The organism is Dialister sp. i34-0019-2H8, from assembly GCF_042846925.1.
GTDB lineage: Bacteria > Bacillota > Negativicutes > Veillonellales > Dialisteraceae > Dialister.
On sequence record NZ_BAABYQ010000001.1, the window covers coordinates 2,063,070 to 2,120,740 of the forward strand.

Here is a 57,671-nt window from a genome sequence, read left to right on the forward strand (position 1 = left end):
ACAGCCGATGAGCTCCACATCCTTGTCCTGCACGAAGGGATAGAAGGTGCCGGCTGCATTGCTGCCGCCGCCGACACAGGCATAGACCTTGGACGGAAGGCGGCCGGTACGCTCCAAGACCTGCGCTCTCGCTTCACGACCGATACAGCTCTGGAAATAGCGGACCATTTCCGGAAACGGAGCCGGCCCCGTGGTCGAGCCGATGACGTAGTGCGTATCATCACAGCGGCGGCTCCATTCCTGCATCGCTGCATTCACGGCATCCTTCAGTACGCGGGAGCCAGTCTTGACGACATGTACCTTCGCCCCGAGGAGCTTCATGCGATAGACGTTCAGAGCCTGTCTTTCGGTGTCGATCTCTCCCATGAAGACCTCGCACTCCATACCGAAAAGCGCCGCAATAGTGGCTGCTGCCACGCCGTGCTGTCCCGCGCCTGTTTCTGCGATGATGCGTGTCTTGCCCATGCGCTTGGCCAGGAGCGCCTGCCCGATGCAGTTATTGATCTTGTGCGCGCCCGTGTGATTCAGATCCTCACGCTTCAGGAAAATGCGCGGCCCGCCCAAGTCCTTTTCCATGTTCAATGCTTCATAGAGCATCGACGGACGACCGGTGTAGTTCACATAGAGATCATGCAGCTCATCCTGGAAGCTTTTATCATTCTTGCATTCTTCGAATGCTTTCTGTACTCTCGCCGCTTCATTCATCAGGACTTCCGGAATGTACTGTCCGCCAAATTCGCCAAATCTTGTATTCATAGTGGGTACCTCGCTTTGTTGATCGATCGTTGTTGGTTGTTTGTATGGGTTCAGGGTTAGCCCCTTGGTGCGGCTCGTCCACTGATTGTGGATGAAAACTTTGCTCGCCAGTTAGGAGTTAGGAGTGAGGAGTGAGGAGTGCTGGTGCGGCGCATAAAAATATGGAAGCACCGCAGAGTATAGATAGTGGCGATGCTCGAAAGCGGCATTTAGTCACCAGTCACCAGTCACCAGTCACCAGTCACTAGTCACTCGAGGCTCCTAATCCCTAGCCACTAATCCCCAGCTACTCATCCCCGCTTTCAAACTTCAGGGTTAACCCACTATTGATTCTCTTCCCTCAAGGTTCGGATCACATTCCCTCATCTCTCCCCCGCTCTCATCAGCATCTCGCCGATGAGGACGGCGTCGGCGCCGGCCTCCCGCATCTGTTTCACGATCGCCTCTGACATCATGCCGCTTTCCGAGACAAGGATACGGCCCTTGGGCACGAGCCTTGCCAGATGCTCGGTATTTTCCAGATGAATGGTGAAATCGCGAAGATCGCGGTTATTCACGCCGACGATGCGGGCCCCTGCGCCAAGCATCCGCTCCATTTCCTTCTCATCATGTGCTTCTGCCAGGACGCAAAGGCCAAGGCTCCTGGCGTAGGAGAGAAACTCTCTGATTTCCTCATCGGAGAGGATGGCTGCGATAAGGAGGATGGCCGAAGCCCCTGCGAGCGCCGCCTCTCCGATCTGGCAGCGGTCGATGATGAAGTCCTTGCGGAGCACGGGGATCTTCACCTCCTGCGCCACCTTCTTCAGGTAAGCGATATCGCCTTTGAACCATTTCGGCTCTGTCAGGCAGGAGATCGCCGAAGCCCCCGCCGCTTCATACTCCTTTGCGATCGCCGCAAAGGGGAAGTCCTCGCTGATCGTCCCCTTCGAAGGAGACGCTTTCTTGAGCTCGCAGATGAGGGAGAGCCCGTCACTTGCCAGATTCTTGTAAAACAGATCATCCGTCCGCGGCGTGAAGTGCTTCATTTCTTCATGCAGACATCCATAGCAGCCATCCGCTTTCAGCCGCTCGATCCGCCGCCTGGTCTCCGCAGCAATGTCATCTAGTATCATGGAAATCATTACTCCGTTTATCGGTAGAATCAAATATCATTCAAACGGGATAGGGTTCAGGGTTCAGGGTTCAGGGTTAGCCCCTGGGGCGGCTCGCCCCTTGATTAGGTTTGAAAGCCTCGATGGAATGAGAAATTAAAAATGAGAAATGGTGGTGTCATGAGCTAGTCACCAGTCACCTGAGACTCCTAATCCCTAGCTACTAATCCCTAGTCACCAGTCACTTGAGGCTCCTAATCCCTAGCCACTCATCCCTAGTCACCAGTCACTAGTCACTGATTTGACACCTTGACGTATTCCTCAAGTTTCTCATACGCTTTTCCACTATCGATCATCTCGGCCGCCTTTGCGACGCCCTCCTGCATGGTGGGGACCGCTTTGGCTGCGTAGAGAGCAAGACCGGCATTCATGAGCACTGCATTTCTCTTCGTCCCCCGGAGCTTCCCAGTCAGGATACCCTTGGTGATCTCCGCATTTTCAGAGGCCGTACCGCCGACGAGTTCCTCCTTCTTGCCACGCGTGAGGCCGAAGTCCTCCGGGCAGATGGTCATCGTGCGGTAATAACCATCCTTCAGCTCGCAGACCAGCGTCGGCGCAGAAGGTGAGACCTCATCCAAGTGGTCTTCGCCGTAGACGACAAGCGCATTCCTCACGCCGAGCTTGTCTAAGACCTTGGCGACCGGCTCTACCAAGTAGCCATCATAGACGCCAAGGAGGAAATAGTCGGGATTCGCCGGATTTGTCAAGGGGCCCAGGATATTGAACACGGTGCGGAAGCCCAGCTCCTTCCGGATGCCGCCGACATACTTCATCGCTGCGTGATATTTCTGTGCGAAAAGGAAGCAGAAGCCGACCTTTTCCAGCATCTCGAGCGCTTTCTTCGGATCCTGCGCGATGTTCGCGCCTAGGGCTTCCTGCACATCCGCCGTGCCGGACTTCGAGGATGCCGCACGGTTGCCGTGCTTGGCGACCTTCACGCCCGCCGCCGCGATAACAAAAGCAGCCGTGGTGGAAATATTGAAGCTGTTCGAGCCATCACCGCCGGTACCTACGATCTCTAAGACCTTCATGCCCGGATGCGGGACTGGCGTCGCATGCTCTCTCATCGCTTCTGCACAGCCGGAGATCTCATCGATCGTCTCCGCCCGCGTGCTCTTCGTCGAGAGCGCCGCAAGAAAGGCCGCATTCTGCGTCGGTGTGGTCTTGCCGTCCATGATCTCATTCATCACGGTGTATGCTTCTTCATAGCTGAGGTCGCCTTTTCGTACAATTTTCTGGATCGCTTCTTTGATCATAATAGATTCCTCCTTGGTAAAAGCGGCTAGGGACTAGTGACTGGTGACTAGGGATTAGGGACGATACGAGAATACCGTTTTTTTAATTTCGCGGCGCTTCTATTTTGTTTTGCGCCGCACCACCATTCCTCATTCCTCATTCCTAATTCCTAATTTCCCTCGCCATCGCCGGTTCGTATTCATAGGCTGCTCCTTCCCAGGGAGAAATAAAAAATCCGTCCCTGACAAAAACTTGTCAAGGACGGATACTATTCCGCGGTGCCACCTTGCTTCAGGGTATGACCCCTGCTCTTAGCGAGATACCAACATATCTCCGGCAACTGACGTATGCCCTACGTCGCAAGCTACTGGGGTCTCCCTTTTCACTGCGCCCTCAGCGGTCCATTTAACAATCTGCGTTCTGCCGGCTTCTCATTGCCCCGACTCCCTGTAAGTGCACGTACTGTTTTTATCTCCGCTTCAACGGTTTGTTTATGTTGTTGATGTAATGATAATCTCCCTTGGCATTTCTGTCAAGAGGGATATGGATGAGAGATAAGTGTCAAGTTTTCCTCGGTAATTCATTTGACTGTCGATAATTACTATCTCCGTGGCTTCGGTTTAATCAGTATTTCTGTATCGCTCTGGCAAGTCTTCCCATGGGGGAAGAAGAAGCTCCATAAACGCCTATACGCCCTTTCAGGCATCCTGGCCTATAGTTTCTCATTCTGCGCTCTGCCTGCACCACGGCTTTGTGCATGGCTCTATCCATCTTTTTGTAGCTCTTCCCATTAGCATGGTACAAGAGGGCTTGCGTAAGCGTCTTATTCTTCCGGGCGGTCAGTACCCAGACCATGTACTCCATTCCTTCGCTGGACCAGCTCCGCCCCTGCCGTTTTATGCGATAGCTGTAGAACCGGTGATTCGTTTCTTTTGCGTAAAAAAATACGCAACAGACGTGAAAATCTGTTACGCATTTTTCTTCACTATTTATTGAATGATATTGTAGATAATAAAGGCCAGTTTACATCAGCTTAAAACGTCCAAAACATACCGGCATTCCACTGCCAGTTCTTACGCAGGCTGCCTCCGGTAGAACGCTCTACGTCCGCATACAGGTGGTTGTTCTTGCCGGTCATGCATGCAAAGCCAAAGCCGTATTCAAACCAGGTGTCATGGTCATGGTTATCAATGCGCAGGCTGTCATTGCCGTTAGTCAAGGTAGCACCGTAATTACCTGCAAATTGATGCAGCCAGTTGGCCTTCAGGTAGACAGTATTATTTTCGTCCATGTCATACATAAAGTTGCAGCCGATACGTCCCAAAACGCTGTTGGGATCGCTTTGGCTTACGTGGATGCCATTGCTGGTGGTATATCTTGCACCGCCCAAATAACCCAAGGTCAGCTGTGCCTGCGGTTCAATAGACCAATGCTCGTCAAGATATTTCTTGCGACCATATTCCGCACTCAGACTGATACCAGTGTTGTCAAAAGCACCGGTAATCTTCTTGCCTTCGGAATCAAACACAGTGAAGTCGCTGTCTGCATCATAAATCTTAAACGCTAGGTCCAGATAATGCCCTTTATTGCGTATATCCGTGCTATAGAAGCCGATGGATTTGGCTTTCAGCTTGCCACTGCCGCGGTTGAAGCTGTTCTTGCCGTCATCGTAGGAAAAGGCTACGCCCTGATAACGTTTCAGTTTATCGTTTTCCTTAACGACATCGTCATAGCCAAGCTGGTACATGGTGTGACGGTTGCTAAAGCCATCACCGCTGTATTTGCCGCCTTTGACGCGCACCCAAACGCCTTCCTCATTATTGGTTTCGTGGCGCAGGTCGCCCATGCGCTGCATAAGCTTGTCGTCCTCCACCCAGTTGGCGAAAGCCAGTCTTTGGGTTGCATCAACAGCATCTACGCTGGTGGTCGGTTTGGAGGGGATGAATTCTACTTTTTTCAAGTACCAATCCTTAGTGTAACCAGGAGTAGCACTGTCTTGTTTATCTAAAGTGTACTTATTCCAATACAAGGATCCTTCCTTATCGTTGGCAAAGAAGTTGCCCTGCTCGTCCTTTACACTTACAAGAACCGTACCGGCAGCGCCGTCAGTATTGCCATCTGCATTAACGTTGTTGAGCGTAATGTAATGGTTGCCGGTGTGAGTGCCTGCGATGTACAGGCGGTCGCTGTTGTTGGTATTAGTGCCTGCGTCGATGTCCATGTTAAAAGTGCTTTTATCCCCTTTTAACGTGCCAATGAACAAACCTTTGAAATGACTATCCTGCATATCAACCTTCGCCTTGCTTGTGTCAAGAACTTGAATGGTGGAATCGTAGTCAAAATCATTCCAGACGCTGCCGTCATTAAGTGTTAAATGGATACCCTTGTTGCCAGCATCTCTCGTATTTACATCTTGCCAATGTGCATCGGTTGTGTTACCGGTGAAGCTAGAACCTGCATTGTTAACAAAAGCTGTGATATAACCATTGTTTTTAGCAGTCAAATCGCCATTAATTACAGTTTGCAAAATGCTTGAATCCTTGCCGACAGTAATATTGCCACCGCTAGTCCAGATAGTGCCTTTGATATTAATAGCTTTTTCCGCTTGAGCGTTGACGGTACTGTCGGAATAGGCGGTAATACTGAACCCCTTACCAGATATATTTAAGGTATTAGCTGTCAAAGTGTTGATTGAGTTTTTGCTAGAATAAATTGCATAACTCTTTGAACTAGTTAAATCAATATTTTGGGCATTTAAAGTACTGGTCACAGAACCATAGGTATAAAGTGCGTAACCTGTAGAAATTACCGAAAGGTTTTTGTTTGCAGTTAAATTTAAGTTTGCCTTACCCGTATTTTTATAAGCTAACGCATATAAACCTGCTCCGTGATAACCAGTCGAAGCATTATTATTATTATTGTTTGTTGTTATAGAGATATTATCAGCAGATATAATGGTATTAGTGTTATGGCTAGTTTCCTCTTGCATTAAAATACCAGATGAAGCATCTTTAATTATAAAATCTTTTTTTAGTTTGATATCTACATTTAAATCTTTGGTCGCTAAACGCTCGTCATCATTAAGTATATTAAAGGCTGTCCTATTATATACGTCATCGCGATTATTTTTAATACATAATGACTCTGCATCTATATTTAATATTGCAGCATTATTTATATCAAAAGCAGCCACGTCAGAACTTCCAGAAGAATCCCTAGTTCCACTTTCCACGATAATATTTCCACCCTTAAAATATAGTTCTCCTTCCGAAGCAGCATAAATATCACCATAATTAGTGTAACCTTTTATAGTTAAATCTTTGTTCTCGCCTGTAGTAATAGTCAATTTAGTAGTAGGCTTTACAACCATAATAGACTTATCGCTTATGCCAGCATTACTATTGTCTAAAGTGGCACCCTGATTAAATTGAAGTGTATAACTGCCTTCAGTATCATGGCATAAACCAGCAAAGCTTTTCTTATGATCGTCACCATCATAGTTAACGAATTCATCGTAAACATGATTAAGTTCTGGTCTTGTAGTAATTTCCGCATAAACGCTACTTGTGCAAGCACAACTAATACTCATAGCTATCATAATAAGAAGTCTTTTGTTATGCCTTTTAAATGGTTTCATATCAAGTTCCTCCTTCAATAATATTAGAATAATCCTTTTATATGTTATAACCATACGACATTTATGTTATAACCATACGGTATTATAGCACATTAGTTTTCCCCCCCCGCAAGGCATTAATAAAGAATTGTAAGTGTCAAGTTTTCCTCGGTAATTCATTTGACTGTCGATAATTACTATCTCCGTGGCTTCGGTTTAACATGTACTCCATTCCTTCGCTGGACCAGCTCCGCCCTTGCCGTTTCATGCGATAGCTGTAGAACCGGTGATTCGTTTCTGCAGTACCCAAGTGGATTTCTGTGCGATTCTTCGCCTAGAAAAACAAAAACTTTCATGCGAGACTCTTTGCCCATATCCGCAAAAAGTTTCGTATGAAAGTTTGTATTTCCGAGCTATGTAAGGAGAATGTCGACGACACTATGTATAAAAACCCATATGAGATCCGATTCCGCGATCGAATCAGCGTTTCCTTATGCCACGCCAAAGGCAGACAGCATGAGATGCACAGCGAAGGCGGCGATCCATGCGACGACACACTGGAAGGCAATCATCCCCACAGCCCATCCCGTCCCATTCTCCCGCTTGACGGAAGTGATCGCCGCGATGCAGGGCGTATAGAGCAGGCAGAAGGTCAGGAAGGTGAGTGCCATGCCCGGTGTCAGGATCGAAGAGAGAGCTTCCTCCGTCCCGTAGAGGACTGTCAGGGTAGAGATGACACTCTCCTTGGCCATGAATCCGGAGATGAGCGCCGTAGAAAGCCTCCAGTCTGCAAGACCGAGGGGTGCAAAGAGAGGCGCGACAGCGCCGGCAAGGAAAGCCAGGATACTGTCTTGGGAATCCGCCACCATATTGAGACGGACATCAAAGTTCTGCAGGAACCAGATGATGATGGTGCCGACGAAGATGACCGTGAATGCACGCTCGAGGAAATCTCTGGCCTTATCCCACATGAGGCGCAGGACATTTTTCATACCGGGCATACGGTAATTCGGAAGCTCCATGACGAAGGGCACCGGTTCCCCTCTGAAAAGAGTACGCTTGAAGAGGAGGGCGGTCAGGATCGCCATGCAGACTCCGAAGAGATAAAGCCCGATCATGACGAGCGCCCCATTTCGAGGAAAGAATGCCGCCGTAAAGAAGGCATAGATCGGTACCTTGGCCGAGCAGCTCATGAAAGGGATGAGCATGATGGTCATGCGTCGATCACGCTCCGAGGGCAGCGTCCGCGTCGCCATGACAGCCGGTACGCTGCAGCCAAAACCGACAAGGAGCGGCACAATGCTGCGTCCGGAGAGACCCAGCTTTCTGAGCAGCCTATCCATGACGAAGGCGATACGGGCCATATAGCCCCCGTCTTCCAAGAGAGACAGGAAGAAAAACAGGACGGCGATCACCGGCGCGAAGGAAAGAACGCTGCCGACGCCCTGAAAAATAGCATCCACCACCAGCGAGCGGATGGCGGGATTCACCGCCTCATCCGTGAGCCATGCATCGACCCACGCAGTCACCTGATCGATGCCGTCCGCCAAAGCGTCCTACAGGAAAGCGCCGATGACATTAAAGGTGAGGAAGAAGACCAGTCCCATGATGAGGATGAAGATCGGGATGGCGGTGTACTTCCCCGTGAGGATGCGGTCGATCTTCTGGCTGCGCGCATGCTCTTTGCTTTCCTGTGGCTTCACCACCGTCCTTTCACAGAGACGGCGGATAAAGAGGAAGCGCATATCTGCCATCGCAGCCGCGCAGTCAAGCCCGCGCTCTTCTTCAAGCTGCGCGAGAATGTGCCGCAAAAGCTCTTTTCATTGGCCTCCAGAGCGAGCGCCTGCTCCACGAGAGGATCCCCCTCGACCAGCTTGGATGCTGCGAACCTTAGCGGGATGCCAGCCGCTTTCGCATGATCCTCGATGAGATGCATGATGCCATGCAGGGCGCGGTGAAGCGCTCCATGGTGGTCATTCTTATCACAGAAATCAGTGATGCCCGGTTTCTCCTGATAGCGTGCGACATGGATCGCATGCTTCACGAGCTCACCCACCCCCTGATTTTTGACGGCAGAGATCGGAACGACCGGGATCTGCAAGAGCCGCTCCATCTCATTGATCAGGATGGAGCCTCCATTGTTTTCCATCTCATCCATCATATTGATCGCAAGCACCACCGGTATCCCAAGCTCCATCAGCTGCATGGTGAGATACAGATTGCGCGTGAGATTCGTCGCATCCACGATATTGATGATCCCTGTCGGCTTTTGCTTGAGGATAAATTCACGAGAGACGATCTCCTCACTCGTGTACGGAGAAAGAGAATAGATCCCCGGCAGATCTACTACCTCTGCCTCCGGATAGCCACGGATCACGCCCGTCTTCTGATCGACCGTGACCCCGGGGAAATTGCCGACATGCTGGTTGGAGCCCGTCAGCTGGTTGAAGAGCGTTGTCTTGCCGCAGTTCTGATTGCCGACGAGTGCAAAGGTCAGTCTGCCTTCGATCGGCTTTACATCCGAGTACGCTGACTCCTCATGATACTTACCGGGCTCACCGAGACCGGGATGAAGATACGTGGATGTTTCCACTCGCAGGTGCTTTCTATCTTTCGCCGCTGCCGGATGCACATTCGTCACTTCGATCTTTTGCGCATCGTCTTTTCTGAGCGTCAGCTCATAGCCTTGCACCATGATCTCCATGGGATCGCCCAAAGGCGCAAAGCGCACCAGTGTCACCTCTTCGCCGGGAATGAGGCCCATATCCAAAAAATGCTGCCGCAGCACGCCCTCTCCGCCGACGGTCTGTAAGAGCGCCGATTCTCCGACGGCTAATTCGTCTAATGTCATCATGAAAACTCCTTTGATCTAGGGGTAAGAGTCAGCCGAAGAACGATCGGTTCTGACCAAGTCCGTTTACCACAGCAGCGGATGACGAAAAGTGAGATCCCGGATCCCCATACGATCTTAGGCCACCGGCTGCCGATCACTCTTATGTTACCACGTTTTTGTCTCACATTCGTAAAACGTTCTCAAACTTTTACAAAAAGCAAAAGAAAACGCCCCCGCAAAGCGGAGGCGTTCTGTAAAGCTCTATCGTATTATTCGCTATAGAGGGAAGGCGACGGGCCTTCATCCTTTGGCATCGGCGGAAGCGGAGACTCTTCGTCGTCCTCCTTCTTCGGTTCTTCTCCCGGTGCATAGAGGGAGTGATACTTGAAGAGGTTTTCCACCTGCTTATGATCGATGGTTTCCACCTCGAGGAGCGCCTGCGCCATGGCTTCCAGGACAGGCATATGGTCCATCAGTGTCTGCATGGTATCATTGTACGCTTCGTCGAGGTACTTGTGCATTTCTTCATCGATGATGGTCGCTACGGTCTCGCCGTAGTTTCTTTCCGAGCCGAGCTGCTTGCCGAGGAAGATCTGTTCCTGATGTTCGCCGAAGATCATCGGTCCCAGTCGATCGCTCATGCCCCATTCCATGATCATCTTGCGGAGGATGCCGGTCACCTGCTGGAGGTCGCCGGAGGCACCGCTGGAAATCTCATTGAAAATGATCTTTTCCGCACAGCGACCGCCGAGAGCGACACGCAGCTGAGCGAGAAGATGCGACTTCGTGATGAAGGAGCGTTCTTCATGCGGGAGCATCATGGTGTAGCCGCCCGCCTGTCCGCGCGGAATGATGGTGACTTTATGCACCGGATCCGCATCTTTCAGAAGGGTCGCCATGATGGCATGGCCGGATTCATGGTACGCGGTGATCCTTCTTTCCTCATCGCTCACCTTATGGCTCTTTCTTTCCGGTCCGTAGCTGACTTTTTCGCTGGCCTCTTCCAGATCGGCCATGGAGATCGTCTTTCTGTTCTGACGGGCAGCCAGAAGGGCTGCTTCATTCAGCATGTTCGCAAGATCGGCCCCTGTGAAGCCCGGGACTTTCTTTGCGATGGTATTGAGATCGACATCCGGTTCAAGCGGCTTATTCTTCGCATGGACACGCAGGATCGCAAGACGGCCTCTGAGGTCAGGACGGCCGACGACGACACGGCGATCGAAACGGCCCGGACGCAGAAGCGCCGGATCGAGGATATCCGGACGGTTCGTCGCAGCGAGGGTGATGATGCCTTCGTTCGAGCCGAAGCCATCCATCTCGACCAAGAGCTGGTTCAGCGTCTGTTCTCTTTCGTCGTGTCCGCCGCCGAGACCGCTGCCTCTCTGACGGCCCACCGCATCGATTTCATCGATGAATACGATGCATGGTGCATTCTTCTTTGCCTGGGCAAAGAGGTCACGGACACGGGACGCACCGACACCGACAAACATTTCTACAAAGTCAGAGCCGGAGATGGAGAAGAATGGCACCCTCGCTTCACCGGCCACCGCTTTGGCAAGCAGGGTCTTACCTGTCCCTGGCGGGCCGACGAGGAGCACGCCCTTCGGGATCTTCGCGCCGATCGCCGTATAGCGACCCGGATTTTTCAGGAAATCCACCACTTCGGAGAGTTCTTCCTTCGCTTCGTCTTCCCCTGCGACATCAGAGAAATTCACATGGACCTGGCCTTCGGCGGTCATCTTCGCTCTGGACTTGCCAAAGCTCATGACACGTCCGCCGCCGCCCTGTGTCTGGTTCATGATCCAGAACCACACGCCGACCAGAATGATGATCGGAAGCAGAGAAGAGAGCAGATTCATCCACCAGGACGGCTGTTCCGGCGGTTTTGCAGTGATGATGACGCCGCCCTCCGAAAGCTTCGGCAGAAGCTGCGCGTCATTGTCCGGTGCATAGGTAGCGAATTCGCTGCCGTCCTTCAGCTTACCGCTGATGGAATTGTTCGTCATCGTCACGGAGTCGACATTCTTCTTCTCGACCTGCGAAATGAAATCGCTGTAGGTGATTTCCGAGTGTTTTTCCTGAGGATGAACAAAGGTATTGAATATGGAGACCGCTATAATGATCAGAAGCACATAGAGGGCCACATTCTTTACAAATTTATTCAATATTTTCCTCCTTCTCTATATTTCCTGTGAAATATAAACGACCCATTCAATAGGTTTTTTCACCCCATAGATTGATAGTTCTGAATAATATCTAATTTTAGCATATAAGTATGTGGAAAGGCAACAAAGAAAAGAAGGTTCGGGGTTTTGGGGTAGACCACGGGGCGTGCTGCCCCTTGCCCCTGGATGAAAGCTCGGCTTGAATGAGGAGTGAGGAATGAGGAATGAGGAATGAAGGTGGCGGCTTCGCCGCGAATATTATATATGAGGCGATGCCCGAAAGTAGTATTCAAGTCACTAGTCACTTCTAATCCCTAGCCACTCATTCTCTTTCGTGAGAAGTGAGAAGCGCCGCAGAATTTTGATAGCGCTTCGCGCCGTCGTCATTTCGAGCGAAGTCGAGAAATCTTTTTCGTTTGCGGTGAAACACTTCATGTGAGTGAAGCAAGAAACGGGAAACCTGCTTTCCCCCGCGCCAGCACTCCTCACTAGAGCGCAAAGTTTTTCTCATCCACAATCAAGGAACGCCGCTCCCACGGGGCTAACCCTGAACCCTTCTTTTACGCCTTCGTATAGACTTTATGATCCAGCACGCAGACGTCAGGGAGGTTTCTGTATTTTTCTGCGTAGTCGCAGCCATAGCCGACGATGAATTCATCCGGAATTTCAAAACCGACATACTTCACATATACATCCGCTTCGCGGCGTTCCTTCTTATTGAGACAGATGGCAAGCTCCACCGAAGCCGCGCCTCTCTCCTTCAGGAGCGGCACGAGGTGGGACATGGTGATGCCGGTGTCGATGATATCCTCGACCACGATGACATGCTTACCGCGGATGTCCTTGTCAAGGTCCTTCTTGATCTTGACATGCCCGCTCGATACGGTGCTGTTGCCATAGCTCGACACGCACATGGTATCGAGAGTGACCGGAAGATCGATCGAGCGCATCAGGTCGCAGAGGAAAGGCATCGCCCCTTTCAGAATGCCGACAAGTACGACATCCTTTCCTTCGTAGTCCTTTGTGATCTGCGCGCCGAGCTCTTTCACTTTCGCTGCGATCTGCTCTTTCGTCACAAGTACGGTTTTGATGTCTTTCGATAAATTTTCCATGATATTCTCCTGTCAATGAAATGTGAAGTAAAAAGTATAAATCGAGGTTAGCCCAAGGGGCGTGCTGCCCCTTGATTGCGAGTGAAAGTTTCGCTGGAATGAGAAATTAGAAATGAGAAATGCAAAATGGTGGTGCGGCGCATAAAAATATGGAAGCGCTGAGGAGTATAAATAGGGCGATGCCCGAAAGTAGCATTTCAGTCACCAGTCACTAGTCACCAGTCACTCATTTCCGCCCAAACCAGATCGTCAGCAGCAGGTACTCTTTGGTCTCCTTCGTCACACGGCCGTATCGGCTGCCGCGGAGGAGACAGGTCCAGTAAATCTCTTTTTCATCAGCCACAACGGGCCAATACGGTCGGAGCGCAGCGGGAATGCCGGCGTCCTGCAGGATGCGCTTGATAGACTTCGTCCCATCCATCCCCAACGCCGCCATGCGCTCGCCCGGTCTAGGCATACGAAGCCTGACCTCCCCGACCTTTTCGGCATCCAGCAGGTATTGGTTACGAGCCGGATGCTCCGGCGGCTTTAGAAGCCGCACGGCCTCCATGTACCAGAGCGTGTCTGCGCGGTCCTTGCCACTTATTATAGCCATCTCTTGCTGTTTATCCACATCTTTTTGGGTGAACTTTTCAAAAAAATGCTTTGCGAGAAGGAAAAGACCGTTCTCCTCCTGCTTTTTGGTATTGCCTTTGTAGAAATAGAGACAGCGCCGGCCGATCTCCATCACCACATGCGCCGTCGAAGTGAGCTTCCCCGTCTCGCCGTTCTCTGCGAGAAGAGCGAGACGCGAAAGGCTTTCAAAATCAGAGGATGACTCTCCCATGTGCATAAGCATCCGCCGGAGGACACGCCGCCGCATGGCGAGAGGAAGCGCGCGGAAGGCGTCCTTCTCGAGGCTCCCCTCTTTCCCGTGAGAAGTGAGCCAGGCCTCTGCTGCCTCCTCCATCCAAGCATCCTCGCTTCGAAGGATATCCGCCGTATGCAGGAGCGTCTCTACCAGATTGGGATTATAGGAAAGCATCTCGGGGAGAAGCTGGTGACGAATGCGGTTTCGCGTCGCATCCAACTCATCATTCGTGGCATCATGGCAGGGCGCATAAGGAAAGGCAGTGAGGAAATCTTCGATCTCTTTCTTCGTGACCGTGAGGAAGGGACGGATCAGCTCCTCATGCTTTGGTGCCATGCCCGACAGACCGCGCACGCCGCTCCCACGCAGCAGATGAAAAAGGATCGTCTCGGCCTGATCGTCTGCATGATGCGCCAGTGCGATCAGAGTATACCCCGCTTCCTTCCGCACTTCCCTGAGCGCCTCATAGCGGAGCGTTCGCGCCACCGTCTCGACGGAGCCGCCGCCTAAGCGCCTTTTCTCCTCGACATAGACATCCCTGCGAAAGAAGGGTATCCCAAGCTGCTCACAGATGCGCTCCACATACCGTGCCTCTTCTTCTGCCTCCTCGCGCAAATGATGCTGCACAAGACAGCAGCCGACAGAGAGCCCTTCCTGCTCTGCGATGTCATGCAGAAAGAGCAGGAGCCCGAGCGAATCTGGCCCGCCGGACACCGCAGCGAGGATCCGCTCCCCTCTCTGCCATAATTTCTTTTCCCTCGCAAAGGAGAGGATCTTCGCGATAAAAGGAGATGATTGTTTTTTCATAGTTCGCTCCTGGGAAAATAGGGACTTGAGACTAGTAGCTAGGGATTAGGGATTAGGGATGAAGGTGGCGGCTACGCCGCGGAGTATACATAGTGCGATACCCGCTGGAAACATCAAACGTCAGACGTCAAATTTCTGATGTTTGACGTTTGATGTCTAATGTCTCCCAGTCTTTTAGTCTAATCCCCAGTCCCCAGTCACTAGCCACCCCTTACTTTTCCGTCGGTGAGATGACATCCGCATCGAGCAGACCTTCGGAGAGATCGCGGTCGCTCACCGTGATCTCCGAGAGAGCAAAGTACTCCATAAGGCTGTCTAGGATGACGACGCCGGCCACGATGATATCGGCGCGGGACGGCAGGAGTCCTTTCATATGGCACTTGTCATCATAGGACATTTGGGATAATTTTTCGAGGATCTCCGACACATCCGCGGGATGGATCACGTAATCCTGCACCTTCGACGAATCATACACTTCGAGCTCCTGCAGCATCGAAGCCAGTGAGGTGACAGTCCCGCCGACACCGATCCAGCGCTTGACATTCCGCATGGACTCCATGAGATCCGTCTCACGGAAAAGCGTGAAGCAATACTTCTTCAGCTCACCGCGGCCTCTGGCCGTGGTGGTATCGAACTGCTTCGAGCAGCGCACGCACCCGAGGCGGAAGCTGTGCCGCGCTCCGACATCAGTGCCGAATCCCACGCAGATCTCTGTCGAGCCGCCGCCGATATCGACGACGGACGTGATGACGCCGGACGTCCCAGCCGCGCCGATGTAGCTATAGTACGCTTCCTCCTTCCCCGAAAGAATGCGGACAGGCACGCCGAAGGCTGCCGTCACTTCATCAGCGAATTCCTCCCCATTCGACGCATCGCGCATGATGGACGTACCATAGGCGAAGATATCCTTCGCCCCTTCGAGCTTGGCCATGGCGGTAAATTCCCCCACGGCAGAGAGCGTCCTTTCCTTTGCCCCCTGACCGATGGTCGCCTTATCCGTCATGCCCTCCCCCAGTCTGGTACTGCGAAGTTCTTTTCTGAGGATCTTCCACTCCCCCTTTTCATCCTTCTCTGCCATCAAAAGACGGACCGAATTCGTTCCGATATCAATGATCGCGCGCATAAGAGCCTCCTTGTACTTAGGATACGCTACATTCTATTCATCATTCTATCGTTTTCACAAGAATGAGAAATTAGAAATGCGAAATGAGAAATGGTGGTGCGGCGCAAAAGTAGAAGCGCCGCGAGTTTCATATAAAGTGATAAAAGAATAGCTTCTCATCCTATGCTGCCAATGCAAGCATACCTATCCCTTTGATAAAACTTACGACGCTTTCTATTTTGATGCGCCGTACCCCCATTTCTCATTTATAAATTCTCATTTCCCTAATTGTCACGCAAATTCATCAACAGAATCCGCATACATCATCCCTAAAACACATAACAAAAGGAGACATAACTCATCCCGTTACATCTCCTCTCATGCTCAGTCAGAATGGCGGCCGCCGCGACCGCCCCGTTTGGATTCTACATTTCTCTTCAGATCCAGAAGCCGTTCATCGCTGTCCTTCAGGAAACGGTTCAGCTTGTCTTCAAAAGAAGCAGGGGCTTCATGACGCTGCGAGCGATAACCGCCGGCAAACGGACGGCGCTCAGTCATACGCGGCGCTTCATGCAGAGGAGCTCTTCCCTCGAAGCCTTCTTTTCTCTGGAAACGATGCTCGCTTCCTTCCTTCTTCGGAAAACGTGCCTCCTTCTTTTCTTCCGTCTTCGGCTGCGCCTGCTTGACAGAAAGCGCGATCTTGCCCTTCGCATCGATGGAGATGACCTTCACCTTCACCGTATCCTTCACCTTGAGATACTGAGCCACATCGCTCACGTATTCATTGGCGACTTCTGAAATATGAACCAGACCCACCTTGTTTTCCGGCAGCTCCACAAACGCACCAAATTTCGCGATCCCTGAAACGGTACCTTCCACGATACTTCCGACTTCTAAAGCCATCTAACAACAAAATCCTCTCTGGGAAACGGCATCCGCCTCCCCAATGCCTGCGATATAAATACGAATTAAATTATACGTGATTTTCTAAGGAATAGCAATAGGAACGGGGCCGTGGACAGCCCTTTGCTTCCGCTTGAAAACCATTCCCCGCGCTCTGATCTCTCCCGATCTCCCAAAGTCTCACCTCACATAAGGCACTTCTCCTGGCTTCACAAGACCGAGCTCCTGACGCGCCTTCTTTTCAAGCTGTCCGTCATCCTTGAGATCCTCACGCTTCTGTGAGAGCTCCGCCTTCTCCTTGGACAGCCTCTCCTTCTCCTCCAAAAGCAGCGTCTCCTGCTGGCGGATCTGATAGAAATGATACCCGCTGTGCAAGACGATGTAGAGCGAGAGAAGAACCACGATGACGAAAAGGACACGCAGGAACGGGCTGTGCGGGAAAAGCCGTACCAGAAACGGCGATTTCCTTCTCCTAGTCACGAGGCTCCCTCCCTAAGAGCTGGTTCACCAGCTTGTACACCTTCGGCTCTGCAGCGAGCTTTCTTTCATACTCCGCCTTCTTCTCCGCTTCCGCAAAGCCATAGTCCAGCCATGTCCGGGCTTCCTTCCAGCGATCCGTATCATCGTAGAGTGCCACGATCATGAGACGGCCATCGCGCTCCGCGGAAGCGACGAGACAATCGCCCGCTGCTTCCGTCATGCCCGTCTTCACGCCATTCGCCCCCTCATAGTGGCTCGTCAGAAATTCATTGCGGTTTTCCACATTGCGATAGACCCCATTCCGATAAGTCATCGGATACGAAGGACGCTTCACGATGTCACGGAAATCAGGATTCTTCATCGCATACGCCGCGATCTTCGCCATATCATAGGCCGTCGTATAGTGGTTCGGATTCGTAAGACCATTCGGATTCGCGAAATGGGAATCATGCACACCGATAGAAGCGGCCTTTTCATTCATCATCTCGATGAAACGACCATACGAGCCGCCCACCGTCTCTGCGACAGACACAGCCGCATCATTCCCGGAGATCAGCATCATCCCATACAGCAGCTGGTGAAGCGAGAGCGGCATATCCGGCCTAAGACCGATGTTCGTGCCATCCTGCGCCATCGCGCGCGGAGAGATCACCGCATTCTGGTCCAGCTTCGCCTTGCCCTCTTCGAGCGCAATGATACAGGTCAGGATCTTCGTCGTACTTGCAGGATAGATACGCAGACTCCCTTCCTTATCCGCCAGCACCTCTCCCGTATTCCCATCGATCAGCGCAGCCGAGACTGCCTTCGAAGGAGGCGGCGGCGCGATCATCGGCGGTGTGGGCGGCGGCGGTGTCACCCAGATGAGCGCGCCCAGCCCGCAGCCGCAAACAATAAGCAACAGAAGTAAAATGGATAGTAATTTTTTCATGAAAATCGTCCTTTGAAAATAAAGGTTCAAGGTTCAGGGTTAGCCTCGTGAGGGGCGTGCCGTCCACTGATTGTGGATGAAATCTTTGCTTAAATGAGGAATGAGGAATGAGGAATGAGGAATGAAGGTGGCGGCTTCGCCGCGAGTATATATAGGGCGATGCCCGAAGGCAGTATTCAAGTCACCAGTCACTTGAGCAATGCTATTAAGTTAAGAGGCAGAACATTCTTGGCTCCCCATCGGGGGAGCTGCCCGGAGGGCTGAGGGGGCAGCACTACGGTATATCCCACATTGTTCGATGACCGCTGGCATGCCCCTATTGCCTTCGGCACTTCCCCCGAAGGGGGAAGCAAGTCATTACGGCGCGAACAATTTCCCTAACTTAACAGCATTAGTCACTTGAGGTATCTCATCCCTGCTTTCGCACATCCATCGTTTATCGGTCTGCAAGAAAGATTTCTCGCTATGCTCGAAATGACAACGCAAGAGTCTGATGTCTCCAAGTCTCCTAGTCTAATCCCTAGTCACCAGTCACCAGTCACTAGTCACTAGTCACTAGTCACTAGTCACTAGTCACTCCTAATCCCTAGTCACTAGTCCCTAGTCACTTTCTTCACTCTTTGATCAATATCAAAATCACTGACGACACGTTCACCGCGATCCTTCCGGATCCCCTGATTCAACGCTTCGGTATAGGCTCTGCCATCCTCTTCGGAGGACAGCTCATAAATGACCGTATTTCCGCAGCAGATCCGATCTCCCTCGAGAACGGCATCGGGGACATGCCCTGCGTGATAGAGCTTCACGAGCTTGCCCGCGGTGAGATAGAGACGCTCCTTCTGGCTGTACGCATTGTCCTGGGCGGGTGAGAAGGCTTTCTCCCCATTCACCACGATCCAGTCATCCTTGACCTCGACATGCTTGCCGGAGTACGCATTCATCCATTTGAGATTCTTATGGATGCGGTCACTGGTCTTGGGGTGATTGCCCGGAGCAAGGACCGCCTTGATGCCTGACGGCGAGCTCTCGCCGTATTTCGCGCGCAGCACTTCCATGGACGCCGCACCGCCTCCCGGATTATAGCCCGCCTCGACCAGGTACTGGAAGCCCCAGTCATCCGCCTGCTTTTCCTGATCCTTGGTGAAGACCGCATTCGACACATAGTTCGCCGCGATATTTCCCAGAAGGTACTCGCCATACGAGGCGTCTCCGAGATAAATATTCAGCGCCGTCACCAGCCCCACGCGCTTCTTGAGGCCGCTCACGCTGTGTCGCTTCTCGCCGTGAGCGATCTCATGTGCCATGACGTAGGCAAGCTCATCATCATCCATCTGATCGAGCGTCCCCTTATTCACGCAGAGCACACCGCCCAAGCTGGCAAACGCATTGATGTCCTCGCTCGGCGACACGTAGACCTTGTAATCACGCAGCACATGCCCCGTATCCTTCAGATTCTGGTACACGGTCTGCACACGGTTATCCGCTTCCGCCGAGTCATAGACGCCCGTCTCCTGCTGGCACTGATCCAGAAGCTGCAGCTGGCTCTCATCGTCCATTTTGGAGTAGTAGCTGGAAATGAAAAGCATCGCTGCCGCGCCATACAGGATCTTCTCCGCCGTCGACGCCGCATACGCTGTCATCGGCTGCGCCATGGGCGCCGCCACACAAGTGAGCGCCAGAGCCGCAGAGATACTGCGTTTCTTCCATGATCTCATAGAAACACCTCCTCATCATGATCGTGTCATTCTTCTGGTCATATTGTACCACAAAACAGAGGGAGATTTCGGGATGACGATACGGGAAAAGGATTTGCTATAGGGGAAGCCGGCATTCTCCCTCCTTCCCTTGGAAGGAGGTGCCCCGAAGGGGCGGAGGTTAGCTCACAGTGGAATGAAAAGAAATGGGAAGAGACGTTTCCCCGTTTCGTCATCCCGAGCGCAGCCGAGGGATCTTTTTCGTTTCCCGTTTCCGTTTTCCTTCGTAATGCTGTCTGCATGAAGCACCGTGATCCTCAGTTGTTTGGAGAACGGTGCTTCCCGCTATCCGCTCCCCTCACAGCTTTTGCCTGACCGCGAACGGAAAAGATTTCTCGCTTTCGCTCGAAATGACAATGCGGAAAACGGCATTCTCTCTCCTTCCCCCGCAAAGGGACGCCCCGAAGGCGATGTGCGAGGAATGGCAGTCCTATTCCTACGGCATTCTCCCTCCTTCCCTTGGAAGGAGGTGCTCCGAAGGGGGCGGAGGTTGGCTTCCGTAGCGGAATGAAAAAAAGGGGAGAACCGTTTCCCCGTTTCGTCATCCCGAGCGTAGCCGAGGGATCTTTTTCGTTTCCCGTTTCCGTTTTCCTTCGTAATGCTGTCTGCATGAAGCACCGTGATCCTCAGTTGTTTGGAGAGCGGTGCTTCCCGCTATCCGCTCCCCTCACAGTTTTTGCCTGACCGCGAACGAAAAAGATTTCTCGCTTTCGCTCGAAATGACGACAGGGGGAAGTCGGAAGAAGTAAAGGAAAAATCGGTCAACCGCAAAATGAGCCACCAAAAATGCGGCGCATTTTTAAGGAAACGCTGATTAAATCGCAGAATCCGATTTCATCAGTGTTTCCTTAATGCGCCGCAGCTTTTCGCTTGAGGTTCCAGGGAAACTCCCAAATCACCAGTGACTAGTCCCTAGTCACCAGTCACTAGTCACCAGTCCCTAGTCACTTCTCTCTCTGGAAGAAAAGGAAGATCATCGGGATGACGAGGAGCGTGAAAAGTGTCGAGGTGATGAGGCCGCCGATGATGACCCAAGCCATAGAGCTTCGTGTCTCCGAGCCGGCCGTCAGCGCGAGGGCTGTCGGGAGCATGCCGACGATCATGGTGAAGGTCGTCATGAAGATCGGGCGCAGACGCGCACGGCCGGCCGCTATGACAGCCTCTTTCGCCGCCATGCCATGCTGATGCATGAGCGTCAGCGTATAGTCAAGGAGCAGCGTGCCATTCTTCGCGACCACGCCGTCCATGACGATGATCCCTATCATGGAATAAATATTGATGGTGTCATTCATGAGGAAGAGGAAGAGGAGCGAGCCGATCAGACCGAAAGGCAGCGAGAACATGCGGATGAAAGAGGTCTTCACCGATTCATAGAGGACGGAGAGGATCATGTACACGAGGAGCATCCCCATGAGAAGCGCCGACAAAAGCTCTATGAAGCTTTCACGCATGCTGTCAGCCTGTCCGGAGAAGCGGAAATTCACCGATTTCGGAAGCCCCGTCTGATTGAGATCCTTCGTGAAACGCTCGATAAGCCCGTTCAGATCCTGCCCGCCGGGATTCGCACCGATGATGATAGCGCGCTGCTTGTCCGTACGCAGGATGGTGATCGGTCCCGTCTCATCCCTGAGCTCCGCCACATCAGACATGCGGATGATGCCCGTCTGCCCTTTGATCGGGATCGCCGCCAGGTCACTTACCCTGTACGACTCTCCGCCCTTGAAATAAACATTGATATCCGTGTCATTGCCGTTATTTTGCGGATCATTCGGCAGGACGCCTGCGCCTGCGCCGCTGATCGCGGACGACAGCGTGTCATAGAGAGAGCCGACCGTGACGCCGTAGTGTTTCAATTTCTCACGGTCAGGGATGAGGGAGATCTCCGGCAGCCCCTCCTGATACGTACAGCTGACGTCCGTCACGCCGTAGGCGCCGCTCTTGAGCATCTGCTGCGCCATCTCGGAGGCACGGATAAGATCAGCCATGTCATTGCCGCGCAGCTCCAGACGGAAGGCGCCCCCGCCATTTCCCAGACCGCCGCCGGCAGTACCGGAGACAGACGCCTGATCCTCCTTGATGCGGACATCGCCGTCTGTGATATTGTCATCGATCCATGTGCGCATCTCGTTTGTGATAGACCAGATATCACGGCTGCGATCCTGCCGATCGACAAGAGAGACGCGGATACGGCCGGAATTCACCCCGCTGCCCCCGCCGACCATCGCCATGTAGGACTTCACCTCAGGCACCTCGGCAAGGTAGCTCTCGAGCTTCGTCGTGACAGCATCCGTGCGCTCGACAGACGCATCCGTCGGGAGCTGGATCTTCACATTGAAGCCGCTCTCATCCGTGCGCGGCATGTACTCCATCCCGATCCAGCCGAGCGGCACCATCGCCATGAAAAGGAAGAATGCGATGGCGACACCGCCGAAGAGCTTCTTCTTATGCCCGAAGCTCCAGGCGATGGCCTCTCCGTATGCATCCTCCATCCTCTGCTCGATCTTCTCCACCGTGCGCCAGAGCTTCGTATCCGGGACATGCACGCCGTTCTTGAAAAATTTCGATGCCAACATCGGTGTCAGCGTGAAGGAGATGAACAGGGAAAAGAGTGAAGCAAAAACGATCGTGAGACCGAACTGCTTGAAAAACTGCCCCGTCATGCTCGACATGAAAGCGATCGGGAGGAAAACCACCACATCACAGAGCGTGATCGCAATGGCGGCCATGCCGATCTCCATACGCCCTGTTACCGCCGCCTCCTTTGCATCCTCCCCCTTGGCCAGATGGCGGTGAATATTCTCCAAAACAACGATCGAGTCATCGACAAGGATCCCTACACAGAGCGTCATCCCCATGAGCGACATCATATTGAAGGAAAAGCCTGCCATGTACATGACGAAGAACGTGGAAATGAGCGACGTCGGGATCGCGATGATGACAGACGCCGTCGAGCGCCAGCCGCGCAGGAAGAAGAAGAGCACGAGCCCCGTCGTGATGAGCCCTTCGATGAGCGTCGAAAGCGTATTATGGAGCGCCGTGCGCACGTAGTCCGCCGAATCATTCACTACGACGAACTGATAGTCCGGATACTCCGCCCGCATATTCTCCAAAACCTTCATCACACCATCTGCCGTCGAGACGAGATTGGCATTGCTGTTCTTATAGATGGAGATCCCGATGGCATCCTGTCCATTGATGCGCGCAAAGCGCGACACTCTCTGGTCCTGACGCACAACCTCGCCCACCGCGGAGATCGGGATCACCGCGCCATTTCCGCAGGTGAGATGGATCTTGCGGATATCCTCCACCGTATCATACTGCGCCGAGAGACGGATCTGCGTCTGGCGCGTATCCGTGTAGGACGAGCCCGCCGGAGCCAGCTTATTCTCCTTCTTCAAAGTGGAAATGATATCATTCATCGTGATGCCGTAGTAGGCGAGCTTGTCACGGTCCACCTTCACCGCGATCTCCTTGCTTCGCCCCCCGTGCAGCTCCACATCCGATACACCGTCTGCCTTCGTGAAATCATTCGTGAAGGTATTATCCGCCATGGAATACATCTCATCCAGCGGATGGCTCGACAGTACCGCCAGATCGATGATCGGCGCCGCATCCATATCACGCTTCTCTACGATAGGATCATCCGCATCATCCGGCAGCTTCCTGCGGATGCGGTTCACTTTCTCCGAAGCATCGATCGCCGCCGCGTCCGCATCCGCATCGAAATTCAGCTCCAGCGTCACATCCGAACGCCCCGTGCGCGACTTCGACGTGATGTGCTTCACATTCGACACCGAAGACAGCGCATCCTCCAAAGGCTTCGTGATCTGCTGCTCGACCGACTCTGCATCCGCGCCATCATAGCGCACCGACACGATGACATAGGGCACATTGATATTCGGATACAGCTCCACACCAATGCGCCAATAGCTGTACAGCCCAAGCACCACGAAAAACAGCACGATCATAAAAATGCCGATCGGGTGCGTCACGGAATACCGGGTCAGATTGAATGACTTCATGCATGCCTCCGGAAATAACGATGGAAACGGGAACTAAGTGACTAGTGACTAGTGACTAGTAGCTAGGGATTAGGGATTAGGGATTAGAGGGGCAAAGTGACTAGTGACTAGTAACTGAAATGCCACCTTCGGGCATCGCCGTTTTCAAAAATCAGCACAAAGCGTCGCACCTCTTAGCCTTCCCCATCAGGGAAGGCTGTGTTTCGGGGATAGCGGCATCCTCGTTTCATAGCCTTCCCCATTGGGGAAGGGGGACCGCGCCAGCGGTGGATAGGGTGCTCTCGTATATCGTCGACTTGAGACGCATTTCCTCACTCTCTTTCATACCGCTATCCCCCTCCAACCTCCGCCCCTTCGGGGCACCTCCTTCCATAGGAAGGAGGGAGCGTCCGCGCGAGCCCCTTCCCTTGGAAGGGGCTGCCGAGCGCAGCGAGGCGGGGTTGGCTTCCTTTTTTGCGGCGAAGCCGCCTCCTCTTTGCCTTCCCCCTTGGGGAAGGCGTTGTGTCGAGAAAAGCGGCATTCTCGTATCGCAGCCTTCCCCATTGGGGAAGGGGGACCGCGCAGCGGTGGATAGGGTGCTTTCGTTAATGGCACACTTGAGACGATCTTCCTCGCTCTTTTTCATACCGCTAGAACCCTATCCGGCTCGCTCCGCTCGCCACCTTCCCCACGCGGGGAAGGCTTTATTTCGGGGATAGCGTTACTCTCGTATCGCAGCCTTCCCCATCGGGGAAGGGGGACCGCGTCAGCGGTGGATAGGGTGCTCTCGTATATCGTCGACTTGAGACGCATTTCCTCACTCTCTTTCATACCGCTAGAACCCTATCCGGCTCGCTCCGCTCGCCACCTTCCCCTCGAGGGGAAGGCTCTGTGTCGGGGATAGCGGTGCTCTCGTAAACGACGCACTTGAGACGCATTTTCCCACTCTTTTTCATACCGTTGGAAGTTTGAAAGCAGGGATGAGTGGCTAGTGACTGGAATGCCAGCCTTTGGGCATCGCCATTATGTATACTCCGCGGCGCTTCTATATTTTTATGCGCCGCACCACCCCCGCTGAACCTATAGAACCTGTTGAACCTCTTTCCCCGCAATCCATGAGCGCCCCGCCTATGGGCTAACCCCTAGTCACCAGTCACTAGTCACTACTGAAGTGGTAAACTAAAATTGGACACAGAGGGGGTAATCTTTAGACATACAGTGTACACTGCATAGGCAGTGCAAAATAAGCACCGGACAGAGTGTCCCCCCTTACTGGACAGGAGGTTTGCCATGAAGTACACGAAAGAACAAAGATTGGACATCGGTCGACGAATTTACTACAGCGAAATAAGTCGGTATGAAGCCGCGGAAGAATATGGCATTAGTGAGCAGACCGCACGGAATTACATGAGAATGTATCGGGATGTCAATCGGCTACCGCCCAAACACGGTCAGAGATCCATCGGCACACTCTCTTTCAAGAAAGAGCCGGTAGAGCTGGATGAACTGAAATCTATGACAAAGGAGGAATTGATCCAGGAGCTGATCAAGGCCAGGATCACAGAAGCAAGGTTAAAAAAAGGATACGAGGTGAAGGGAGATGGTACGGTAATTCTATACGCCAGCAAGACTACCAAGTGATTATGGAGCTGTCAGGAGAAATCCCAGTGAAGATCCTATGTAAAGCAATGGGCATCCAGCGGAGCAGTTTCTACGCATGGAAGAAGCATCTCTCCCATCCTTCGGAAAGAGAGAAGAACCTTGCAAGCAATGTCAGGCTGTTTCAAGAATACCACTCGAAGTATCCGTCGCATGGTTACCGCTGGCTGAATGCCAAGATACGCTTAGACAAAAACATTGTCCTGTCTGACCCCTATGCTCATAAGTGTTGCAAGATTGCGGGAATCAAGAGCAAGTCCAAGCATTACCGCTACAAGAAGGCTGGAGATCCGGCACGGATATTCCCAAATCTGCTCCTGTCAGAGATGCAGATTGACGGGCCGATGCAGTGCATCGTGAGCGATATGACAGCGTTTTATGTGAAGGGCACCTACTACGAACTGACTCTTTACATGGATCTCTGGAACAATGAGATTGTCATCTATTCCCTTTCGTCAAAGCGTGGCGACCGCATGACCTATATCAGTGGGCTGAGAGATCTGATTGCATGGAAGGAGCAACATCCAGAACACCAAATGATCCTGCACACGGACCAGGGATCTGTCTACGCATCTAAGGCCTACAACGACCTGTTGCCCATGTACGGCATTACCCGGTCGATGTCACGTGCCGGAACGCCGACAGATAACGCTGCAATGGAATCTGTCAATGGATGGATTAAGGCCGAAATGTTCATGGACTTGCACGTGACCGGAGAGAAGTCCATCGCGGAAGAGGTGGATGATTACATCCATTTCTTTAACGAATATAGGCCAGCCTATACACTGGGCTACTTGACGCCGAAGCAGTACCGAGAACGCCATATTTCTAAATGCTGAACTTATTCAAGTTGTAGTTAGCATAAAGTATCTAGCGGTTCCCGAGACGATGTTGGAAGATTCACTGTATCTTGTACAAGTATTCAATTTTTATGCCTGATTTTTTTAGTTTCGTGTCCAATTTTTGTTGACAAGTGCACTACCCCCTAGTCCTTCACCTCTACGACCATTCCATTTTTGAGCTTTGACAGATTCGTCACAGCCGCCCTCTCGCCAGCAGCCAGACCGCTCCGGATCTCCACCATCTCATCATTGGAAACGCCGAGCGTGACAGGCACCTCTTCTGCGCGGCCATCCTCATCCACCACATAGACCAGTTTCTTCCCATTGTGATCGATGACAGCCGTCTTCGGAAGGAGGAGTACATCCTTCTTCTGCATCGCCATCACCTCCGTCCGGCCAAACATCCCGCCGCGGATCTGCACTGCGGGATCTGCGAGTACGAGACGCACCTTGTACGCATGCGTATCCGCATCCATCGCCGGACTGATATAGCGGATCGTCCCCTTCACCGACTCCCCGAGCGAATCGATCGACACATCCAAGCTCATCCCCTCTTGCAGGATCCCGACATCCTGCTCCGCGACCTGACAGTCCAGATACAGCTCACTCGTATCGACGACCGTGAGCAGCTTCTCTCCTGCCGTCGCCCACTCGCCCGCTTCTGCCCTCCGATAGCTTACAATACCGGAGAGAGGAGAAAGAAGCGTCATGTCCGCCTGCTGATTCGTGAGCGCCTCCACCGCATAACGTGCCTTCTCCGCAGCCGCCTCCTTGCCGGCGATCACCGCCGGACGGCCGCCGACAGACTGGCTCGTCAGACCTTCGAGCGCCGCCTTCGCCTCCATCATCGCGCGATACCTGTCATCGCGATCCTGACGGGACACCGCCCCCTCATCGAAAAGCTGCTGGTAACGTTCATACGTCGTCAGCGCATTCTCATAGTCACTTTGCGCCTTCATCGTCCCCGCGTCATACTCTGCACGGCTCGTCACCGCTTCAGCCGCTGCCTGCGCGCTGCCTGCGCGATTCTCTCCGATAGAGATCGAGACATCCTTCGTATCCTGACGAAGGAGCACATCCCCAAGAGACACCGCATCCCCCAGGTCCACCGCCACCTCCGCGATACGGCCAGCATACTTCGGAGAAATATCCACCGAAGCCTTCGGCACCGTCTCCCCCGAGAGTACGATCCGCTTCATCATATCCTGCCGCACAAGCGTCACGACCTTCACCGTCGGACGCACCTCGACCTTCTTCACCCCCTGCCCCCCGCGATGGGTATAGACATAAATGCCCCCCATCAAGAGAAAAAGCAGGACAGCGAAGGAAATATATTTCATGCGCTTCGAATGAAGCCAGTCAGATATCATAGTGCCTCCTTGAAAAAAGGAATATAGATGCAGCCGGTTCTAACGGTTCTGAAGGGGAGTGACACCCGAAGACGTTACAAGCCCCCAGCCCGTCCATATCATTTGTTTTATTATACTGGATTCGTAAATACTTTTACAGAGAACGGCAGAACATTTTATCCTTATCCGCCCCTTCGGGGCGGAGGTTGGCTCACGCTATAGGTTGAAAAAGAATGAAAGATATCCCTTTCTCCGTTTCGTCATCCCGAGCGCAGTCGAGGGATCTTTTTCGTTGGCGGTAAGACGGAGAGTGTTTGACAGCAGGGAACGGGAAACACCGTATCGCGGAAGGACGGAGGCGGTGCTTCCCCTAAAAGGCTTAGCGAAGGGGTCGTGGGAAAAGGGGACGAAAAAGATTTCTCGCTTTCGCTCGAAATGACGATGCGAAAAGACGGCATTCTTCCTCCTTCCCCCGCAAAGGGACGCCCCGAAGGCGATGTGCGAGGAATGGCAGCCCTATTCCTACGGCATTCTCCCTCCTTCCTCTGGAAGGAGGGGCCCCGAAGGGGCGGAGATTGGCTCACAGCGGAATGAAAAGAAATGGGAAGAGGTCTTTCCCCGTTTCGTCATCCCGAGCGCAGCCGAGGGATCTTTTTCGTTGGCGGTAAGACGGAGAGTGTTTGACAGCAGGGAACGGGAAACACCGTATCGCGGAAGGACGGAGGCGGTGCTTCCCCTAAAAGGCTTAGCGAAGGGTCGTGAGAAAAGGGGACGAAAAAGATTTCTCGCATTCGCTCGAAATGACGATGCAGGGAAGCCGCTATAGGTTGAAAAAGAATGTGAGATACGCCTTTCTCCGTTTCGTCATCCCGAGCGCAGTCGAGGGATCTTTTTCGTTGGCGGTAAGACGGAGAGTGTTTGACAGCAGGGAACGGGAAACACCGTATCACGGAAGAGCGGAGGCGGTGCTTCCCCTAAAAGGCTTAGCGAAGGGTCGTGGGAAAAGGGGACGAAAAAGATTTCTCGCATTCGCTCGAAATGACGATGCGAAAAAGCACTATTCTCCCTCCTTCCTCTGGAAGGAGGTGCCCCGAAGGGGCGGAGGTTGGCTCACGCTATAGGTTGAACCCAAACCCTGCGCCCTAAACCATGCTATAATAAGGAAAAGTTTTGAAAATGAAAGGAGCCCCATCATGAAACTTGTCATCATCAATACCCTCTCCGAAGACAAAATCAAATCCCTGAAAAAAGCCGTCCCCGGTGCTATCGTCGAATCCTACAAATCACCGAAAGAAGCCATTCCCCATGTCGCAGACGCCGACGCCATCGCCATGTGGGGCTTCCAGGACGCAGAGCCCATCCTCGCCGCCGGGCCAAACATCCGCTGGGTACATTCCCTCTCTGACGGCGTCGAGCGCCTCCTTTCCCCCTCCATGCTCTCACGCCCCATCCACCTCACGAATTCCCACGGCGTCCACGACCGCGCCGTCTCCGAACACACCCTCGCCCTGCTCCTCGCATGGATGCGCCGCATCCCCGACGCCGTCCGCCACCAGAGCGCCCATGAATGGATACGCCCCCGCGGCGACACCCTCTTCGGCAAGACCATCCTCATCGTAGGCTTCGGCAGCATCGGCCGCGCCATCGCCCAGCGAGCAAAAGTCTTCGAGACCCGCATCCTCGCCGTAAAGAAACACCTCTCTACAGAAATGTTCGCCGACCATGTCTACCTCGAAGACCAGCTCGCCGAAGTCCTCCCGGAGGCCGACATCGTCATCGCCGCCCTCCCTGCGACGCCCGAAACAGATCACTTCTTCGGGCAGAAGGAATTCGCCCTCATGAAGAGATCCGCCCTCTTCATCAATATCGCCCGCGCCTCCGTCGTCGATGAAGCCGCCCTCATTGACGCCCTCTCGCAGAAAGAAATCGCCGGTGCCTGCATGGACGTCTTCTCGAAAGAGCCCCTCCCCGGCGATCACCCCTTCTGGCAGATGGACAATGTCATCATGACCCCGCACATCGCCTCCATGGTTCCCGACTTCTGGGACAAGCTCACCAGCCTCCTCCAGATGAACTTTGTCGCCTTCGCCCACGGAGATAAACTCATGAACGAAGTCGACAAGAAAAAAGGATACTGACATCCCCAAAAGAAGGCTTTATGTCGGGGATAGATCCATCCTCGTATCGTAGCCTTCTCCATAGGAAGAAGGGAGTGTCCACGCGAGCCCCTTCCCTTGGAAGGGGCTGCCGAGCGCAGCGAGGCGGGGTTGGCTTCCGCAGCAGGTTGAAAAGGAATGGAAAGAGGCGTTCCCTCGTTTCGTCATCCCGAGCGCAGCCGAGGGATCTTTTTCGTTTCCCGTTTCCGTTTTCTTTCGTAATGCTGTCTGCATGAAACACCGTCCTTCCGATTCGCTGGAAGCACGGTGCTTCCCGCTCGCCGCTATCCTCACATCCTTTGCCTGACCGCAAACGAAAAAGATTTCTCGCTTTCGCTCGAAATGACAATATGAGAAAAGCGGCATTCTCCCCCCCCTTCCTCTGGAAGGAGAAAGGGACCACGCGAGCCCCTTCCCTTGGAAGGGGCTGCCGAGCGCAGCGAGGCGGGGTTGGCTTCCGCAGCAGGTTGAAAAGGAATGGAAAGAGGCGTTTCCTCGTTTCGTCATCCCGAGCGCAGCCGAGGGATCTTTTTCGTTTCCCGTTTCCGTTTTCTTTCGTAATGCTGTCTGCATGAAACACCGTCCTTCCGATTCGCTGGGAGCACGGTGCTTCCCGCTCGCCGCTATCCTCACATCCTTTGCCTGACCGCGAACAAAAAAGATTTCTCGCTTTCGCTCGAAATGACAATATGGGGAAAGCAGTATCCTCGTATCGCAGCCTTCCCCACGCGGGGAAGGCTGTGTGTCGGGGATACCGCTTCCCCCACCCAACCTCCGCCCCTTCGGGGTACCTCCTTCCAAAGGAAGGAGGGAATGACCACGCGAGCCCCTTCCCTTGGAAGGGGCTACCGAGCGCAGCGAGGCGGGGTTGGCTTCCACAGCAGGTTGAAAAGGAGTGGAAAGAGGCATTTCCTCGTTTCGTCATCCCGAGCGCAGCCGAGGGATCTTTTTCGTTTCCCGTTTCCGTTTTCTTTCGTAATGCTGTCTGCATGAAACACCGTCCTTCCGATTCGCGGGAAGCACGGTGTTTCCCGCTCGCAGCTATCCTCACATCCTTTGCCTGACCGCGAACGAAAAAGATTTCTCGCTTTCGCTCGAAATGACAATATGGGGAAAGCAGTATCCTCGTATCGCAGCCTTCCCCACGCGGGGAAGGGGGACCGCGCCAGCGGTGGATAGGGTGCTCTCGTATATCGTCGACTTGAGACGCATTTTCCCACTTGTCTTTCATCCCGCTAGAACCCTATCCGGCTCGCTCCGCTCGCCACCTTCCCCACGCGGGGAAGGCTTTATTTCGGGGATACCGCTTCCCCCATCCAACCTCCGCCCCTTCGGGGCACCTCCTTCCATAGGAAGGAGGGAGTGTCCACGCTAGCCCCTTCCCTTGGAAGGGGCTGACGAGCGCAGCGAGGCGGGGTTGGCTTCCTTTTGGGGCGGCGAAGCCGCCTCCTCTTAGCCTTCCCCACGCGGGGAAGGCTTTGTCCGTCGGTATTCTTTTTCCACATATGCGTGTATTCGCTCTGACAATGCGAGAAAAGCGGTATCCCCGTTTCGTAGCCTTCCCCCCTCGGAATAGCATTCCCATACGCACAATAAAGCCGCCCTGCGGCGCTACTTGCATAGCGCCGCAGGGCGGCTTATATATTTCAACAGGGGCGATTCACGACATCCAGCAGAAGTTAAAGGGGACCCCTGTTGACAACGATATAGATGCAGGGCTCTGCCCTTCTGCGGAAGGTTCATAGTGAGAGGGTGCTCCGGCCAGCTACATCAGCCGGAGCTCGTGATCTCACTTGACCTTCTGTACCTGTTTCCGCTTGCCTTAGCCTTCAGCTTTTTCTGCTGTGGATTTTTCAGAAGCAGCCATCGCCTGCAGTTCCGGCTTGAATTCTTCTACCAGTTTTCTTTCAGCTTCTGCGCCGCGAGAGAGTGCATTGTAGATGATCTCTGCCATTTCATAGCGGGTCATGGTGCGTTCGCCGTGGAATTCGCCGTCTGGGTAGCCCTGGACGATGTCATTGCCCGCGAGGCGGGAAACAGCTTCATACGCCCAGTGGTTTTCCGGTACATCCGGGAAATCCTTCGACATATTCGGATTCAGGACGGAGAGGAGAGCGTCCATGCGGGCGGTGAGGTCATTCACCTGATCCTTCAGCGCATTGTTTTCCTCACGGGAGAGCTTATTGCCGCCCTTGCCAAGGCGAACGGATACGCCGCCGCCTACCATGTTCTCACCGGTGCCGAATGCGGTGGAGAGGTTCACCATCACATCATCGTTCGGGCGGTAGAAGGCGCCGAGTGCTGCTGCGGTCTCGCTGCCGTAGTTGCCGATCGCAGCGGCGATGTTCCACTTGGAGTCCGGATCGAATTCCATCGGATGCAGGTTCGCCATAGCGGCTGCATTCGCACCGACCTTATTGACCTTGCCTTCGAGATCATTCTTCACGGTGTAGAGCTGTCCGCCATTCACTGCATCTTTGCTGCCCTCGGAAATGCTGCCATCAGCCACATTCGTGATCTTCTGGTCATTCGCATTGATGCCAGCTGCACTGATGTAGGTCTTGTCTCCCACTTTGTAGGATTTCGCCGTCACATCGCCTTTGATGGTCGCATTGCCGTCGACGGAGAGGTCTTTCGCGATGCTGACAGAGTCACCGAAGGTTGCTTTCTGCGTAACATCGAGTGTTCCATCAACCTTGGTATTCTTCAGGTTTGTGTTGCCTTCGACGGTGAGATCTTTCTTCACAGTCGCATTGCTTTCCATGGTCACGTCGCCTTTGAGGGTCGAGGTGCCGGTGACTTCGAGCGAACCCGTGGTGGTCTTGCCGGTGATATTCGCATTACCGCGGACGCCGAGGTCTTTCATCACTTCCGCATAGTCCATGGTGACCTTACCAGTGGTGATGGTATTGCCCTTGATGGTGGTTTTCACCTCCGTGCCATCGCCGACAGGCGCCGCTGCTTCGCTATTGATGAAGCTGGTGCCGTCTGCTGTAGAAATCACGGTATTTACTTTGGAACCACTCTTGATGGTATTCGCCGAGGTGGTAGCATTTGCAACAGAAGCATTTTCATTGCCTGCCCCATCCTTTACAGCAGCTGCGATCGCAGATGCAGTCTGGTTCTGTACGCTGGTATTTGTCCCGTCAGACACTGCATCCACAAGTCCATCTGCATTCTGGATCGTTACTGTCGATTTACCACCATCGACAGTAGACTGCGTGGTGCCCGCCGCATCCGACTGGGTCAGATTCTGCTTTGCCCCGTCCTTGATGGATGTAGTGATCTTCCCATTTTCCATATTCTCCCAAGTGTTCTCGCCGACTTTATTGGAGATCAGCTTGTCTGCCTGGTTCTTGATCTCAGATGCCTTGGAAGTGATGATGCCCGTTGCCGTGTTGTTGATGTTGACAGCTTCATTGTTGATGACTTCCGAAGCCTTGTTCGTGATCACCTTTGCATCATTCTTGATAGTTCCATCTGTCGCCGTATTGGTGATATCCTTTACCCCCTGCTCGGTTTTCGTAGTAGTAGTACCATCAGTGATTGTTGTAACAGTACCAGTCGATGTCTTATTGGTCACATTGCTGCCATCAGCATCTTTCACTGTCTCATCCAGTTTGGCCTTATTTCCATCCATGTAATGGTCGGTACGAGAACCCACAAAACCATCCTCTGTCGGTTCCTTGCCATTATCCACCCCACTCTTCAGGGTATTAGCCAAGATATAGCTTCTCGAAGTGTATTCACCAGACTTGTAAGACCCTTTGACACCATCCCTAGCATCTACAGTCAGCCGTCCACCGTCTGCGTCAGCAGCTGCACCAGCCGTCAGTTTATCTGTGGTCGTATCTTTTGCGTTGATTGTACCTGTCTTGATAGAATCTCCGTAAATGTTCGTTGTGCCTGTGCTTCCTTCTTTACCAAATGTAGTCCCTTTGCCATTTTCAGTGGTAACGGTAGAATCAGCAGCTTTGTCTGTGATCTTGTCATTTTCCACAACACGAGAAGCAGTACCTACAGATTCTGTGATTTTTTTACCAGCCTCTGCCTTGATATCTACACCGTTTTGGGAAACTTTCACTTCATTATTACCCACCTTATTGGTCACCGATTCGGTACCTTCATTGGTCACATTTTTCGCAGTATTGGTGATAGTGCCGTCTTTCGCCGTATTGGTGATATCCGTAGAGGTCATTTCAGACTTCGTTTCCTTACCGTCCTGACCAATCACAGATTCTGCGATACGATTCCCTTCCTGCTTGGTATAGCTCTTGTTACCGTCTTTGTCCTTCGCGTAACCATAGATGCCTTTGCTATCCTGGCGAGTAGAAGAGGTATTCCCCTCTTTGTCAGTCACAGTTCCTACTTTGCCATCCGCTGTGATATTTTCTTCATACCCAAATGTTTTGCCACCTTCGGTCTTCTTTACGAAATTCTTGATATTGTCCGCTGTCACTTCTGAGTGACCTTCTGTCTTATTCCCAGTTGCGTCTGTAGAAGTAGCCCAGTTTACTGTACCCTTTTCATTGACATTCAGCTCACTCTTTTCCGTGATATTGGTTCTCTTATCGAATTTTTCATTAGAAACAGAGAGCTTACCACCTTCACCAATAATCGAACCTTCCGATTTGTAGTCAGGATTGTTTTCCGATTTAGAAATATGAATGGTTTCAGCAGTCACATCTTTGGTATTTAAGGTACCTTTGACATCCAAATTGCGACCAATCGTTGCATCACCCGTTGTTTCCAGTGTGCCTCCTTTGACATTGCCGGTTGTTGTGATGTCTCCAGCTCCTGCGTCCACTCCATTGCCAGTTACTTTCCCGGTTACCGTCAAACTCCCACCTGTGATATCGCCCGTTCCTGCATCTACTCCATTGCCGGTTACTTTGCCTGTCGCGCTCAAAGCTCCACCAATAGTTGCATTTCCAGTTGTCTCCAGAGTGCCTCCTTTGACATTGCCGGTTGTTGTGATGTCTCCAGCTCCTGCGTCCACTCCATTGCCAGTTACTTTCCCGGTTACCGTCAAACTCCCACCTGTGATATCGCCCGTTCCTGCATCTACTCCATTGCCGGTTACTTTGCCTGTCGCACTCAAAGCTCCACCAATAGTTGCATTTCCAGTTGTCTCCAGAGTGCCTCCTTTGACATTGCCGGTTGTTGTGATGTCTCCAGCTCCTGCGTCCACTCCATTGCCAGTTACTTTCCCAGTTACTGTCAGACTGCCACCTGTAATGGCTCCCGTTCCTGCATCTACTCCATTGCCGGTTACTTTGCCTGTCGCGCTCAAAGCTCCACCAATAGTTGCATTTCCAGTTGTCTCCAGAGTGCCTCCTTTGACATTGCCGGTTGTTGTAATGTCTCCAGCTCCTGCATCCACTCCATTACCAGTCACTTTCCCGGTTACTGTCAGACTGCCACCTGTAATGGCTCCCGTTCCTGCATCTACTCCATCACCAGTTACTTTGCCTGTCGCAGTTAAAGCTCTAGCATTAGTAATATCTTTTCCACCCATATCAACTTGTGTATTGCTGATACCTACCCCATTAATGGTAGTTTTATCATTTGCTGCATCGTAATCAATTTTTGAGGTTTTCTTTTCCAAATCTGCAACCTTATCAGCATTTTTGTTGGTCTTTTCCATAGATGCATTGATTTTTTCGAGGGTAGTAGTCACACCATTCCCATTGCTAATTTCCCCAGTAACATTCAGACTTCCTGCGTTGACAGTATCCCCGCTGACGGTGGTACCACTTACGGCATCCATACCAGTTAAGGACTTACCATCAGTAGACAGATTGCCTGTTTTGGTCTCAAGATTTGTGATTTTTCCTTCATTCGCGCTGATTTTCTCATTGGCTGCATCCAAATCACTCTGATCTGCTTTATTTCCAAGCGCGGTATTCAGAGTATTCCCCTGATTCCTCAGGTCAGCTACGTCCTTCACCAATCCGCTGGAAGCATCACCAACCGTGGTTTCAAGAGCTGTTACTTTCCCCTCTACGCCCCCTACGCGTCCTTCCAATGTTGTAACCGCAGCTGTATTATCATTAATTTTTTTAGTTAATCCTTTTGTATCATCGCCCACAGCGTCTTTCAATGCACTGATATTCGTCTTATTTACCTCAATCCTAGTTGCATTATCATCTGTCTTTTTTACCAGTCCACTATCTACGCCACCCACGGTATTTTTAATTTCTTCTACAGCAGTTTTATCCGCTTTGCCACCCAGCAGTGTATCCACTCCCGTCTTGGTATATACCTCAGCGGCACCAGACGCAGACTCATCCACATGCACAGTGCTATTTGCCGCACTCGCTGCGCCCAATCCTCCGCAGAGAAGAGAAAGCGCCATGAGAGACGCGAGAAGGGAACGTCTAGTCACCCCCCAATTTTTTCCGAGCCTGTAGCCGACTTCGTGTGAGAGCGAGCGATTTCAGATGCTACCACATAGCAATTTTTTGCCTTGGACCAGATGACTTTGTAGATGTTGTTCATGATGATTTCCCCCTTTGCGAAAAGCAATGAACATTTTCTCCGTGCCGGATGTCGGAGTTTTCTATGCCCTCAGAATACGGGAAATCTGTCCCCTGCGGTGCCTTTCACTGCAAAAGTGGTCGAAATTCTGCAAAAGTGGTCATTTTAGTGACTAGTGACTGGGGACTGGGGACTGGTAGCTAGGGATTAGGGATTAGGGATCACAGCATGGGATAGCGACATTCCCATCCAACCTCCGCCCCTTCGGGGCACCTCCTTCCATAGGAAGGAGGGAGTGTCCACACGAGCCCCTTCCCTTGGAAGGGGCTGCCGAGCGCAGCGAGGCGGGGTTGGCTTCCGCAGCAGGTTGAAAAGGAATGGAAAGAGGCGCTTCCTCGTTTCGTCATCCCGAGCGCAGCCGAGGGATCTTTTTCGTTTCCCGTTTCCGTTTTCTTTCGTAATGCTGTCTGCATGAAACACCGTCCTTCCGATTCGCTGGAAGCACGGTGCTTCCCGCTCGCCGCTATCCTCACATCCTTTGCCTGACCGCGAACGAAAAAGATTTCTCGCTTTCGCTCGAAATGACAATGCGGGGAAAGCGGCATTCTCGTATCGTTGCCTTCCCCATTGGGGAATGGGGACCGCGTCAGCGGCGCTCGGGTGCTCTCGCAAGCGGCGCACTTGAGACGATCTCCCCCGCTCTTTTTCACACCGCTTTCCCCATCCAACCTCCGCCCCTTCGGGGCACCTCCTTCCATAGGAAGGAGGGAGTGTCCACGCGAGCCCCTTCCCTTGGAAGGGGCTGCCGAGCGCAGCCGAGGGATCTTTTTCGTTTCCCGTTTCCGTTTTCTTTCGTAATGCTGTCTGCATGAAACATCGTCCTTCCGATTCGCTGGGAGCACGGTGTTTCCCGCTCGCCGCTATCCTCACATCCTTTGCCTGACCGCAAACGAAAAAGATTTCTCGCTTTCGCTCGAAATGACAATATGGGGAAAACGGCATTCTCGTATCGTAAGCCTTCTTCGTGGGAAGTCTGTGAGGCGGCATTCTCCCTCCTTCCAGAGGAAGGAGGGAGTGTCCACGCAAGCCCCTTCCCTTGGAAGGGGCTGCTGAGCGCAGCGAGGCGGGGTTGGCTTCCGCAGCAGGTTGAAAAGGAATGGAAAAAAGGCGTTTCCTCGTTTCGTCATCCCGAGCGCAGCCGAGGGATCTTTTTCGTTTCCCGTTTCCGTTTTCTTTCGTAATGCTGTCTGCATGAAACACCGTCCTTCCGATTCGCTGGAAGCACGGTGCTTCCAGCTCGCCGCTATCCTCACATCCTTTGCCTGACCGCAAACGAAAAAGATTTCTCGCTTTCGCTCGAAATGACAATATAGGGAAAACGGCATTCTCGTATCGTAAGCCTTCCCCATTGGGGAAGGGGGACCGCGCCAGCGGCGCTCGGGTGCTCTCGCAAGCGGCGCACTTGAGACGATCTTTCCCGCTCTTTTTCATACCGCTAGTACCCTATCCGGCTCGCTTCGCTCGCCACCTTCCCCACGCGGGGAAGGCTTTGTCCGTCGTTATTCTTTTTCTCCACATATACGTGTATTCGCTTTGGCGATACGAGAAAAGCGGCATCCCCGTTTCGTAGCCTTCCCCATTGGGGAAGGCTTTGTCCGTCGTTATTCTTTTTCCACGTATACCGTATTCGCTTTGACGATGCGAGAAAAGCGCCATCCTCGTATCGCCACCTTCCCAAGGTATGATAAAATAGAGAGGAAGGAAGGGAGGTGAGCCGATGATGGAAACAACGCCCGACACGTATCTGGATGGCCGCAACCCTGCCTATGATGCGGTGGCGAAAAAACTCATCGCGACGAGGAGCATCCTCTCGTGGATCCTCAAATACTGTGTGAAGGAATTCAAAGACACGGACCTGCAAGAGATCAAGACGCACTGCATCATCGGTACGCCTGAAGTGGCTGAGGTACCGGTGCACCCAGATATGACGAACAGTCTCCGAATCCGCGGGGAAAACGCCGAGGAAAAAACGGTGTCTGAAGGTGTCACGACATTCGACATCCGGTTCCAAGCTGTCACTCCTGGCGGCGATCCGCTGACGCTCATCATCAATGTGGAGGCGCAGCAAAGCTCCGATGTATCCTATCCCATGATCAAGCGGGCACTCTACTACGGCAGCCGCCTGATTTCCTCGCAGAACGGTGTGGAATTTGACCATTCACACTACGAGAAAATCCGCAAGGTGTACAGCATCTGGCTGTGTATGGATACGCCGCAAGGAAAGAGCGGCATCACCCGCTATGTGACGCAGGAAATCACTGAGTACGGCAGCATCCGTGAGGCGCGCCTCCATTATGACCTGCAACAAATCGTCATGGTCTATATCGGAAATGACCGCCGCCATATACGAAATCGTCTGCTGCGCATGCTGTATGATTTATTCAAATCCGATGAATCAGCTGCTTATAAGAAAAAAGTCTTGGAAGAAAAGTACCAGATCGAATTGGAAAGTAAAGAAGAAGGGATGGTGGATACCATGTGCAATTTGAGTGTAGGCGTATACCGCAGAGGAATGGAACTCGGCGAGAAAAAAGGCTGGCAGAATGCCGCCAATGAATTCGTTTTGCGTCTGTTGAAAGCCAAAATGCCTTTATCGTTCATCGTATCCATGTCCAACTGCAGCGAGGATGAGGTCAGACAAATCGCTGCCAAGGCGAATATCTCTTTGACAGAAAGTGCGGAATAACCATGTGCAACTTGAGTGTAGGCGTATACCGCAGAGGAATGGAACTCGGCGAAAAGCGGGGCGAAATCAGAGGCGAGATCAGAGGCGAGAAAAAAGGCTGGCAGAATGCCGCCAATGAATTCGTTTTGCGCCTGTTGAAAGCCAAAATGCCTTTATCGTTCATCGTATCCATGTCCAGCTGCAGCGAGGATGAGGTCAGACGGATCGCTGCCAAGGCTCATATCACTTTGACGGAGTGTGCGGAAGTGCACTCATAACAGGCAATCAAAAAGGCAATGTGAAATAACGATCATCTCATTTTCGCGTTCCATCTGCCGCGGGGAACTTGCAGCTCTCATAGGAGTGACCGGGAACCTTATCCCAGCTGTCTTTCATGCCATAGTCGCCCTATCCGCCCCTTTCGGGCACCTTCCCCTAGAGGGGAAGGCTGTTAAGTTAAGCGGCAGAACGTTCTTGGCTCCCCGAAGGGGTTGTGCAAGCGAACTGGATTTTTAGGAGTGAAGCGACGCGAAAATCCAGTGAGACGCCATTTCGAACGAAGTGAGATGAGGGGGACTACGTAGCGGTATGGCATGAAAGTGTTGGAATATCGATAGCCTCGGACTATTCAACATAGTACGCTATACCGCTGGCATGCCCCTATTGCCTTCGGCACTTCCCCCGAAGGGGGAAGCAAGACGTTACGTAGCTAACGATTTCCTTAACTTAATAGCATTGCCCTAGAGGGGAAGGCTGCGATACGAGAATACCATCTTCTAAAAAAGGCGGCGAAGCCGCCACCTGAACCCTGAACCCTGAACCTTGAACCCTGAACCTTGAACCTTGAACCCTGAACCCTGAACCCTGAACCAAATGAAAGCAAAGTAAAAAGGGGCTGTGAAGAAATGAATACTCATTTCTTCACAGCCCCTTTTTTACATGTCTTTCTCTGCGCTGCCTCCAGCCACAATGTCGGTCTTTCCGATGTGCCAGGTGGTATTCACGCGGGCGCGGGCGTCGCTTCCGCTGTCGTTTTTGTAGCGGACGCGGGTGTCTCCGCTGATTTCCAGGATGGGCTTTCGCTCTTCTTTCTTTTTCTTTTCGCGGTAGCCCTGCGCTTCAAGTTCGCGGGTGTATTCCTTCTTGAGTCTTGCCATGTCTTCTGTCTGGTCTTTGGCAGGGACGGATTCCAGAATGTTCTTCACGACGCTGGCGATCTCGTAGCGGGTGAGTGTTTTGTCAAAGAAGGCGGTGGTGTAGGCGGGTGCTTTCCCTTCTTCGGTGAGGGTGCGGGCGGTCCGGTAGTCCCAAGAGCTTTCCTTCACGATCTCAAAGGAATTCGGAGCATCCCATGGTGCGGCCCATGCGGGCACACACGCGATGGCGAGCAACAGGGTCAGTATGAGTTTCTTCATGGTTTCTCCTTATTAGTAGCTAGGGGTTAGGGATTAGTATTGCGTATTTCAATTAAGAGGACTTTCAATCGACATACAAATGTAGTCAGAATTAGCGTCGTAGCGACTTGCTTCCCCCTTCGGGGGAAGTGCCGAAGGCGATAGGGGCATACTAGCGGTATAGCGTGCTATGTTGAATAGTCCGATGCTATCGATATTCCAACACTTTCATGCAATACCGCTACGTAGCCCCCTCAGCCCTTCGGGCAGCTCCCCCGATGGGGAGCCAAGACATTCCATCGCTTCTCACTAAGTCCAGAAGTTAACCAATCGCTATACCAGCTACTAATCTCTAGTCCCCAATCCCTAGTCACTAGTTACCATCCCCTACTCACAGATCTTTCTCTCGATCACTTCGAGCAGGGCATCGCGTCCTTCTCCGGTGAGCGAGGAGTAGGCGAGGGGCAGGGAGGCGGTGGGGAAGAGCTTCTTCATCTGCATGAGGTTCTTTTTGAGGTCGTTGCGGCTGAGTTTATCGCCCTTGGTAGCGATGATCTGGATGGGGATGCCGGCTTTTTTCAGCCAGTCGAAGGCTTTGAGGTCGATGGGGAGTCCCGGGTGCCGAAGGTCGAGCAGCAGACCGATCATGATGAGGCCGGGGGATTTCTTCATATATTCGTCAATGAAGGAAGACCAGCTGTCTTTGTTTTCCTGGCTGGTCTTTGCGAAGCCGTAGCCGGGGAGGTCTACGAGGTACCAGTCCTGTCGCTGTTCTTCTTCGTTCTCTATGCGCCTAGACTGGATGGCGTAGTAGTTGATGGTGCGTGTCTTGCCGGGTTCGCGGCTGACGTAGGCGAGCTTCTTCCTTCCGGTGAGGGAATTGATGAGAGAGGATTTGCCTACGTTCGAACGGCCGATGAAGGCGATCTCTTTCTTGCCGTCTGTCACGTACTGGGAACGGTTCACCGCCGAGGCAAAGTAGGCGGAGGAAAATATATGAAATTTGGTGATGTCTTTGATCTCTGCCATAGGACAGCTCCTTTCTATGGAAGCACCGATCCTGCGATGGAGTCAGCGTTCCTTTAAGAATCACTCATTGGTTTCAGAAAATGGATGCTTAGGGATGCACAGCGGTATTCGGGCCGTATATCGCCTGCTTGAGACGATCTCCTGCGCTCTTTTTCATCCCGCTAGAACCCTATCCGGCTCGCTCCGCTCGCCACCTTCCCCACGCGGGGAAGGCTTTGTGTCGGAAATACCGCTTTCCCCATCCAACCTCCGCCCCTTCGGGGCACCTCCTTCCATAGGAAGGAGGGAGTATCCACGCGAGCCTCTTCCTTTGGAAGGGGCTGCCGAGCGCAGCGAGGCGGGGTTAGCTTCCGCAGCAGGTTGAAAAGGAATGGAAAGAGGCGTTTCCTCGTTTCGTCATCCCGAGCGCAGCCGAGGGATCTTTTTCGTTTCCGTTTTCTTTCGTAATGCTGTCTGCATGAAACACCGTCCTTCCGATTCGCTGGAAGCACGGTGCTTCCCGCTCGCCGCTATCCTCACATCCTTTGCCTGACCGCAAACGAAAAAGATTTCTCGCTTTCGCTCGAAATGACAATATGGGGAAAACAGCATTCTCGTATCGTAAGCCTTCTTCGTGGGAAGTCTGTGAGGCAGCATTCTCCCCCCTTCCCTTGGAAGGGGCTACCGAGCGCAGCGAGGCGGGGTTGGCTTTCGCAGCAGGTTGAAAAGGAATGGAAAGAGGCGTTTCCTCGTTTCGTCATCCCGAGCGCAGCCGAGGGATCTTTTTCGTTTCCCGTTTCCGTTTTCTTTCGTAATGCTGTCTGCATGAAACACCGTCCTTCCGATTCGCTGGAAGCACGGTGCTTCCCGCTCGCCGCTATCCTCACATCCTTTGCCTGACCGCGAACAAAAAAGATTTCTCGCTTTCGCTCGAAATGACAATATGGGGAAAACGGCATTCTCGTATCGCAGCCTTCCCCATTGGGGAAGGGGGACCGCGTCAGCGGTGGATAGGGTGCTTTCGTATATCGTCGACTTGAGACGCATTTTCCCGCTCTCTTTCATCCCGCTAGAACCCTATCCGGCTCGCTTTGCTCGCCACCTTCCCCACGCGGGGAAGGCTTTGTTCGTCGTTGCTATGATTTCATGTAAGGATGGTGCTGCGTACAAAAGTCCAGGAATCCCAGCCCCTATTTCACCAGCGCATGTTCGAGGACTTCATCGACGTTTTTGACGCAGACGAAGTGGAGCTGATCGCGGACGGATTTGGGGATCTCATCGAGGTCACGTTTGTTCTTTTCCGGAAGGAGGATCTGCTTGATCCCGAACTGGCTGGCAGCAAGCACCTTCTCCTTGAGCCCGCCGATGGGGAGAACTTCGCCGGTGAGGGTGATCTCTCCGGTCATGGCGGTATCGCCTCTGACTTTGCGTCCGGTGTAGGCACTGGCGAGTGCGGTGGCCATGGTGATACCGGCGGATGGGCCGTCTTTCGGTACGGCGCCTTCCGGAAGGTGGATGTGTGTATCGAGTGTCTCATAGAAGTCTTCGGCGAGCCCGAGTGCTTTGGCGCGGCTTCGGATGTAGGTATAGGCGGTCTCAGCAGATTCTTTCATGACGTCACCGAGCTGTCCGGTCAAGATGAGGTGACCCTTGCCTTTGATGGTGACGGCTTCGGTGTCGAGGACTTCGCCGCCGACGGCGGTCCATGCAAGACCGTTCACGCGGCCGACCATATCGCTGTGTTCTTCGGACATGGGCATGTATTTCACGGGGCCAAGATATTTTTCTATGGTCTTGGCGGTCAGTGTCGGCAGGCTGTCATCGGCAAGAACGATTTTTTTACCAACTTTGCGGCAGAGAGCGCCGATGGTGCGTTCCAGATTGCGGACGCCGGCTTCTCTGGTGTAGCTCCGGATGACGCGGCGGAGAAGGGCCGGAGTGAAATTGATGTCTTTCGCTTTGAGGCCGTTTCTTTCTCTCTGGCGGGGTACGAGGTATTTCTTTGCGATTTCCAGCTTTTCTTCTTCGGTGTAGCCGGAGAGCTCGATGAGTTCCATGCGGTCTAAGAGAGCCGGTGGAATGGTGGCGACGGAGTTCGCTGTCGCAAGGAAGAAGACTTTCGAGAAGTCGAAAGGAATGTCGATGTAGTTGTCGTGGAAGGCTTTGTTCTGCTCTGGATCGAGAGCTTCTAAGAGGGCCGAGGCAGGGTCACCGCGGAAGTCAGAGGAGACTTTGTCGATCTCGTCGAGGAGAATGAGTGGATTCTTCGTCTGTGCCTGGTTGATGGCTTCGATGAATCGTCCGGGCATCGCTGCGATGTAGGTGCGGCGATGTCCGCGGATTTCCGCTTCATCATGGACGCCGCCTAAGGCGATGCGGGCAAATTTCCTGCCCATGGAGCGTGCGATGGACTGTGCGAGTGATGTCTTGCCAACACCTGGCGGCCCTACAAAGCAGATGATCGGTGCTTTGGCATCGGGAGCGAGTACACGGACGGCGAGGTATTCGAGGATGCGCTCTTTGATCTTGGTCAGGCCGTAATGGTCTTCGTCAAGAATCTCCTTCGCATGCGAAAGGTCGAGGATGTCTTCGCTTTCCTTGCCCCATGGCAGGTCAAAGACCCAGTCCAGATAGTTCCTGGCTACGGCAGTCTCCGCCATCATCGGCGGCATCGCGGCGAGGTGGTCGATCTCCTTCTCGAGCTTTCCCTTCTCTTCTTCGGGGATGGCAGAGGCTTTCAGCTTCTCACGGTATTCTTCCGCTTCCTTCTGCTGACTTACGGTGTCGCCCAAGCGGTCTTGGATGGTCTTCACTTTCGTGCGCAGGAAATAGTCCTGCTGCTCCTTGTCCATCCGCTTTCTGACTTCCTGATTGATGTCGCTTTCCAGCTCGCCGATGGCGACTTCACGATCCACGCACTCGCTGACGATCTTCAGTCGTTCGATGACGCCTAATGTCTCTAAGATTTCTTGCCGCTTCTTCGGTGCAAGCAGGAGCTGCGAGGAGATGAAATCAGCGGTCTCTCCGGGATCATCGATCTGTTTCAGCTGGTTCATCTGGTCTTCCTGCATCCCCTTGCCTGTATTTCTCATCCATTCAAAGAAATTCTTGATGAGCAGACGCCGATACGCCTCGGCCTTGAGGGGATCTTCGGTGTATTCCTCTGCATCGTCTACTTCTGCAGAGATGCAGGTCTCTTTCATCTCCGCATGCACTACATGCACACGGGAGACGCCTTCCACCAGAATGCGAACGAGTCCGCCGGGCAGCTGAAGCATCTGGTTCACTTTCACCACCGTGCCGTATTCGTACAGGTTCGAAAGGTCGATGTCTTCTTTCTTCCCATCCTTCTGCATCACGCAGACAAGGTAGCGGTCACGGCGCATCGCAAGACGTACGGCAGCGACGGATGCATCACGGCCAATGTCGACACTGACCGTCATTTTCGGATAAATAGCAATATCTCTCATTGCTGCGAGCGGCAGAGTGAGAGCTGTATTTTTCTGTGTAGCTTCGTTCATATATAATTCCTCCATAATACACTTTATTATATCATGGATAGATGGAAATTTGTGAATGAGAAATGGATACCGCGCCCCGTCTCCCGCGGGGAAGGCTGTGATACGGAAATACCGCTTTCCCCCTCCAACCTCCGCCCCTTCGGGGCACCTCCTTCCATAGGAAGGAGGGAATGAAGTGGTAAACTAAAATTGGACACAGAGGGGGTAATCTTTAGACATACAGTGTACACTGCATAGGCAGTGCAAAATAAGCGCTGGACAGAGTGTCCCCCTTACTGGACAGGAGGTTTGCCATGAAGTACACGAAAGAACAAAGATTGGACATCGGTCGACGAATTTACTACAGCGAAATAAGTCGGTATGAAGCCGCGGAAGAATATGGCATTAGTGAGCAGACCGCACGGAATTACATGAGAATGTATCGGGATGTCAATCGGCTGCCGCCCAAACACGGTCAGAGATCCATCGGCGCACTCTCTTTCAAGAAAGAGCCGGTAGAGCTGGATGAACTGAAATCTATGACAAAGGAGGAATTGATCCAGGAGCTGATCAAGGCCAGGATCACAGAAGCAAGGTTAAAAAAAGGATACGAGGTGAAGGGAGATGGTACGGTAATTCTATACGCCAGCAAGACTACCAAGTGATTATGGAGCTGTCAGGAGAAATCCCAGTAAAGATCCTATGTAAAGCAATGGGCATCCAGCGGAGCAGTTTCTACGCATGGAAGAAGCATCTCTCCCATCCTTCGGAAAGAGAGAAGAACCTTGCAAGCAATGTCAGGCTGTTTCAAGAATACCACTCGAAGTATCCGTCGCATGGTTACCGCTGGCTGAATGCCAAGATACGCCTAGACAAAAACATTGTCCTGTCTGACCCCTATGCTCATAAGTGTTGCAAGATTGCGGGAATCAAGAGCAAGTCCAAGCATTACCGCTACAAGAAGGCTGGAGATCCGGCACGGATATTCCCAAATCTGCTCCTGTCAGAGATGCAGATTGACGGGCCGATGCAGTGCATCGTGAGCGATATGACAGCGTTTTATGTGAAGGGCGCCTACTACGAACTGACTCTTTACACGGATCTCTGGAACAATGAGATTGTCATCTATTCCCTTTCGGCAAAGCGTGGCGACCGCATGACCTATATCAGTGGGCTGAGAGATCTGATTGCATGGAAGGAGCAACATCCAGAACACCAAATGATCCTGCACACGGACCAGGGATCTGTCTACGCATCTAAGGCCTACAACGACCTGCTGCCCATGTACGGCATTACCCGGTCGATGTCACGTGCCGGAACGCCGACAGATAACGCTGCAATGGAATCTGTCAATGGATGGATTAAGGCCGAGATGTTCATGGACTTGCACGTGACCGGAGAGAAGTCCATCGCGGAAGAGGTGGATGATTACATCCATTTCTTTAACGAATATAGGCCAGCCTATACATTGGGCTACTTGACGCCGAAGCAGTACCGAGAACGCCATATTTCTAAATGCTGAACTTATTCAAGTTGTAGTTGGCATAAAGTGTCTGGCGGTTCCCGAGACGATGTTGGAAGATTCACTGTATCTTGTACAAGTATTCAATTTTTATGCCTAATTTTTTTAGTTTCGTGTCCAATTTTTGTTGACAAGTGCAGGAATGACCTCGCGAGCCCCTTTCCTTGGAAGGGACTGCCGAGCGCAGCGAGGCGGGGGTTGGCTTTCGCAGCAGGTTGAAAAGGAATGGAAAGAGGCGTTTCCTCGTTTCGTCATCCCGAGCGCAGCCGAGGGATCTTTTTCGTTTCCCGTTTCCGTTTTCTTTCGTAATGCTGTCTGCATGAAACACCGTCCTTCCGATTCGCTGGAAGCACGGTGCTTCCCGCTCGCCGCTATCCTCACATCCTTTGCCTGACCGCAAACGAAAAAGATTTCTCGCTTTCGCTCGAAATGACAATATGGGGAAAACGGCATTCTCGTATCGTAAGCCTTCTTCGTGGGAAGTCTGTGAGGCGGCATTCTCCCCCCCCTTCCTCTGGAAGGAGGGAGTGTCCATGCTAGCCCCTTCCCTTGGAAAGGGCAGCCGAGCGCAGCGAGGCGGGGTTGGCTTCCTTTTTTGCGGCGAAGCCGCCTCCTCTTTGCCTTCCCCATCAGGAAAGGCGTTGTGTCGAGAAAAGCGGTATTCTCGTTTCGTTGCCTTCCCCATTGGGGAAGGGGGACCGCGCCAGCGATGGATAGGGTGCTCTCGCAAACGGCGCACTTGAGACGATCTTTCCCGCTCTTTTTCATACCGCTAGAACCCTATCCGTCTCGCTTCGCTCGCCACCTTCCCCACGCGGGGAAGGCTTTGTTTCGGGGATACCGCTTCCCCATCCAACCTCCGCCCCTTCGGGCCACCTCCTTCCATAGGAAGGAGGGAGTGTCCACGCGAGCCCCTTCCCTTGGAAGGGGCTGCCGAGCGCAGCGAGGCGGGGTTGGCTTCCTTTTTTACGGCCAAGCTGCCTCCTCTTTGCCTTCCCCATGCAGGGAAAGCGGTGTTATCCTTGTGCCATCATCCACAACCAGCATTGCCCTTACGAGGGCAAGCCAAAGAGGCGCAGGGAGCATCCTGCGCCTCTTTGATCGGCATGCATTTTCCGGCGGAAATCCGCTGCATTCATTGTCTAATGTCCTTCCGCATCACCGCCGAGGGCAAGACCGCCCTGCCAGAGGTATTCCTCTTTGCGGATATAGCCTTTGACCGGCCTGCCATCGAGGAAAGCACGGATATTGAGGAGTGAATTTCGGATCGCTTCTTCATTGCAGCGGCTGTTCATCTCTGCATTGTGCGCGCTGCCGATCACATTCGGATAGCGGAGGATCGGGTCGCCGTCTTTCGGATACTGGTCATGCTCGCCCCACCAGACATCCATCGCGACGTGGAAATCCGGATGATCTCTGACATGGTCGAGCAGTGCCTCATGGTCGATCAGACCCGCGCGGGATACGTCAACGATCATGGCGTCCTTCTTCATCAGGAACAAACGGCGCGCATCGATGAGACGGTCAGTCTCCTTTGAGTGAGGAAGTGCGAGCACCAGCACATCTGCCGTAGCGAGCGCGTGATCGAAGTCCTTCATCGTATAGGCCGCCTGAAGCAAGGGCGATTGCGGCTGATGCCTAGACACCGCTTCGAGGCGGCAGCCGAAGGGATGGAGAACGCGAGCCACAGCTTCCCCGATCCCGCCAAAGCCCGCGATCAGCACGGTCTGCTCGGCGAGGCTCTTCTGGTGGTAGCCAAGGATATGAAATTCGCCCTGCTGCAAGTCACGGAGCTGCTCTCTCAGGCAGCGGTTCAGCGCGATGATCATCCCCACCGTCGACTCTGCGATGCCGCGCGCCCAGCCGCCGGCATTGCAGTAGAGCTTCATGTCTGAAGGAAGTGCTGCCATAGACAGATGGTCGACGCCCGTCCGCGTCGTCTGTACCATACGCGGATGCCCCAGCAGCTGCTGCTCTTCTTTGGTGAGGTCACCCACGATATTGTGTGTGAGTACGACATCGGCGGTGCGAATGGCGCTATCCCTCTCCTCTTCGGGCAGATCTTCCATCCAAAGGAGCTGGCAGTCCGGAAAGAGCGCTTCGGCTTCTTTCTGGAAATCCTTCTTGATCGGCGCGGAAATAGCTATACGCATAGATTTTTCTCCTTTATATCTGAAAATGGGTTCGAGGGATCGCTCATAGGGCGTGCTGTCCCTGGATGACCAATGAAAGCTCTGCTCGAATAAGGCAGAGGAATGAAGGTGGCGGCTTCGCCGCGAATATATAGGGGGGCGATGCCTGAGGGCCTTATGAGCTGATGCGATCCTCGTATCGTCAGCCTTCCCTAGGGGAAGGCTTTGTGTCGGAAATAGCGGTGGATAGGGTGCTCTCGCAAACGACGTACTTGAGACGATCGTCTTCCCCTCTCTTTCATACCGCTAGAACGCTATCCGGCTCGCTCCGTTCGCCACCTTTCCCACGCGGGGAAGGCGTTGTTTCGGGGATAACGGCATCCCCATCCAACCTCCGCCCCTTCGGGGCACCTCCTTCCATAGGAAGGAGGGAATAACCACGCGAGCCCCTTCCCTTGGAAGGGGCTGCCGAGCGCAGCGAGGCGGGGTTGGCTTCCTTTTGAGTCGACTTGAGACGATCTCTCCCCGCTCTCTTTCATACCGCTAGAACCCTATCCGGCTCGCTCCGCTCGCCACCTTCCCCACGCGGGGAAGGCTTTGTGTCGAGAAAAGCGGTATCCCCATATCGCAGCCTTGTGTTTTCCTCACTCCGGGTGAGGATGTATCCCCATAGACTCTCTATTTCTCCTCGAAATCCTCGAGCGTGAAGCCATTGGCATCCTCCACGATTTTCTGCACTTCCGTCTCTGCCATCTCCAGCTTTTTATTGCAGAAGCGTCCGACGTCGACGGCATCGCGGAAAACCTTCAGTGCCTCATCCAGCGGAAGATTTCCCTTTTCCAGCATTGCAACCTGATTCTTCAAGCTCTGCAGCCCCTCTTCGAATGACATTTTCTCCGTTTCCATGACCTACACCCTTTCCTTTTCTATCCCTGATACAACGGAGGAGATCGTCCCATCCGCCACTGTCGTCCTGATCGTGTCTCCCACCGATACATCCGATACGCATTGCACGGCTCTATGCCCCGCTGCGGTCGTGATGGTGTACCCGCGGGAAAGCACCGTCAGCGGGCTCAGCGCCGAGAGCTTCGCCGCCATGAGCGATAGCCTGTGCTTCTTCGCATCCAGCTCCGCCTCCATCGCCTGCGCGAGCTCCTGCTGCAGACTGTCTGCCAGCTGTGCGTTCTCATGGATCTTTTTTTCCAGCAGCTTTGCCGCCTTGTCCAAATAAAAGGCGATGCCATTTCTATACGCCGCCACATCGATGACCGCAAACTCCGCAGCCTGCGAAGGCGTCGCTGCCCGCGCATCTGCCGCAAAGTCCGATAATGTGACATCCGTCTCATGCCCCACAGCGCTGATGATCGGGATCTTCGATGCCGCGATGGCGCGCACCACTGGCTCCTCATTGAAGGCCCACAGATCCTCGATCGAGCCGCCGCCGCGCCCAACGATCAGAAGATCTGCCAAGTGATTCCGCTGAAAGAAATCGATCGCATGCACGATCTCTCCTGCGGCCTCCTCCCCCTGCACCTTCACCGGATACAGGATGAGCTTCACGCCCTTGTTCCGCCGCCGCGACACCGTGATGATATCATGCACCGCCGCCCCTGAAGGCGACGTGATGATCCCGATCGCCCGCGGCAGACGAGGCAGCGCCTTCTTCCGAGACTCATCAAAAAGTCCTTCCTTCGTGAGCTTCTCCTTCAGCGCCTCATACGCCTGCATCAGATCCCCGATCCCCTGCCGGCGCATCGCAGTCACATAGAGCTGGTACACCCCGTCCCTTTCATAGACCGAGATCGAGCCGAGAGCCACGACCTTCTCCCCATTCCGCGGAGTGAAAGACAGGTGCGCCGCACTGCTCTTGAACATGACGCACTTCAGCGCCGACTTCTCATCCTTCAGCGTGAAATAGCAATGCCCCGATGTATACCGCTTGAAATTCGATACCTCTCCCAGCACCGGAATATGATGCAGATCGCTCTGCGATTCCAGCAGCTGCTTCAGGTACTGATTGACCTCACTTACCGAAAATCCTTGCTTATCCATACATCTTCTCCTTCGAAAGCGCCTCTGACATCTCAGGGAATGAAGGAAACGCTCCAATCATCTGCGCATACCTTTCCTATCTATGTATTGTAACGCCCCGCGCCCATTCATGCACGCATTTTCATTGCAAGGCTTGGACGCAGAAGACATTCCCATTTTCACGGGCTGTTTTCAGTAAATAAAAAAGATCGGACTCCATACGGAGTCCGATCTTCTCGAGCTTTTAGCTTAGCCGCAATTATTTCATTTCTACGGTAGCGCCAGCTGCTTCGAGTTTCTTCTTCATTTCTTCAGCTTCAGCTTTAGCAACGCCGGTCTTTACTTCTTTCGGAGCGCCGTCAACGAGTGCTTTAGCGTCTTTCAGGCCGAGGCCGGTGATTTCACGAACGGCTTTGATGACCTGGATCTTCTGAGCGCCAACGTCTTTGAGGATAACGTCGAATTCAGATTTTTCTTCTTCAGCTGCTGCTGCCGGAGCTGCTGCTGCTGCTACAGCTACAGGAGCTGCTGCGGATACGCCGAATTTATCTTCGATAGCTTTTACGAGTTCGGACAGTTCGAGTACAGACATTTCTGCAATGGCATTAAGGATTTCTTCGTTAGTCATTTTTGTTTCCTCCATGGAATAGTTTTATGCGTAGATCTTACGCAGATTCTTTCTGTTTACGCAGTGCTTCGAGAGCATATGCGAGGTTCTGGATGTTGCCGTTGAGGGCACGTGCCAGTCCGGTGATCGGAGCCAGCAGGGTCGCTGCGACCATACCCAGCAGCTGTTCTTTGGACGGCAGGTCTGCCAGTGCCTGAACAGCTTTTGCGTCGATGACTTTGCCGTCGAGGACGCCAGCTTTGACAACGATAGCTTCGCTCTTGGTTTCTTTGAAGAATTCTTTCAGAGCTGCTGCCGGTGCGACCGGATCGTCTTTGCAGGTTGCAAGACCATTCGGGCCAGCGAGCAGATCATCAAGACCTTCCAGACCGAGTTCGTCAGCTGCGATGCGGGTCAGTGTGTTTTTGATAACCTTGTATTCAACACCGTGTGCAAGGAATTTACGACGGAGAAGTGTCGCATTCTTTACGTCCAGTTTGTTGAAGGATACCAAAACTACGCCCTGGGAAGCCAGTTTTTCTTTCATTTCTGCAACGATGGCTTCTTTTTCCGGACGAATTCTAACTTCATACTTTTCTTCGCTCATAGTACACCTCCTCTGCTATGGGATTTTATTATTTATCACGTTAGCTAAAACGACCTCGCATTCCGCGAGGTCGTGTACTGGCTTTGCAGTACTCAGCCTCGGGAGGCGGGCTACGCCCTTTAAAATGTCTTACCGCCGGTCTTAAGCTAAGTGTAAATAGGTAAAATTATGCTTTTACTGCTACCACTTTGGTGAGGTCGAGGTGGATGCCACGGCCCATGGTGGAGCTGATGGTGAGGCTCTTCATGTAGACGCCCTTTACAGTGGAAGGACGAGCTTTGAGGATGGTATTGTAGATAGCGAGCAGGTTCTGTTTCAGTTTGTCTTCGTCAAAGGATACTTTGCCGATGATGACCTGGACGTTGCCGGCTTTATCTGTACGATACTGTACCTTGCCGCCTTTGATTTCGTTGACAGCCTTGGTCACATCCATGGTGACGGTGCCAACCTTCGGGTTTGGCATGAGGCCTTTCGGTCCGAGTACACGGCCCAGACGACCTACGACAGCCATCATGTCCGGTGTAGCTACTACGACGTCAAAGTCCATCCAGCCCTGCATGATCTTGTCGGCCAGTTCTTTTCCGCCTACGTAGTCAGCGCCTGCTGCTTTTGCTTCGTCTTCCTTGTGGTCTTTAGCAAATACGAGAACCTTCTTGGATTTGCCGGTGCCTGCAGGAAGTACGGTAGCGCCGCGGAGCTGCTGATCAGCGTATTTCGGGTTGATATTCAGGTTGAAAGCAACTTCTACAGTTTCATCGAACTTTGCGGATGCTGCTTCTTTCACAAGCTTTACAGCTTCGTCGATGTCATAGAGCTTATGACTGTCAACGATGGCTGCTGCGGCTTTCTGTTTCTTTGTCAGTTTTGCCATTGTTTCCTCCTATGTGGTCTTTGGGGTTCTACCCTGCCACGAATGGGTCAGTCTTAGTCTACAACTTCGATGCCCATAGAACGAGCTGTGCCTTCGATCAGGCGCATAGCTGCTTCTACAGTGTTAGCGTTCAGGTCTGGCATCTTTGTTTCAGCGATTTCCTTGACCTGTGCTTTGGTGACTTTGCCGACTTTGTTCTTGTTCGGTTCACCAGAAGCCTTTTCGAGTCCGGCTGCTTTCTTCAGAAGAACAGCTGCCGGCGGAGTTTTACAAATAAATGTAAAGCTTCTATCTTCAAAAACGGTAATTTCTACAGGGATGATCAGGCCTACCTGCTTTGCAGTGCGATCGTTGAAATCTTTAACGAAGGCCATGATGTTGACGCCTGCCTGGCCGAGGGCCGGGCCTACTGGCGGTGCTGGGGTAGCTTTGCCAGCTGCGACCTGCAGTTTAACAACTTTAGAGATTTTCTTTGCCATAATGTTACACCTCCTTGTCCTTGTTGGAATGTGGTACTTACGGGCTGTAACGGGCCCTCCCACCGTGGGACGAGCCTAGTTCGAGGCAGTCCCACTGTATATTGAATCACGGAAGTGGTTCAAAAGAACCGGCTTCCAGTTCAATCGTAGTGGTGGTTCCGAAATTGCTGATATCAGCCTTGATCTTGGTCTTGTCTTCAGCGACTTCGAGTACGACAGCAGTGCGGTCTTCGAATACACCCTTGGTGATACGGACGCGATCGCCGGCTTTGACGTCGACGGCTGCTGCTTTCTTTGTATTCATGCCATGAATGATGCGGTCTGCTTCTTCGTCAGAAAGCGGGATCGGCTTCGTGGTCGTCCCGACGAATCCGGTGACGCCAGGGGTATTTCTGACGACATACCAGCTTCTGTCATTGACTTCCATCTTGATCAGAAGGTAGCCGGGGAATACTTTGTGAGCAACCACTCTTGTCTTCCCATCTTTTTCTTCTTCTTCATCCTGAAGAGGGAGCAGGATCTCGAGGATCGTATCATCCATGCCCATGGAATGAACCTTGCGGGTCAGGGTATCCTTGACTTTATTTTCATAGCCGGAGTAGGTATGGATGACATACCAGCGGATATCTTTGGAGCCAACGCTCGGAGCGCCGATCTCGGTCGGTGCACTGACTTCGCTCTGTTCTTCTTTTAAGTTTTTGTTTTCAGCTTCGATATCAGACATAGCTCTCCTCCTCTCAGCCTACCGCAGTGACTAATAACTTGGAGAGACCAGCGAATACGAAGTCTACTGCCACGATCAGGAAAGATACGAGGATGACAGACACGATGGTCGCGATGGTATAGTTCAGCATCTGGTTCTTTGTCGGCCAGATGACCTTTTTCATTTCCATCTTTGTTTCCTTGAAGAAACGGCTCCATGCGCTGCTTGCTTCCTGTGCTTTTTCCGTTCTAGTAGCTGTTGTTTTACGCTTCGCCTTGGCCATGCTCGCACCCCAGTTCAATCAGAAAAAATTATTTGGTTTCTTTATGAAGGGTGTGTTTATGGCACCATTTGCAGTATTTCATCAGTTCTACACGTTCGGTAGTGGTCTTTTTGTTCTTGTTCGTACGATAATTGCGGCGCTTGCATTCTGTGCATGCAAGAGTAATTCCTTCACGCATTATTTACACCTCATTCCATCTTTCTTCGGCCGACGGCCAATTAACATGCTTGATAAGTATATCACAAATCACGCTGTCTGTGCAAGTAGAAAATTCGCACTTAAAAAAGCCGGGCCATCCCAGCGTTGATACTATTGTAGCATAAGGGGGGGATCCTTTGCAAGGACTTTTATAAGGATTTTAGGAGAAATCAAAGGCCATGCGAAGCGCCGGGCAAATCCCTCTTTCCCGCGCTTTGGACAATGCCCGGAAAGAAGCCGCTGTGCGGTATTCGGGTACTGCCGCAAACGGCGCAACTGAAATGATCTCCCCTCTGATCTTTCATCCTGCTTTCCCCCTGCTTTCCCCATCCAACCTCCGCCCCTTCGGGGCACCTCCTTCCATAGGAAGGAGGGATTTGTCCACACGAGCCCCTTCCCTTGGAAGGGGCTGCCGAGCGCAGCGAGGCGGGGTTGGCTTTCTTTTTTGGGCGGCGCTCGGGTGCTCTCGTAAACGACGCACTTGAGACGATTCCTCTTTGCCTTCCCCATTGGGGAAGGGGGACCGCGTCAGCGGTGGATAGGGTACTCTCGTATATCGTCGACTTGAGACGCATTTACCCACTTATCTTTCATACCGCTAGTACCCTATCCGGCTCGCTCCGCTCGCCACCTTCCCCTCAAGGGGAAGGCTTTGTGTCGAGGATAGCGTTGTTCTCGTATCACTGCCTTTCCCACACGGGGAAGGCTAAAAAGGAACGGCGCTTCGCGCCCATACATATTTGCGGCGAAGCCGCCGCTAAAAGTTTGAAAGCAGGGATCAGAGATTAGGAGCTGCGAGTGACTAGTCACCAGCCACCAATCCCCTGATCTCCTTGGCATACTTGGAAAGCTGCCTTTGAATTCGTTGTTTCTTTCTTGTGATGGACGGGAGGCTGTCGCCGGTGCGGGTGGAGATCTCCATGGGCGTCAGCCCCTGCATCCAAAGAAAAAAGACGGGCTTCTGCTTCTTTGTGAGACGGGCGAGGCGGGCGACTTCTTCGAGCGTGGCCTTCGCCTCGCCGTAGTCGTCAAGGGAAGTGCCTTCGGCCTGGTCTTCCAGGGTGAGCTCTTCGTGGTCTTCACGTGTCATTTCCTTGCGGATGCAGTTCATCCGCTGCCACCTGAGACGGGGCGTGATGTAGCCGGCAAAGCTCGGATTCTTCTTCGGGTCGTAGCAGGCGGTCTGTTCCAAAAAATGAAGGATGAGCTCCTGCTCGAGGTCTTCGTAGGAAAGGCCTTGGCAGAAGTTCTGCCGGATGCTTCGGATGAGGGGCTGGTACTGCTTGAGCAGGGCTTCGGCGGCGTCTTTGTCCCCGTGCTGCCAGGCGAGCGCCCGGCAGATGTCTTTCTGATTCTGTTTTTCGTCGAACATGTGCGTTCTCTTTCCGGAGCGCGCTCTCTTTTGTATTTCCGGATGCATTCAGAATAGCAGAACATTCATTCTCTTTCCAATCACCTTCGATGGCTGTAAGCGTCGCATCACGGCATAAGAAATCCGCATAAGCAGAATGGGCGTTCTCTTTATGCAGATGAAGCCAAAATACATGTTCGGGCATGTGGAGCTGTTTTTTAGCACAGGGATAATGCTATAATATAGTACATATAAAGGAGGTCTTTATCATGAACCATCCATTTCCGCTGAATGAAAAAGAGACAGCGCTGCTCCGCCGGGAAGAGGAACGGCGTGGTATCACGCTCGTCGAATGCCCGAGAAATCCGACGTATAATATGTGCTTTGCCTGCGGGACGGAGAATCCCATCGGTCTGCACCTGCATTTCTTCTCACTGCCACAGGGATGCCTCTCCCTCTTCACCCCCTCACGAGAGCATCAGAGCTACAATGACCGCATGCATGGCGGTCTCATCATGACACTGATGGATGAGGTGATGGGTAATTATCTCTTCCTGAAAGACGGCATCCCCGCCTATACAGGCAAGATGGAGAGCCGCTTCCGGCAGCCGATCCTTATCGGAGAGACGGTCCTCATCACCTGCGAGGAGGTCCGCCGGAAAGGGCATCTCATCGTCATGAGCGCGAAGATCACAAAAGAAGACGGGACGATCGCTGCCGAGGCGACGTCACATATGATGCTGGGGATGAAGGAGCGTGTGGTCACTCATCGCTGAAAGGAGGAGGCCATGAACAGACGAATGCTTGTCGATACCTCGATGCTCTTTGTTTTTCTCCTGCTGCTGGACTACCGCTACGTCCACAATTTCGGTCACGAGATGTTAGCCCTTGTCTTTACCGCGCTCTTTCTTCTCCACACGATCTGGAATGCGAGGTGGTACCGTGCCCTCTTTCGTGGACGCTGGCCAAAGCAACGCATCGTCATGACCGGTATCGATCTGCTTCTGCTCTTCCTTTTCCTGGACGTCATGCTGACGGGGCTCTCCTTCTCGCACACGATGCCGATTTTCAATATCCACCCGCCGCTCTTGGTGCATCGACTGCACCGCATCTTCGGTTTTCTGATGCTCTTTGTGATGGGACTCCATCTCGGCATCCACTGGCAGGGGATCTGGGCGAAGATGAAACGGGCGATGCACATCCCCAATACCGCACCAGTCTCTTTTTTGAGCCACGCCTCAGCACTTATCCTTGCGGCAGCGGGTGTGTACAGTTCCTTCCTGTATGCGCTGGGCAGCCGTCTCTTGCTCCTTCCCGTCCGCTCGCTGGCGCGTCCGCCTACGACGCTCTTTCTCTTCCTTGCCTGCCATCTCTCGATCGTGATCCTCTATACGGTCATCGGGTACTACGGATGGAAATGGGCGAGCAGAAGGTAGAAAGCCCTGCTATCATCACCGATCAAAAAACTCACGAGCCTTTCCCGGCTCGTGAGTTTTTTTGCCCCTCCTCATTCTTAATCTGGCGTTCTCTAGTCCGCGAACAGATTATCGCGTATCCTTATAGCAGGAAGGAGAACGAAATGAATCAAAGCTACCTCTGCATCGACCTCAAGAGCTATTACGCCTCTGTCGAGTGCGTGGACCGGGGGCTGAATCCCTTCACGGCGAATCTGGTCGTTGCCGATCGGGCGCGGGGGAGGGGCGCACTCTGCCTCGCCGTCAGCCCCGCACTGAAAGCGCTCGGCGTCCAGAATCGTTGCCGCCTCTTCGAGATCCCGCGCGGTATCCCCTACCTCATCGCACCGCCGCGGATGCAACACTACATGGACGTTTCTACCGAGATTTACAAGATCTACCTGAAATTTCTCGCGCCGGAGGACATCTTCCCCTACTCCATCGATGAGTGCTTCATGGATGTCACGCCCTACCTTGCCATGTATGCCAAGACGCCTGTGGAAATGGCGACCTCCCTCATGAATCAGGTCTACCAAAGGACCGGCATCTGCGCGACCGCCGGCGTGGGGACGAATCTCTTCCTCGCCAAGATCGCAATGGATATCCTTGCTAAGCATGTCCCCTCA

43 protein-coding genes and 1 pseudogene (2 of these 44 cut by a window edge) are annotated in these 57,671 nt (G+C 52.9%); 10 read left to right on the forward strand and 34 right to left on the reverse strand.

Annotated features, from left to right (window positions below):
- The 17 genes and pseudogenes from trpB to ACGG9R_RS09060 all read right to left on the reverse strand — a co-directional run.
- Window positions 1-756 carry the 5' portion of a tryptophan synthase subunit beta gene (gene trpB, locus ACGG9R_RS08980; RefSeq protein ID WP_390154158.1) on the reverse strand. It extends 426 nt beyond the left edge of the window, so only the first 756 of its 1,182 coding nucleotides appear in the window; it begins with the start codon at window positions 754-756; its stop codon lies off the left edge, out of view.
- 362 nt (window positions 757-1,118) lie between these two features.
- Window positions 1,119-1,868, reverse strand: a complete 750-nt coding sequence (gene trpC / locus ACGG9R_RS08985; RefSeq protein ID WP_390154160.1) for an indole-3-glycerol phosphate synthase TrpC — start codon at window positions 1,866-1,868, stop codon at window positions 1,119-1,121.
- Between the two features lie 272 nt (window positions 1,869-2,140).
- On the reverse strand, window positions 2,141-3,163 hold the full coding sequence (gene trpD / locus ACGG9R_RS08990) for an anthranilate phosphoribosyltransferase (protein ID WP_390154163.1): 1,023 nt from the start codon (window positions 3,161-3,163) through the stop codon (window positions 2,141-2,143).
- Window positions 3,164-3,767: 604 nt separating this feature from the next.
- Window positions 3,768-4,073, reverse strand: a pseudogene (locus tag ACGG9R_RS08995) (ISLre2 family transposase); the annotation flags it as partial.
- Window positions 4,074-4,176: 103 nt separating this feature from the next.
- Window positions 4,177-6,780 (reverse strand): autotransporter outer membrane beta-barrel domain-containing protein, encoded by a 2,604-nt coding sequence (locus ACGG9R_RS09000; protein WP_390154165.1) that lies wholly within the window; start codon window positions 6,778-6,780, stop codon window positions 4,177-4,179.
- A gap of 470 nt (window positions 6,781-7,250) precedes the next feature.
- Window positions 7,251-8,309, reverse strand: coding sequence for a ferrous iron transport protein B (gene feoB / locus ACGG9R_RS09005; RefSeq protein ID WP_390154168.1), 1,059 nt, complete (start codon window positions 8,307-8,309; stop codon window positions 7,251-7,253).
- A gap of 6 nt (window positions 8,310-8,315) precedes the next feature.
- Entirely contained in the window at window positions 8,316-8,462 is a 147-nt protein-coding gene (locus tag ACGG9R_RS09010) for a hypothetical protein (RefSeq protein ID WP_390154170.1), read from the reverse strand.
- The gene (locus ACGG9R_RS09015) at window positions 8,459-9,613 is read right to left on the reverse strand and encodes a FeoB small GTPase domain-containing protein (protein WP_390154173.1); all 1,155 of its coding nucleotides are present in this window, start codon (window positions 9,611-9,613) and stop codon (window positions 8,459-8,461) included. Before ACGG9R_RS09015 ends, ACGG9R_RS09010 begins: the two co-directional genes overlap by 4 nt.
- A gap of 248 nt (window positions 9,614-9,861) precedes the next feature.
- Entirely contained in the window at window positions 9,862-11,757 is a 1,896-nt protein-coding gene (gene ftsH, locus ACGG9R_RS09020; RefSeq protein ID WP_390154176.1) for an ATP-dependent zinc metalloprotease FtsH, read from the reverse strand.
- Between the two features lie 560 nt (window positions 11,758-12,317).
- The gene (hpt, locus tag ACGG9R_RS09025) at window positions 12,318-12,869 is read right to left on the reverse strand and encodes a hypoxanthine phosphoribosyltransferase (protein WP_390154178.1); all 552 of its coding nucleotides are present in this window, start codon (window positions 12,867-12,869) and stop codon (window positions 12,318-12,320) included.
- A 226-nt stretch (window positions 12,870-13,095) separates the two neighbouring features.
- The gene (tilS, locus tag ACGG9R_RS09030; protein ID WP_390154181.1) at window positions 13,096-14,526 is read right to left on the reverse strand and encodes a tRNA lysidine(34) synthetase TilS; all 1,431 of its coding nucleotides are present in this window, start codon (window positions 14,524-14,526) and stop codon (window positions 13,096-13,098) included.
- Window positions 14,527-14,737: 211 nt separating this feature from the next.
- Window positions 14,738-15,649: a Ppx/GppA family phosphatase gene (locus tag ACGG9R_RS09035; protein ID WP_390154184.1), complete on the reverse strand. Its 912-nt coding sequence runs from the start codon at window positions 15,647-15,649 to the stop codon at window positions 14,738-14,740.
- 363 nt (window positions 15,650-16,012) lie between these two features.
- A complete protein-coding gene (locus ACGG9R_RS09040; protein WP_390154187.1) occupies window positions 16,013-16,531 on the reverse strand; it encodes a S1 RNA-binding domain-containing protein in 519 nt (172 codons plus the stop codon).
- 180 nt (window positions 16,532-16,711) lie between these two features.
- The gene (locus ACGG9R_RS09045) at window positions 16,712-17,011 is read right to left on the reverse strand and encodes a septum formation initiator family protein (protein ID WP_390154190.1); all 300 of its coding nucleotides are present in this window, start codon (window positions 17,009-17,011) and stop codon (window positions 16,712-16,714) included.
- Window positions 17,004-17,939, reverse strand: a complete 936-nt coding sequence (locus ACGG9R_RS09050) for a D-alanyl-D-alanine carboxypeptidase family protein (RefSeq protein WP_390154192.1) — start codon at window positions 17,937-17,939, stop codon at window positions 17,004-17,006. Before ACGG9R_RS09050 ends, ACGG9R_RS09045 begins: the two co-directional genes overlap by 8 nt.
- A 593-nt stretch (window positions 17,940-18,532) precedes the next feature.
- The gene (locus ACGG9R_RS09055) at window positions 18,533-19,654 is read right to left on the reverse strand and encodes a M48 family metallopeptidase (protein ID WP_390154195.1); all 1,122 of its coding nucleotides are present in this window, start codon (window positions 19,652-19,654) and stop codon (window positions 18,533-18,535) included.
- Between the two features lie 983 nt (window positions 19,655-20,637).
- The gene (locus tag ACGG9R_RS09060) at window positions 20,638-23,715 is read right to left on the reverse strand and encodes an efflux RND transporter permease subunit (RefSeq protein ID WP_390154197.1); all 3,078 of its coding nucleotides are present in this window, start codon (window positions 23,713-23,715) and stop codon (window positions 20,638-20,640) included.
- 1,269 nt (window positions 23,716-24,984) lie between these two features.
- Here ACGG9R_RS09060 and ACGG9R_RS09065 point away from each other — a divergent pair.
- Entirely contained in the window at window positions 24,985-25,335 is a 351-nt protein-coding gene (locus ACGG9R_RS09065; protein WP_390151036.1) for a hypothetical protein, read from the forward strand.
- A 2-nt stretch (window positions 25,336-25,337) separates the two neighbouring features.
- A complete protein-coding gene (locus ACGG9R_RS09070) occupies window positions 25,338-26,192 on the forward strand; it encodes an IS3 family transposase (RefSeq protein ID WP_390151033.1) in 855 nt (284 codons plus the stop codon).
- A 146-nt stretch (window positions 26,193-26,338) separates the two neighbouring features.
- Here the strand turns inward: ACGG9R_RS09070 and ACGG9R_RS09075 are convergent, their stop codons facing one another.
- On the reverse strand, window positions 26,339-27,565 hold the full coding sequence (locus tag ACGG9R_RS09075; protein WP_390154200.1) for an efflux RND transporter periplasmic adaptor subunit: 1,227 nt from the start codon (window positions 27,563-27,565) through the stop codon (window positions 26,339-26,341).
- Between the two features lie 1,172 nt (window positions 27,566-28,737).
- On the opposite strand from ACGG9R_RS09075, the gene ACGG9R_RS09080 reads away from it, so the two are divergent.
- Window positions 28,738-29,682, forward strand: a complete 945-nt coding sequence (locus ACGG9R_RS09080) for a D-2-hydroxyacid dehydrogenase (protein ID WP_390154203.1) — start codon at window positions 28,738-28,740, stop codon at window positions 29,680-29,682.
- A gap of 1,840 nt (window positions 29,683-31,522) precedes the next feature.
- Here the strand turns inward: ACGG9R_RS09080 and ACGG9R_RS09085 are convergent.
- Together ACGG9R_RS09085 and ACGG9R_RS09090 are read right to left on the reverse strand one after the other, a co-directional pair.
- Entirely contained in the window at window positions 31,523-36,088 is a 4,566-nt protein-coding gene (locus ACGG9R_RS09085; RefSeq protein WP_390154206.1) for an S-layer homology domain-containing protein, read from the reverse strand.
- The gene (locus ACGG9R_RS09090; RefSeq protein WP_390154209.1) at window positions 36,085-36,201 is read right to left on the reverse strand and encodes an ESPR domain-containing protein; all 117 of its coding nucleotides are present in this window, start codon (window positions 36,199-36,201) and stop codon (window positions 36,085-36,087) included. The genes ACGG9R_RS09085 and ACGG9R_RS09090 overlap by 4 nt, the downstream gene beginning before the upstream one ends.
- 1,756 nt (window positions 36,202-37,957) lie before the next feature.
- Between ACGG9R_RS09090 and ACGG9R_RS09095 the strand changes: the two genes are divergently transcribed.
- Both ACGG9R_RS09095 and ACGG9R_RS09100 read left to right on the forward strand, forming a co-directional pair.
- Window positions 37,958-38,926, forward strand: a complete 969-nt coding sequence (locus ACGG9R_RS09095) for a hypothetical protein (protein WP_390154212.1) — start codon at window positions 37,958-37,960, stop codon at window positions 38,924-38,926.
- An 11-nt stretch (window positions 38,927-38,937) separates the two neighbouring features.
- Entirely contained in the window at window positions 38,938-39,183 is a 246-nt protein-coding gene (locus tag ACGG9R_RS09100; protein WP_390154215.1) for a hypothetical protein, read from the forward strand.
- Window positions 39,184-39,840: 657 nt separating this feature from the next.
- Here the strand turns inward: ACGG9R_RS09100 and ACGG9R_RS09105 are convergent.
- The 3 genes from ACGG9R_RS09105 to lon form a co-directional block, all read right to left on the reverse strand.
- Window positions 39,841-40,320 (reverse strand): hypothetical protein, encoded by a 480-nt coding sequence (locus ACGG9R_RS09105; RefSeq protein ID WP_390154218.1) that lies wholly within the window; start codon window positions 40,318-40,320, stop codon window positions 39,841-39,843.
- A gap of 366 nt (window positions 40,321-40,686) precedes the next feature.
- Window positions 40,687-41,328 (reverse strand): ribosome biogenesis GTP-binding protein YihA/YsxC, encoded by a 642-nt coding sequence (gene yihA, locus ACGG9R_RS09110; RefSeq protein ID WP_390154220.1) that lies wholly within the window; start codon window positions 41,326-41,328, stop codon window positions 40,687-40,689.
- A 1,169-nt stretch (window positions 41,329-42,497) separates the two neighbouring features.
- The gene (lon, locus tag ACGG9R_RS09115) at window positions 42,498-44,828 is read right to left on the reverse strand and encodes an endopeptidase La (RefSeq protein ID WP_390154223.1); all 2,331 of its coding nucleotides are present in this window, start codon (window positions 44,826-44,828) and stop codon (window positions 42,498-42,500) included.
- 293 nt (window positions 44,829-45,121) lie between these two features.
- On the opposite strand from lon, the gene ACGG9R_RS09120 reads away from it, so the two are divergent.
- Window positions 45,122-45,472: a hypothetical protein gene (locus tag ACGG9R_RS09120; protein WP_287835597.1), complete on the forward strand. Its 351-nt coding sequence runs from the start codon at window positions 45,122-45,124 to the stop codon at window positions 45,470-45,472.
- Between the two features lie 2 nt (window positions 45,473-45,474).
- Entirely contained in the window at window positions 45,475-46,329 is an 855-nt protein-coding gene (locus ACGG9R_RS09125) for an IS3 family transposase (protein ID WP_390154226.1), read from the forward strand.
- A gap of 1,142 nt (window positions 46,330-47,471) precedes the next feature.
- On the opposite strand, the gene ACGG9R_RS09130 is transcribed toward ACGG9R_RS09125, so the two are convergent.
- The 11 genes from ACGG9R_RS09130 to ACGG9R_RS09180 form a co-directional block, all read right to left on the reverse strand.
- Entirely contained in the window at window positions 47,472-48,482 is a 1,011-nt protein-coding gene (locus ACGG9R_RS09130; RefSeq protein WP_390154229.1) for an NAD(P)-dependent oxidoreductase, read from the reverse strand.
- A 657-nt stretch (window positions 48,483-49,139) separates the two neighbouring features.
- Window positions 49,140-49,367 carry an exodeoxyribonuclease VII small subunit gene (gene xseB, locus ACGG9R_RS09135; RefSeq protein WP_390154232.1) on the reverse strand — a complete coding sequence of 76 codons (228 nt, stop codon included), beginning with the start codon at window positions 49,365-49,367 and terminating at the stop codon, window positions 49,140-49,142.
- A 3-nt stretch (window positions 49,368-49,370) separates the two neighbouring features.
- Complete coding sequence (xseA, locus tag ACGG9R_RS09140) at window positions 49,371-50,513, reverse strand: exodeoxyribonuclease VII large subunit (protein WP_390154235.1); 1,143 nt, start codon at window positions 50,511-50,513, stop codon at window positions 49,371-49,373.
- Between the two features lie 238 nt (window positions 50,514-50,751).
- On the reverse strand, window positions 50,752-51,120 hold the full coding sequence (gene rplL / locus ACGG9R_RS09145; RefSeq protein WP_390154238.1) for a 50S ribosomal protein L7/L12: 369 nt from the start codon (window positions 51,118-51,120) through the stop codon (window positions 50,752-50,754).
- Window positions 51,121-51,157: 37 nt separating this feature from the next.
- The gene (gene rplJ / locus ACGG9R_RS09150; protein WP_022106713.1) at window positions 51,158-51,706 is read right to left on the reverse strand and encodes a 50S ribosomal protein L10; all 549 of its coding nucleotides are present in this window, start codon (window positions 51,704-51,706) and stop codon (window positions 51,158-51,160) included.
- A gap of 166 nt (window positions 51,707-51,872) precedes the next feature.
- Window positions 51,873-52,577 carry a 50S ribosomal protein L1 gene (gene rplA, locus ACGG9R_RS09155; protein WP_390154242.1) on the reverse strand — a complete coding sequence of 235 codons (705 nt, stop codon included), beginning with the start codon at window positions 52,575-52,577 and terminating at the stop codon, window positions 51,873-51,875.
- Between the two features lie 53 nt (window positions 52,578-52,630).
- Entirely contained in the window at window positions 52,631-53,056 is a 426-nt protein-coding gene (gene rplK / locus ACGG9R_RS09160) for a 50S ribosomal protein L11 (RefSeq protein WP_022106715.1), read from the reverse strand.
- Window positions 53,057-53,162: 106 nt separating this feature from the next.
- A complete protein-coding gene (gene nusG / locus ACGG9R_RS09165; protein ID WP_390154246.1) occupies window positions 53,163-53,780 on the reverse strand; it encodes a transcription termination/antitermination protein NusG in 618 nt (205 codons plus the stop codon).
- 13 nt (window positions 53,781-53,793) lie between these two features.
- A complete protein-coding gene (secE, locus tag ACGG9R_RS09170; protein WP_022106717.1) occupies window positions 53,794-54,042 on the reverse strand; it encodes a preprotein translocase subunit SecE in 249 nt (82 codons plus the stop codon).
- Between the two features lie 28 nt (window positions 54,043-54,070).
- Window positions 54,071-54,220, reverse strand: coding sequence for a 50S ribosomal protein L33 (gene rpmG, locus ACGG9R_RS09175; protein ID WP_022106718.1), 150 nt, complete (start codon window positions 54,218-54,220; stop codon window positions 54,071-54,073).
- An 822-nt stretch (window positions 54,221-55,042) separates the two neighbouring features.
- Window positions 55,043-55,612, reverse strand: coding sequence for a sigma-70 family RNA polymerase sigma factor (locus ACGG9R_RS09180; RefSeq protein ID WP_390154251.1), 570 nt, complete (start codon window positions 55,610-55,612; stop codon window positions 55,043-55,045).
- Window positions 55,613-55,860: 248 nt separating this feature from the next.
- Between ACGG9R_RS09180 and ACGG9R_RS09185 the strand changes: the two genes are divergently transcribed.
- From ACGG9R_RS09185 to ACGG9R_RS09195, 3 genes are all read left to right on the forward strand, one after another.
- On the forward strand, window positions 55,861-56,367 hold the full coding sequence (locus ACGG9R_RS09185) for a PaaI family thioesterase (RefSeq protein WP_390154255.1): 507 nt from the start codon (window positions 55,861-55,863) through the stop codon (window positions 56,365-56,367).
- Between the two features lie 12 nt (window positions 56,368-56,379).
- Entirely contained in the window at window positions 56,380-57,027 is a 648-nt protein-coding gene (locus ACGG9R_RS09190; protein ID WP_390154258.1) for a DUF4405 domain-containing protein, read from the forward strand.
- Between the two features lie 143 nt (window positions 57,028-57,170).
- Window positions 57,171-57,671, forward strand: the beginning of a protein-coding gene (locus ACGG9R_RS09195) for a DNA repair protein (protein ID WP_390154261.1). Its footprint extends 759 nt past the window's final position; the window shows 501 of its 1,260 coding nt (coding positions 1-501); its start codon is at window positions 57,171-57,173; its stop codon lies beyond the right edge, outside the window.

Coding starts and splice junctions, on each gene's coding strand:
- trpC (WP_390154160.1), bottom strand. CDS start 1,868: ATGATACTAGATGACATTGCTGCGGAGACCAGGCGGCGGATCGAGCGG.
- trpD (WP_390154163.1), bottom strand. CDS start 3,163: ATGATCAAAGAAGCGATCCAGAAAATTGTACGAAAAGGCGACCTCAGC.
- ACGG9R_RS09000 (WP_390154165.1), bottom strand. CDS start 6,780: ATGAAACCATTTAAAAGGCATAACAAAAGACTTCTTATTATGATAGCT.
- ACGG9R_RS09015 (WP_390154173.1), bottom strand. CDS start 9,613: ATGATGACATTAGACGAATTAGCCGTCGGAGAATCGGCGCTCTTACAG.
- hpt (WP_390154178.1), bottom strand. CDS start 12,869: ATGGAAAATTTATCGAAAGACATCAAAACCGTACTTGTGACGAAAGAG.
- tilS (WP_390154181.1), bottom strand. CDS start 14,526: ATGAAAAAACAATCATCTCCTTTTATCGCGAAGATCCTCTCCTTTGCG.
- ACGG9R_RS09035 (WP_390154184.1), bottom strand. CDS start 15,649: ATGCGCGCGATCATTGATATCGGAACGAATTCGGTCCGTCTTTTGATG.
- ACGG9R_RS09040 (WP_390154187.1), bottom strand. CDS start 16,531: ATGGCTTTAGAAGTCGGAAGTATCGTGGAAGGTACCGTTTCAGGGATC.
- ACGG9R_RS09050 (WP_390154192.1), bottom strand. CDS start 17,939: ATGAAAAAATTACTATCCATTTTACTTCTGTTGCTTATTGTTTGCGGC.
- ACGG9R_RS09055 (WP_390154195.1), bottom strand. CDS start 19,654: ATGAGATCATGGAAGAAACGCAGTATCTCTGCGGCTCTGGCGCTCACT.
- ACGG9R_RS09060 (WP_390154197.1), bottom strand. CDS start 23,715: ATGAAGTCATTCAATCTGACCCGGTATTCCGTGACGCACCCGATCGGC.
- ACGG9R_RS09065 (WP_390151036.1), top strand. CDS start 24,985: ATGAAGTACACGAAAGAACAAAGATTGGACATCGGTCGACGAATTTAC.
- ACGG9R_RS09070 (WP_390151033.1), top strand. CDS start 25,338: ATGGAGCTGTCAGGAGAAATCCCAGTGAAGATCCTATGTAAAGCAATG.
- ACGG9R_RS09075 (WP_390154200.1), bottom strand. CDS start 27,565: ATGATATCTGACTGGCTTCATTCGAAGCGCATGAAATATATTTCCTTC.
- ACGG9R_RS09080 (WP_390154203.1), top strand. CDS start 28,738: ATGAAACTTGTCATCATCAATACCCTCTCCGAAGACAAAATCAAATCC.
- ACGG9R_RS09090 (WP_390154209.1), bottom strand. CDS start 36,201: ATGAACAACATCTACAAAGTCATCTGGTCCAAGGCAAAAAATTGCTAT.
- ACGG9R_RS09095 (WP_390154212.1), top strand. CDS start 37,958: ATGATGGAAACAACGCCCGACACGTATCTGGATGGCCGCAACCCTGCC.
- ACGG9R_RS09105 (WP_390154218.1), bottom strand. CDS start 40,320: ATGAAGAAACTCATACTGACCCTGTTGCTCGCCATCGCGTGTGTGCCC.
- yihA (WP_390154220.1), bottom strand. CDS start 41,328: ATGGCAGAGATCAAAGACATCACCAAATTTCATATATTTTCCTCCGCC.
- lon (WP_390154223.1), bottom strand. CDS start 44,828: ATGAACGAAGCTACACAGAAAAATACAGCTCTCACTCTGCCGCTCGCA.
- ACGG9R_RS09120 (WP_287835597.1), top strand. CDS start 45,122: ATGAAGTACACGAAAGAACAAAGATTGGACATCGGTCGACGAATTTAC.
- ACGG9R_RS09125 (WP_390154226.1), top strand. CDS start 45,475: ATGGAGCTGTCAGGAGAAATCCCAGTAAAGATCCTATGTAAAGCAATG.
- ACGG9R_RS09130 (WP_390154229.1), bottom strand. CDS start 48,482: ATGCGTATAGCTATTTCCGCGCCGATCAAGAAGGATTTCCAGAAAGAA.
- xseB (WP_390154232.1), bottom strand. CDS start 49,367: ATGGAAACGGAGAAAATGTCATTCGAAGAGGGGCTGCAGAGCTTGAAG.
- xseA (WP_390154235.1), bottom strand. CDS start 50,513: ATGGATAAGCAAGGATTTTCGGTAAGTGAGGTCAATCAGTACCTGAAG.
- rplL (WP_390154238.1), bottom strand. CDS start 51,120: ATGACTAACGAAGAAATCCTTAATGCCATTGCAGAAATGTCTGTACTC.
- rplJ (WP_022106713.1), bottom strand. CDS start 51,706: ATGAGCGAAGAAAAGTATGAAGTTAGAATTCGTCCGGAAAAAGAAGCC.
- rplA (WP_390154242.1), bottom strand. CDS start 52,577: ATGGCAAAACTGACAAAGAAACAGAAAGCCGCAGCAGCCATCGTTGAC.
- rplK (WP_022106715.1), bottom strand. CDS start 53,056: ATGGCAAAGAAAATCTCTAAAGTTGTTAAACTGCAGGTCGCAGCTGGC.
- nusG (WP_390154246.1), bottom strand. CDS start 53,780: ATGTCTGATATCGAAGCTGAAAACAAAAACTTAAAAGAAGAACAGAGC.
- secE (WP_022106717.1), bottom strand. CDS start 54,042: ATGGCCAAGGCGAAGCGTAAAACAACAGCTACTAGAACGGAAAAAGCA.
- rpmG (WP_022106718.1), bottom strand. CDS start 54,220: ATGCGTGAAGGAATTACTCTTGCATGCACAGAATGCAAGCGCCGCAAT.
- ACGG9R_RS09180 (WP_390154251.1), bottom strand. CDS start 55,612: ATGTTCGACGAAAAACAGAATCAGAAAGACATCTGCCGGGCGCTCGCC.
- ACGG9R_RS09185 (WP_390154255.1), top strand. CDS start 55,861: ATGAACCATCCATTTCCGCTGAATGAAAAAGAGACAGCGCTGCTCCGC.
- ACGG9R_RS09190 (WP_390154258.1), top strand. CDS start 56,380: ATGAACAGACGAATGCTTGTCGATACCTCGATGCTCTTTGTTTTTCTC.